Origin of the sequence: Azospirillum agricola (genome assembly GCF_020005195.1) — a bacterium.
Classification (GTDB): Bacteria; Pseudomonadota; Alphaproteobacteria; order Azospirillales; family Azospirillaceae; genus Azospirillum; species Azospirillum agricola.
On the sequence record NZ_JAIFZR010000008.1, the window covers coordinates 147501 to 205171 of the forward strand.

The following is a 57671-nucleotide window of genomic DNA, read 5'->3' on the forward strand; positions in this document are numbered from 1 at the left end:
GTCGGCCATAGTGATCCGGTGGTTCCATGTGGACGGGCCATCGCTCAACGGATAAAAGGTACGCCGGGGATAACAGGCTGATGACGCCCAAGAGTCCATATCGACGGCGTCGTTTGGCACCTCGATGTCGGCTCATCACATCCTGGGGCTGGAGCAGGTCCCAAGGGTTCGGCTGTTCGCCGATTAAAGTGGTACGTGAGCTGGGTTTAGAACGTCGTGAGACAGTTCGGTCCCTATCTGCCGTGGGTGTAGGAGTTTTGCGAGGATCTGTCCCTAGTACGAGAGGACCGGGATGGACGCACCTCTGGTGCACCGGTTGTCACGCCAGTGGCATGGCCGGGTAGCTAAGTGCGGACGGGATAACCGCTGAAAGCATCTAAGCGGGAAACCCACCTCTAAACCAGACCTCCCTTGAGAGCCGTGACAGACCATCACGTCGATAGGAGGCGTGTGGAAGGGCGGCAACGCCCGAAGCTAAGCCTTACTAATCGCTCGATTGGCTTGATCCCTCACCGACAAAGCGCGCCGCGCGCAGCGGCAAGCCCGCTTCAAGCCCAGACGGCAAACGCCGTTTCGATCCTCAAAACACGTCACTTGCACGACAGCGCGAACGCGAAACGCTCCGGTTGGACGAGACGTCCGGTTCCTGTGCCTCGGTGACCTGGTGGTCATGGCGAGGTGACAAACACCCGATCCCATCCCGAACTCGGCCGTGAAAAGCCTCTGCGCCGATGGTACTGCGTCTTAAGGCGTGGGAGAGTAGGTCGCCGCCAGGTCTCCAAGGCACAGGGTCAAAACCAGACATCACAAAACTCTCCAAACCAAACGCTTCCGAAAACGCGCGCCATCTTCACGCACACCGGCAACCGCGGGGTGGAGCAGCCCGGTAGCTCGTCAGGCTCATAACCTGAAGGCCGCAGGTTCAAATCCTGCCCCCGCAACCACCGATACAGACACTCCCGAGCCCCCTGGGCCGGGAGTGTTCTGCTTTTGGGCCGTCCACTCCAGGATCGCGCCGAGTTCGCCGCACAGTGTCACGTCGAGCTGGCCGCGCTTCGGGCCGGGCGTCAGCGTGATCCGTTCGATCAGTCCGCGGATGGCACCGGCGGCCTCGTCGCGTTCTTCCGGGCGATTCAGCGCCTCGGACAGACGCGCCACCTTGCGGGCGTAAAGCTCCGCGACGTTCGGGTGAACGTCCGGCAGGTCCACCGGGACCTGGGCGAGGCGGGCGTTCAGCTCGTCCTCCCGCGCCTCCAACTCCCGCAGCCGCGTCACCAGGGTGCGGCTGCCGGCGCCGCTCTCGATCAGCGCCATGATGTCCTGGATGGCGCGGGCGACCTGGGCCAACTCCCGCCGCTCGGCCTCACCGGAGGCCCGGCGCGCGTGATTGAGCCGGTTGGTTTCCTCGACGTAGGCGCGGATCGCCTCGGCGGCGATGTCCGGCGCCATCAGCTTGTGCTTCAGACCGGCCAGCACGCGCTCTTCCAGGGCGGTGCGCGGGATGGTCCGGCTGTTGGCGCACGAGCCGTTCATGATGTGCTGGGAACAGCCGTAGCGGCCCTGGCCGCGCAGGACGTAGGGGCCGCCACAGCACCCGCAGACCAGCAGGCCGGACAGCAGCGAGCGGGGCCGGTGGGCGGCGTTGAGGGGGTTGGCCGCCCGCGTGGCGAAGGCGGCGCGCACGGCGGCGATGGGGCCGGCATGCGCGACCGCCAGCGCCTCCTGGCGGGTCTTGGCGGCGCGCCACAGCGCGTCGTCGATGATGCGCAACTCAGGAACCTTGGTGATGATCCAGGCGTCCGGCGGGTTGATCCGTGACACCCGCTTGCCGGTCGTCGGGTCCTTGACGTAGCGCTGCCGGTTCCACACCAGCCGGCCGATATAGAGCTCGTTGTTGAGGAAGCCGGTGCCGCGCTTGGCGTGGCCGCGCAGAGTGGAGTCGGTCCACAGCGTGCCGTCCGGGCCGGGAACACCCTCGTCGTTCAGGCGGCGCGCGATGGTGCGCGGGGAGATGCCGGCGGCGAAGTCGCGGAAGACGCGGCGGACCACGGCGGCCTGGGCCTCGTTGACGGTACGCTCGCCGCGCACGGGTTCGCCGTCGTTGCCGAGGCGCTTGACCACGTCATAGCCGTAGCACAGCCCACCACCGGCCTTGCCCTTCTCCACCCGGCCGCGCAGGCCGCGGTGCGTCTTGGCGGCAAGGTCCTTGAGGAATAGCGCGTTCATCGTGCCCTTGAGGCCGACGTGCAACTCGCTGATGTCGCCTTCGGCCAAGGTGACGAGGCGCAGACCGGCGAAGCGCAGGTGCTTGAACAGCGTCGCCACATCGGCCTGGTCGCGGGACACGCGGTCCAGGGCTTCGGCCAGCACCACGTCGAACCGGCCGCACCGGGCGTCGGCCAAAAGGGCTTGAATGCCGGGTCGCAGGACCATGCTGGCACCGGAGATAGCGGCATCGTGGTAGCAGGCGGCGACGGTCCAGCCTTCGCGTCCGACGTGTTCCCGGCAGATGCGGAACTGGTCCTCGATGGAGGCGGCGCTCTGATTGTCGGAGGAATAACGGGCGTAGAGGGCAACCCTGGTCATCGCTCGTCCGTCCCTGGTCAGGACCCGCCACTGTCCGGCGGGCGGTTGTCGTTGGCGGCGGTCAGCCGCTCGAAGGCGTCGCGGGCCATCTGCCGGCCCAGCAGGCGTGCCAGGATCAGCGCCGCCCGGTCGATCCGCGCTCCGGCGGCGGCGTTGTCGTTGGCCGCCGTCAGCGCGTCCGGGGTGGGGCTGTCGTCCTCGATCATGGCCGAACTCCGTGACGATGCTCTGCACGAAATCCGGAAATGAGCGCTCAGCCTCAAATCTTCAACAACGTATTAGAAATAATAACTGTATCGTATATCGTAGTCTAGAGCAAAATAGGAGAAAATAGGTGGTCTTGTCGTTGTGATGGATATTGGATAGTAGTGGAATTTTGTGGTTCGTCTGGTGTCGTGAAGGACCGATTACGATTCCAGAGTTCGGCGTGGTGCTGATTGGTGAAGCTCGCTCAAGGCGTTCTGCACCAATCGCCATTCCAACTCGTCCCGTTGCGTGGGATCAGCAACAGCCAAGGCCAGCGACAGCTTGGCGATGGTGCCGGCGACGCTCTGGGAGGGCAGGGCGAGGATACGGCGGCCGAGGTCGTCAAGGAACCGGTCAAGGGCATCCTGGCGTTCGGCGATGGCGTTCATGTCCTGCGTTTCAGGGGCATTCACCGTCACCGCCGTCTCCACAGCGTTCCAGCCGATGTCTCTCGCAAGGACCTGCTCCGCGCCGCTCCATTGGCCGCACAGGGCGTCGGCTTCCGCCATGGCCCGTTGCCATTCCTCCCAGAGCGCGGCGACGGGATCGCTCGTAGGAGCCATGGGCGGAGGCATCACCCCCGGAAGGGTGGCGATGCCCGCCAGGAGTGTACGCCGCGATAAGGTCGGTGGACTCTGGGCAAAACGAGAGGGTTTGCCGTCAGCCTGAGGCATGGCGCACCATTGTGATCGTATCTGATGTCAGCTATCATAGCTGATATTTGCTCAAAGTCAATCATGGAAGCTGACATTGGACATCACCGCTGAACAATGCCTCGGTGCGCGTGCGATGCTCCGCATGAAGCGAGAGGAGTTGGCGAAAGCGGCCGAGGTCGCGGTTGCTACACTTGCCGATTTCGAGACGGGACGGCGGACGCCGCACCATCGCACGCTTGCGGCGATCCGTGCAGCTTTGGAGACGGCCGGCATCGAGTTCATCCCTCAGAACGGCAATGGTCCGGGCGTCCGGCTGAAGCTGCGATGATCCTGAACAGCCAAGAGGATGGTTCACCGATGACGATTGATGATTCGGCACACCACCCAAGTGCCCCGCTGTGTTGGGATGTGGCTGATGACCAGCCATATCCTGCCTTGCTCGCTTGGATAGCCTCCGCCGGGCCGGAGGCGGGCGGTCAAGGGCGGCCGAAGGCCGTCGCGGCAGCGATGCGCCGCGTCCGCGGCGCACCCTTGAGGGCTCGACTCCGGTCTGGCTCTCCAACCTTCAAGCGAGCAAGGCCGGCTTTTGGGGCTGTGTCGTGCCGTTTACACCGGAATACCGAAGCCATTTCCGTATACGCGTTAAGCCATTGATTAACAAAGAAAAACGGACGTCCGTATTCGCTCTTTTATCTTGCTGAATAATTTCCCCACTCATCTTCGCCCATGTGTAGCAACATATTTGATGATCTATCGCTTTATACCAAACGATGATCCTCAACGCATCGGCGCCCCTGCTAACCGTCCGATGGTCTCCTCGTTTTTTGGGATAAACGCAAGGTCGCCCTTTACTTGCACGTGCGATACGGTAAGTTCCAGGTGAACAATACGGAAATTTAACGCAGTGATCCGGTCCATACACCCTTTTCCAGCTCGCATGGCACCCGAACTCGCCTTGGAGAAGCTCAACGAGCTACCGAGCACCGGCGTTGTGCTCGATCCAATGGCGGGTTCTGGCACGGTGTTGCGGCAGGCAACCGCTCTCGGTCATCAGGCGATTGGATTTGACATGGACCCGCTTGCCGTCCTTATGACGCGGGTGTGGACAACTGTGGTTGAGGACAGTCTAGTAGCGGAGCTAGCCAGGAAAGCAACGGCTCTCATTGATGGTTTGGCGCCCGACGACGCTCACCTTCCTTGGATGGATGAAGATGCCGAAACGACGGCCTTTGTCAATTTTTGGTTCGCCGAGCCACAGAAAAGTGAACTGCGCCGTATTGCTTACGTCTTGGAGCAGCTCGGCACCGAAGCGACAAGTCCCGAAGAGAGCCTTGCCCTTGATGTGCTGCGGATCGCATTCAGCCGGTTGATCATCACCAAGGATAAGGGGGCTTCATTAGCTCGTGACGTTTCCCATAGCCGGCCGCACAAGGTCGCTGATTCCAACGACTTTACTGTGCGTCCAATGTTTGAGCGCTCGATTGATGCAGTGCGGAAACGCTTGATTGACGCTCCTCCACCGGGTGGCGCTGCCATTGATCTCGGCGACGCCCGTTCGCTCGTTGGGCTAGCTAACGGCAGTGTCGATGCCGTCCTGACCTCGCCGCCGTATTTGAACGCGATTGACTACATGCGTGGACACCGCCTGTCGCTTGTGTGGCTCGGACACCGCCTAGGCGACCTACGGGCCATTCGTTCCAACAGTATTGGGAGTGAGCGCTCGCCCGATCACACCGATTCCAGTGCGGAGCTCGCCGCAATGCGCGCAGCAATGGGCGAACTCAGCGAGTTGCCGGCGAAGTTTGCTCGGATGATTGACCGCTACTTGCAGGACATTCGCCGCATGATTGCCGAGATTGCGCGCGTGCTGAAGGCCAGCGGCCGGGCGACTTTCGTCGTCGGCAACTCCTGTCTGCGCGGTATCTTCATCCGTAATTCGGCCGCCATCACTGTCGCTGCCCGTTTTGCTGGCCTGACGCTCACAGGCGAAACCGAGCGGCCCCTACCGACGCAAAGCCGCTACTTACCAATGACGAGCGTACCGCTTGGCAAGCGGATGCGAACTGAAACGATCTTGTCATTCGCTCGGATGTAACCTTCGTTACGTGGTGAGCGTAGCGCCTAGATTCTGAATGAACTGTAAGCTACCCTTGTACTTATAGAACAGCTTCGCTTTCCCCTCACTATTGTAGAAAACTTTTATATGGTGAACTGCGGTTGGGAATTTTTTGGGCTCAAGCTGGCTTTTGCCCATGAATCCCTTGTCTCGAGATATGGTGGCTTGATTGGCCGAATCGCCATAGGTCGCAATGGATGATGCGGTGTGGACGGCAAGCGTTCCCCCACCACCAGCCATCACCGCCCTAATGTAGTCAATCAGAAAACCGGGTAGTGCGTCATTGCCGATCTTCTTTCGGAGCTCATCAAGCGTCGCGGCACTCGTCTGGTTGCTTAGTACGATCTCATCGAGATCGGGCATATAGTTAAAGATGCCGAACGACATTTCGCCTTTATCGAGTGCAACGGTGGCCTTATCGATGCTCGGGTCGGAGGCGACCGCAACACGGCTGTCGCCGATCCAAACTGGCGAGCCGAGTTGGTCTTTAATGGTGGCAAGTGCCAAGCGGTGAAACACGAAACAGCGGTGCCAATCGGCATATAGCTGTGTGGGAATTGTCAGTTCAAAGTGCTCTAAATACGCTCCTCGTGCGCCAAACATACGCGCTCGCTGAATGTAAGTATCCTGCTGAAGCTTGTGCTGGACGTTTCGAGTGAAGAACATCGACAACAAGTTTGGGAAGGTGACACCACGCGACACGATGTTCCCGCCGATAATAATCGTAAATGGCGATGACGGCTCGGTAGCGTTGTCCCCGGCTGCTTTGCGATCTCGTTCGCTGTTAAGGACAACAAGACTGGCGCGTGAGGCGCTAGTGACGACGTAGCCGGTCAGGACATCGGGATCGGCCGCGGGATAGAGTTTTTGAGATGTTGCATAAACACGAGCCGCAAGCGTGGCAAACTCTTGACTATCACTCTCTGTCAGCGCATGAACTGCTTCCTCGATTGTAACCCGGTCGGCCTCATGATCAAGCTTCTTACCACTCGTGTGCACAAGCATCGTGTAATTCTTCTCCCTCTCGTTCACGACCTCATTGAGGTAAGCGACGGTCACGAGAAAGCGGACAAGCGCGTCACGTGCTTCCTGAGGGTTGCCTCCCTGCTGTAGGTAAGTCAACCGATAAGACACCTTTTTGTCGAGTGGGAAAAATATGTCTTGACCGGTATATTTAGCGTGCGGGGGGAAGTTCACCCATTTTTCAGTATCGTTCTGAAATGTATTGTTTAGATCTAGGCGCGCTGGTGTTGCAGTTACTCCAATATAAAATCCGTCTTCTCCAATAAGTTTACCAACTAGATCGTTGATTGGGGTTTTTGCCCCCTGATTTATCTTTGTATTGGGAGTGGCGTAGTCCGCCTCATCATCAATAACTACAGCTTTTCCTAGTCCTTTGATCCGGTCGATCAGTTTCTCAAGATCTCTCCCATTCTTTTTACAGAAAACAATAAGTTCTTGCGGCATCTGGTCGTCTGCCGTTTGCAGCAACTCGGTTGATGTACGGGGGGCGGGTGCAAGTCCCGATGCTTTAAAGCGGCGCAAATTCTGGGAAAGCAGATCAACACTATCATTTAAGAGATGAACGATAATCTTGTGTCCCTGGTCAAGGAGCTTAGCCGTAAGGCAGATCATCATCTCAGTTTTGCCGCTTTGCGGCTCGCCGTAGATGACGAGCGCTGATGTCTTCGCGGTTGTCAGATTCTTAACCGCACCGTTCACGGCCGTTTCGATGCAGTCAGTTTGGATATCATCACTTTGGAGCCGCTGTAGCTGCTTGGCATAGCGGTCCTTGAGCTTCGCTTTATCCTTGAATTTTGCCAAATCAAACAAGCTTGTCATAGGGGCTCCGACCTTTTCATAATCTGAATTGTGGTTACCGTAAGCTCAACTATACGCCATCGTTCGATCCGAACAGTCATCAGGCTGGTCATTCAAAAAGAGAGACGCGTACATATTGAGGCCTGGGTGGCGTCTCACTGGCTGTTATCTCATCCGATAAGTCGCTCCGAAGGCTAGCGGAAGCGCTACCAGGACCTTTTTTGTCAAATTTCACTGCCAGCGTTACCGCTTGGTTCCCGGCCAAAATTGCATTCACCAAGTCTCCTAATGTCGCGGATTGTTCAGGATCGCTACCGATCCAGCCCTTTGAGACCAAGGAAATAAAACCCGTATTATCGAAGTGACGCCCAGCGTTTTCGAAGGTAAGAATGCGGCCGCGTCGCGATCCTAGCGTGCAATCATGTCGTTCAAGTCGCTTCCAATATTCAAGTGGAAGATACATTCCGCGAATTAGATCAGGTTTGTCTGGCTCGAACACTACTCTCGGGCAAAATTTTAGATAGAATGGATTCTCGCAAAGCCGGAAGCCGTGAGGTTCCTTGCAGCGTGGCATTTTATTAATTAAATCAAGCACGCAATCTATTCTATCGACCTCTTTGTCTAGGTCGTTCTGAGGAAAACGAAACACTGCCCCCGATGTTTCGCGCTCCATCGCTTTATACTGGACGCAGACAAAGGATGCGTAGCTATGGTTATAATAAATTAGATCAACACCAATAGTTTCTTCTAATCTTTGGTGATTGGCGTGTAAGACAAATAGCTTCGCTGTATCGTTCTCGAATCTTACGGAACCAAACTTGGTTTGGTCTAATCGTTGAAAACCAGGTACTATCTGCATGTCGTTGATGATCATCGTATCTTCGCGGAGCGGCACTGCGCCCAGGCCGTCCAAAAAGGAGGCTGGGTATGTTGTAGTCGTCGGCCGCCAGTTGACGCCCGCCTCGCGCTCGCGGTCGTCAAAGCCTGCGATGCGCATCGCAACAGCTACCGTTTCATGCTCAAGTGCCATAATTTCGCGCGCATGATGGGATAGCTCGCCAATAACACGCTCGCGGATTGGAATAAGTGTGGCAATTGCGTCGCGTGTTGCAGGAGATATACGCGAGAGGGCTTCCTCTACCAAGGCCCAAGGCTTTGGCGCTATCAGCCCACCTTTCTGGAGTGTTGCCTGCATTCGGCTCTGAAGCGCGGACGGCAGAGCCGCCTCGAGTTCACTGATCGCGATAGGAGGCACAGAAATTGACTGGGTAAAATTGATACGATGCCGATTTGTCGCCGATGCCCGACCACGCTTCGCCCGTGCAATATGCGTAATGAGGCCGGGTTTGAGGGACAGCAATGCGATCAACCGGTCACGGCCGGGGTAGCGGAACGATGGCACTGATTCGGAAAACGACTCGCCGCCATTAGCGAAGACAGCAAGCTCGTCGGATCGCATTGGGGCTTGAATCACGAGCACGTAACCGCCAGTCCGAATCAACCTAGTCCCCCGATTGTGCAGCCAGATAATGTATCGCCGTCCAGGTTCTGGCTTATTCTAACCATAGAAGGCGCACTATGCACGTTTTTTAATCCATGAATGGGTTGTTCTGAACCTCCAGTGATCGGTTTTGGTGTTCTGTTCGTACCTGCTTTCCTCGGCATGGAGATTTGCTATTTGGGCAGCTCTCGACAATGATTAGAAAGAGAAGGAGTCTGTGCCGATAGCTGCTAAAGTACAAAAAAGCCCCCTGAGACGCAACTTCTGGAGACATTCTACAGCTGCGCAGTCCGCATCATTGGTATAAGATCGGCGCATGAAGCCGTTCGAGAGCATTCCTGGATACGTTAGCATTTCGGCTGAGGAACTCCCCGGCTTCATACAAGACGAGCAGGGTGATCCTGCGGAGACCCAAGAGCGGCTCCGTGCTGCTCTCACTAGGCGCGACATGCTGGCGATCCTTGCTAAGTCTGGTCAGCAGCTGCTCGTCGGTTTGCTGCTCGAACCAGAAGGGGGGGATGAACCGGAGATTCTCGACCAGCCCTCAGTTGAGCTTCTACAGGCTTATGTGCTTGCCTGGGGAACGGGCCAGCCTCTCCCGGCGTCGCCTAGCGGCATGGCCAAGCTGTGGCGGCTACTCGCCCGCGACCTTCGAGCGCGTCAAGGCCCTCCTCTTACGGAAGAGGCTGATAGCCTCGCGATGCTTGTACGAGAGACAAGGTTTCAGACCACTTACTACCGCAACATCTTCAATAGTGATGATGCGGCGGAGATCGTGCCCGCCCTGCTGTCTCGGGCCGACGCGATCTCACTCAAGGAGCTTGGCTTTCGACTGTCTGACATAGCGAGAGCGCTGTTTGGCATTCTGAATATGATTGTTGAGCGCTTTCAGCGGCATGCCGAGGTGCTGAGGGCACTTATCAACGGACATTTTGACGATGCCGACGTGAACGCGCTGTTTGCGGCAACTCCGCTTGCGGCCAAGCTTTGGGCTCGGTGCTCAAAGGTGGCGAGTTCACCTAAGGAACGGGGCTGGGTGGCGTTTCAAGTGGCTGAGATGGCCTGTGCTCCTTTGTTCTATCTCGAACGCGCCGAGCTTGACGACAGGTTCGGGCCGGAGATTACCAACGCCCTGTTCACGCTCAGCTTGGCGCCAGGAGCCCTTGTGACTGACGACCTCACAGGAGTTCACCTCGACAACCCTGTGTGGCGACGCCCCTTTGTCAAACTTGGTCCCGACACGCTCATGTTGCCGCTGCCGGGGCTCATTGTGAGCTTTCCTTTTGCTATCGCCGAGCAACTCATTCCTGGGGACGGAAAACTGCCCGCTGCCTACTCGTCGGCTCGTGCGAGTTATCTAGAAGACGAGGTTGAACGCCTTCTTCGGGAGGGGTTGCCTTCCGCTAGCGTGCACCGGGGAGTTAAGTGGACTGACCCGGCTACCGGCAAAACGTGGGAACACGATGTCGTAGCGGTCCTCGGCAACCATGTGGTCGTATTCGAAGCCAAGGCGGGACGCCTCAAGGATGCCGCTCGCCGTGGCGGCACAGCGAGCCTTATCAAAAACTTCCGCGAGTTGTTCGTTGCGCCGGGCATTCAAGCGCGGCGCTTATACGACCTGTTGGCCACTGGACCGACAGTGGCGGGCATGCTCCGTGACCGGGGCGGCCACGTTCTGCCGATTAATTACGATACGCCAACAATTGTTTCTATGTTTGGTGCGTGCATTGAGCACTTGGCTGCACTAAGCAGTTCCCGCCACCGTTACGTCGAATTGCAATTGGCTGAATCCGGCACGCCTTGGACGCCCATATTGTCATTGGGCGAGCTGCGTATGTTGTCAACTTTCTTAGACACCGAGGTGTCTTTCTTCCACTATCTGACGAGACGTGCGTCGATTGACGACGTAATGACGTTCTCCGCTGACGAGCAGGATTTGCTTTCAATGTATTTAACAAACGGTTTGGCTGTAGATGGAGTGGGTTTGGCGGGTGCGAAGGTTTTCATGCATCGGGCTGACGCTGCTGTCCGTGGCCGGCCGCCGGTTCCAGGCGTTCGGACCCGCTTTGAGAGCATCGGCGTTTTCCTTGCGCCATGGTGGCGCCTTGTTGCGAAGGAAATCTATGAAGATGCGAGCGCCAGACACCGCTTCGATATGCTCGAGGTTCTTCTTAATCAACGCCCTGATGTGCTTACCGGAATCGAACGCAGGATCAGGAGGTGGCGTTCGGGTGCAGGACTAGGCGGCGGGAATACGGTGTCGGCGCGTGCAGAGATCGGCGACAGAGTATTTATGGTCGCGGTCCATATGGCAAAGGCTCTCCCTCAGGATGACAGGGAGTGGAGAGATACTGCTCGAGCGATTGCGAGCGACTTAAATATCAAGTTTAACGTAACAGATTGTTTGATTTTGCTCCGATGGCGTAAATCAAAAGAGATGTCATACGATGGCATCTCATTCTTTCGCTTTCCGCGAAAGGAAAAGTATGTGCATTAGATATACTTTAATGCAGAGGTGACAAGGAGAAACTCGTTTCGCCAAGCCGTTGAGTCCGCTGTCCGGATAGGGACAAGCGAGGTTTTACGGTGCGGGAAGGAGCAGCCGAGTGGCTTGGTCGGCTTCACGAGCGGGTGGCTAAATCACAACGGCCAGTAATTGTCTCCCTCGGCCATTGCGGGCCCCCGCAACCATAAAAAAAGCCCGCTAACTCAAGTGGTTAGCGGGCTTCCGTTTGTCCACGATTTCGCCTCCGAAACGGCTTCGTGGCAGCGTCGTGGAAGCGCCAGGACGGAAACTCCCGGATAGGTTCGGCGGCCTGACATGCGTAAAATGGTGGGCAGTATCTCTCTGAGCGCATGGGCTGAAACGGGAAAATCTTTCGAGGGAGCGGGGGAATAGCCGCTCGCCGCTTCTCATCAACCCGTGCTCCAGCACGCAGTCATGCCCGTGAGGGAGGACACCGGGTGATGTCCGGTCCAGCATTGGCCGGGGAAGCATCCGGTGCACCAAAGGGCAGCGCAGTCCCATCGGGCCAAGTCAGAAGATGGCTTCGGCAAACGGTGCAGTCGCTGCTGCCGAACCCTGGGACTGGAGCCGGCAGGGCGGCGAGGCGAGTGACCAGTGCACATTCGTCGCCATCGGGAAAGACCCAGCAGCCGAGCACGGTTCCTGCCGTGGTCAGCCGATCAATGTGCCAGCGGACGTTCTTGTCCCGGCGCATGTGGCGGCTGATGCGGGCGCGTATTCCACCTGGACCGCGGGCGCTGCCGCAGTACAGGTACTGTCCCGGCGGCAGAACGGTCTTGGCCCGGCCGGGCAGGGCGACCTCCACCGCTTCCGTCAGCCGGACGAGCAGAACGTAGGCCCCGGCGACGGCAGGGGCCGCTTCCCCCGTGTGGTGGAAGTGAGGACTGTGCACGGTCATCATCAGCGGCACTTCACCGTGGCGGGTGGGAGACGTCAACCGGAATGCGGCCAGTTCTTCTCGTGGTCGGGGAACAGCCTGTCCGGAATGCCTTTTTCCTGCGAATCCAGAGTCAGGCGACGTGTCCCAAAGCCGAGGTTGTTCTTGGATCATCATTCGTGAGGTGCTGAGGGATCCGCTCTCAGTGGCCGCTGCGGAAAAGTCCTAAAGTTGCGATGCCTCCCGGCGCCCCCCTGTGTCCGCCTCTCCTGACCTGGGGCGGTGCAGGTGTCGGAGAAAGGGAGAGGGCTGCGGAGGAGACCGCGACGGGCTGACAGGCTGGGGGAGAGTCCTCCGGCGGGTCCGTCGTGGAGACCACGCCATGCCCGACGCCTCACGCACCGTCCGCTCCGCCGGTGAGCGCGCCAGCCTGTACAGCGAGATCACCGCCCGGATCATCGATGAACTGGAAGCCGGCCGGCTGCCCTGGGTGCAGCCCTGGGGTGGAACCGACACCGCCGCCCTCGGCCTTCCCCGCAGCGCCGCCTCCGGCCGCAGCTACAGCGGCATCAACGTGCTGATCCTTTGGGGGGCCGTCTTCGCCGGCGGTTTCTCCGGTCAGACATGGCTGACCTAGGTCGCGTCCCGGTGAGTGGTGTCCGAACGTGAGGCTGGCCCGCCGGAGCGCTCCCCCCTAGCTGGCGCAGGCGGGCCAGCCGTTCGGAAGCAGGCGGTCACCGTGTGTCTTCGGTAAGTTGAGGTTGCTTGACGACCATCAACTGTGACGGAGACCACGATGACCGAGGACAGGATCGCTCTTCAGGACCTGATTGGGAAGAGCGCCGACGCTGACTTCCTGCGCGAGATGGTCGGTTTCGCCGCCCAGCGGCTGATGGAACTGGAGGTCGAAACCTTGTGCGGCGCCGGTTACGGCGAGCGCACGGACGAGCGGCAGACCAAGCGCAACGGGTATCGCGAGCGGAGCTGGGAAACCCGCGCCGGGGCCATCGACCTTCGGATCCCCAAGCTTCGGCGCGGCTCCTACTTCCCGGCCTTCCTGGAGCCACGGCGCACGGCGGAGAAGGTGCTGGTCGCGGTGATCCAGGAGGCCTACGTGCAGGGCATCTCGACGCGCAACGTCGATGACTTGGTCAAGGCGATGGGCATGACCGGCATCTCGAAGAGCCAGGTCAGCCGCCTGTGCCAGGACATCGACGAGCGCGTCCAGGCGTTTTTGAACCGGCCGCTGGAGGGTGACTGGCCCTTTGTGTGGCTGGACGCCACCTATGTCAAAGTGCGCCAGGACGGCCGCATCGTCTCGGTTGCCGCCATACTCGCCATCGGCGTCACCACCGATGGCCGGCGCGAGGTGCTGGGGCTCGGTCTCGGGCTGTCGGAAGCCGAAATCTTCTGGAGCGAGTTCCTGCGCTCCTTGACGCGCCGGGGGCTGCGCGGAGTGAAACTGGTGATCGCCGATGCTCATCTCGGGCTGAAGGCCGCCGCTTCCAAGGTGCTGGGCGCGACACTCCAACGGTGTCGTGTTCATTGCATGAGGAACCTCCTGGCCTGCGTCGGCAAGGCGCACCAGACGATGGTCGCCGCCACCATCCGCACCGCCTTTGCCCAGGAGACCGCCCAGGCCGCCCACGAGCAGTGGCGACACGTCGCCGACAGCCTGCGGCCGCGCTTCTCCAAACTGGCCGCCTTGATGGACGAGGCCGAGTTCGACGTGCTGGCCTACATGGCCTATCCCAAGGACCTGCGCACCAAGCTGCACTCCACCAACCCCTTGGAACGCCTGAACGGCGAGATCAAGCGGCGCACCAATGTCGTCGGCATCTTCCCATGCGAAGCCGCCGTCACCCGACTGGTCGGCGCCCTGCTGCTGGAGCAACATGACGAGTGGGCTGTATGCCGACGCTACATGACCATGGAAAGCTTGGCCGTGCTGTGCAACCCTGCGGGCGACCCGCTTGTCATCTCAGCGGAGTAAACCGGCAGCCTCAGCGCGCCGAGGAACACGAAGCCTCCTCAGACACCACACCCCGGGGCACGATCGACGATCGGCTGCTACGTCACTTCGTCCTTTCGCGTTCAGCCAACAGGAGACCATGATGCCATCACCCATCGGAGCCGGAACGATCAGGCTTGGCAGTTGTACCATCAAGCGCATCGGCTACGGTGCGATGCAGCTTGCTGGGCCCAACGCCTTCGGGCCCCCCCGGGATCGCAACGCGGCATTGGCCGTCCTGCGCGAAGCCATCGGGATGGGCGTCGATCACATCGACACCAGCGACTATTACGGTCCACATGTCACCAACGAGTTGATCCGTGAAGCTCTGTATCCCTATCCCGACGATCTTCTGCTCGTGACTAAGGTGGGGGCGAAACGCGGAGAGGATGGGTCATGGAAGCCGGCCGCGCACCCGGATGAGCTGCGAAGCGCGGTGTATGATAATTTGCGCCGACTGCGGCTCGATAGGCTTGAGGTGGTCAATTTCCGGCTCATGCTCAATGAGAGCCTGCCGGCTGAGGGATCGATCGAGGGGCCGTTGTCCGTTCTGGCGGAGCTTCAGCAACGAGGGTTGATCCGGCACATCGGGATCAGCAACGTGACATTGACGCAGGTGCGCGAGGCGCGTCGCCTGATTCCCATTGCCTGCGTGCAAAACAAGTTCAACCTTGCCCATCGTGGAGACGATGGCTTGATCGCCGAACTCGCGCGTGATGATATCCCTTACGTGCCCTTCTACCCGCTGAGTGGCTTTTCAGATCGTCAGGCCGCCGTGCTCAACGATGTTGCTACCGGCTTAAATGCAACAGCGATGCAGGTGGCATTGGCTTGGTTGCTAGAGTCTGTCTGTTTGTGTCTGAATCGGAGATGGGGATTCCCGAGGGAGCGGATGTGTGATTCAACGGGTTGACTGATTTGGGAGATCAACCCTGATGGCACGTCCGTTGTCTCTGGATCTTCGTGAGCGGATTGCGGCGGCGTTGGCGAGTGGCCTGACGACCCGCGCGGTGGCGCAGCAGTTCAGCGTCTCAGTTGCGACGGCAGTGCGGATCGGTCAGAAGCAACGTGCCGGACAAGGGCTTGAGCCGGGCAAGATGGGCGGTCATCGTCCCTTCGTGCTGGGGCCGGAGGCGGTGGATTGGCTGCGCGAGCGGCTGGCTGAGAAGGGCGACCTGACGATCCGGGCGCTGACGGCGGAGTTGGCGGAACGCGGCACAGTGGTGACGCCGGACACCGTCTGGCGATGCGTGCGCCGGTTGGGCCTCAGCTTCAAAAAAAACGCTGCTGGCCAAGGAGCAGGATGGGACGAAGCTGGCTCGCTTCCGAGCGCGCTGGAAAGCCCACCAGCATAAGATCGATCCCAAGCGCCTGGTCTTCATCGACGAGACCTGGGTGAAGACCAACATGACCCGCACCCGGGGTTGGTGTGCGCAGGGCCAGCCTTACCTCGCCAAAGTTCCCCACGGCCATTGGAAGACGCTGACTTTCCTGGCAGGCCTGCGTCACGACAGGATCGTGGCTCCTCTGGTCCTGGATGGGCCGATCAACGGGACCATGTTTACGGCCTGGGTCGAGCAATTCCTGGTGCCCACCCTGGCACCGGGCGATGTCGTCGTTCTCGACAACCTGGGCAGTCACAAAGGAGCCGCGGCGCGCAACGCCATACGGAATGTCGGCGCCCATCTGCTCTTCCTGCCGCCCTACAGTCCTGATCTCAATCCCATCGAGATGATGTTCGCAAAGCTCAAAACCTTGGTCCGGAAAGCCGAGGAAAGGACGATCGAAGCCGTATGGCGGCGCATCGGAAACCTGCTGGAGCACTTCCAGCCTCACGAGTGCGCCGCATATATCCGACATGCAGGATACGATCCTACTTAAATCAGACAGACTCTAAGGCATTCGCCCAACATTGTGCTGATTCCCGGAACATCATCGGTCATTCACCTTCATCAAAACCTTGAGGCAGCAAACCTGGCGCTTCCAGCGGAGGGAGCGGCTGTTCTTGATGGCTTGGGCACCAGCTAGGCGTATCCACCCTCTGGCGAATGCGATACCGGGGGTGCAATCTCGACGAAATTTGAGCCGCCCGACGATGAACGGTTGGTTTTGCCAATAATCAGATCGAGCCTCACATCAAGATCGAGGGCGGTGCTGATGGCTCCGATGGCCTTAATGCGCTCCACCGCCGCTAATGGATTTCGCGTCACCTTCCATAAGGATCCCGTGGTCGATCGTTGGAGAAACCGAGCAACGCCGCCGAACGCGCAGTAGCCCGGCGCGCTCCAGCGTCGCCGGATGGGCGACGTCGCCGCGGTCGGCCCGTTCGGTCCGGCTTGGATGAGCAGGCGGAACACGGCAAAGCGGGTATCCTGGGCGAAAGCGGCACGGGCTTCGATGGCGTTCTTCGGTTCCCTGATTCGCCACCATTCGAATTGTGGATGAAAGCGAGCGGTCTCTTCATCGGCTGCCTTGCCAGCCACCGAGGGAGGTTCGGAAATCATCCGTTGCCCCGGTGCCGGCGATCTGCTACCCGTTGGAGCATGCTGCACCGCGCCACGCCGCCTTGACCGTTCCGCTTTGAGAGCCCGCCCCCGTCCGGGGCCGCTCGGGACGTCCGCAGCTTTTCCATCCCCCTTGTGATCGAGACGCCCTCCGGTTCCGCGCCGGAGCCGCTGTCACCTGCCATCAAAGAGCCTCATGACCCTCGATCTGACCCGTCTCCGCCAGGAGTGGTTCGGCAACCCGCGCGGTGATCTGCTCGCCGGCCTTGTCGTCGCCCTGGCTCTCATCCCCGAAGCCATCGCCTTCTCCATCATCGCCGGCGTCGATCCCAAGATCGGGCTCTACGCCTCCTTCTCGATCGCGGTGATCACCGCCATCGCCGGCGGCCGGCCCGCGATGATCTCCGCCGCCACCGCCGCCACCGCGGTCCTGATGGTCACGCTGGTCAAGGAGCACGGGCTCCAGTACCTGCTCGCCGCCACCGTGCTGGCCGGCGTGCTGCAGGTCGGCTGCGGCCTGCTGAGGCTCGGTGCGCTCATGCGCTTCGTCTCGAAATCGGTGATGACCGGCTTCGTCAACGCGCTCGCCATCCTGATCTTCCTGGCGCAGCTGCCGGAGCTGATCGGGGTGCCGCCGCTGACCTACGTCATGGTCGCCGGCGGTCTCGCCATCATCTACCTGCTGCCCCGCATCACCAGGGCGGTGCCGTCGCCGCTGGTCTGCATCATCGTGCTGACCGCCCTGTCACTGGCGCTCGGCCTCGACCTGCGCACCGTCGGCGACATGGGCGAGCTGCCGTCCACCCTGCCGGTCTTTCTGCTGCCCGACGTGCCGCTGACCGTCGAGACGCTGCGGATCATCCTGCCCTATTCGGCCGGCATCGCCGTCGTCGGCCTGCTCGAATCGCTGATGACAGCGGCCATCGTCGATGAGCTGACCGACACGCCGAGCGACAAGAACCGGGAGTGCGTCGGCCAGGGCATCGCCAATTTCGCCACCGGCTTCATCGGCGGCATGGCCGGCTGCGCGATGATCGGCCAGTCGGTGATCAACGTGAAGTCGGGCGGGCGTGGCCGGCTCTCGACCTTCTGCGCCGGCGTCTTCCTGCTGTTCCTGATCGTCGTGCTCGGCGACTGGGTCAAGCGCATCCCCATGGCGGCGCTGGTCGCGATCATGATCATGGTGTCGATCGGCACCTTCAGCTGGGTGTCGCTGAGGAACCTGCGGACCCACCCGCGCAGCTCCAGCGCGGTCATGCTGGCCACCGTCGCCGGGGTCGTCCTCACCCACAACCTCGCCATCGGCGTGCTGATCGGCGTGCTGCTGTCGGGGATCTTCTTCGCCGGGAAGGTCGCCCGGCTGTTCCGGGTCACCTCAACCCTGTCGGCCGATGGCGCCGCCCGGACCTACCGCGTCGAGGGGCAGCTGTTCTTCGCCTCGGCCGATGACTTCACCGCGGCCTTCGATTTCAAGGAGGCGCTGGACACCGTCACCATCGATGTCAGCCGCGCCCACATCTGGGACCTCTCCAGTGTCGCCGCCCTTGACACGGTGGTGCTGAAGTTCCGCCGCGAGGGCGCCGAGGTCGACATCGTCGGCCTGAACCAAGCCAGCGAGACCATCGTCGACCGGCTTGCCATGCACGACAAGCCCGGCGCCCTGGAGCGCCCGGCCGGCGGGCATTGAGGGAGGAACACCAATGAAGACCGTGCTGACCCTGATCGACGGATCGCTCCACACCCCAGGCGTCTGCGACCACGCCGCCTGGGCGGCCCAGCGGCTGGAGGCCCCCGTCGAGCTGGTCCACGCGCTGGGCCGCCGCGAGGGGCTGGCCGCTCCGGCCGACTTCACCGGCAGCCTCGACGCCGACGCGCGCGACACCCTGCTCGACGAATTGAGCCAACTGGACGCGCAGACGGCGAAGCTGGCCCACCGGCGCGGGCGGCTCATCCTCGATGCCGGCAGGGCCCGGCTGCTGGAGGACGGCGTGGGCGAGGTGGTGCCGGCGCTGCGCAACGGCGACGTGGTCGAGGCCGTCGCGGATCGCGAAGCCGACGCCCGCCTCGTCGTGATCGGGAAGCGCGGGGAGGCCGCGGACGCCGCCAAGCCGCATGGGCTCCAACCTGGAGCGCGTCGTCCGCGCCTCGCACAAGCCCGTTCTGGTGGCATCCCGTGCCTTCCTGCCGATCGAACGCTTTCTGATCGCCTTCGACGGCGGGCCGAGCGCCGCCAAGGCGGTCGAGCAGATCGCCCGGAGCCCGCTGCTGCGCGGCCTGGACTGCCGGTTGCTGACGGTCGGGACGGAGACGGACGAGGCGCGGCAGCGCCTCGATGCGGCGGCCGACCGGCTGCGGCACGCCGGCTTCACGGTCGAGGCCGGCTTCGAAGCCGGGCTGCCCGACGACACCATCGCCCGCGCGGTCGAGCAGGGCGGTGCCGGCCTGCTGGTGATGGGCGCCTACGGCCATTCCCGGATCCGCAGCCTGATCGTCGGCAGCACGACCACCGCGATGGTCCGCTCCTGCCGCATCCCCGTGCTGCTGATCCGCTGACCGTCGCGCCCCGGCGCCGTCCCATTCCCTGGAGGACACGAAGCGTGAATTTTCCCAGCGTTGCCCAATACCCCTACGCGATGGTCGTCAACGTCGTCACGATCTGGAGTGACAACACGCGCACGCAAGGTTCCGGCGTGCTCGTGGGGCGGAACGACGTGCTGACCGCGGCCCACAACGTCAAGGGCGTCGGCAAGCGGGTGGTCGACGTCGACGTCTACACCGCCTACGACCGCGGCAGCCATTCGCCGGCCTCCTTCACCTCCGGCCAGATCAAGATCAACTACTACAACATCAACTTCGCGCCGCCGGCGATCACGCAGGACCAGGCGGCGTGGGACATGGCGGTGATCGGGCTTTCGAAGCCGATCGGCGACACCGTCGGCTATCTGGAATGGAGCGCCAACGCGCCGGCCGGCGTGTATCAAGCCGTCGGCTATCCGGTCGAGCACAATGGCCGCCTCGTGTCCGACGCCGGATACATGGCCATCGGTGCCCACGATATCTTCGACATCAGCAAAATCTACAACGCTCCGGGCAGCAGCGGCGGCCCGATCCTCGACGGCCGCAACCGGGTGGTCGGCGTGATCTCCTCCTACAACTGGGCTGCCCGGATCGATCGGGAAGGCGACAGCCTTGCCGCCTGGATCCGGGACAACGACTTCATCATCGAGGCGGGCGGAACGGTCGTCGCCGGCGCGAAGGCGTTCGATCCCTGGAGCTACATCGCCTTCAACCCGGATGTCTTCGCCGCCTACGGTTCCGACCTGAAGAGCCTCGTCAACCACTACACCACCAGCGGCCGGACCGAGGGCCGCCAGGCCAGCGGCTTCGATCCGTGGTCCTACGCGGCGTCGAACCCCGACCTGTTCGCCGCCTTCGGCACCGACCCGCAGAAACTGGCCGTTCATTACGCCAACGCCGGCCGCGACGAAGGGCGAACGATGGCGGCGTTCGATCCCCTGGCCTACGCGGCGGCGAATCCCGACCTCTTTCTCGCGTATGGAACCGATACGGGTGCTCTGACGAACCATTACATCACTCACGGCCGCAACGAAGGCCGGCTGCAGGGTTCGTTCGATCCGGAAGCCTATGCGGCATTCAACCCCGATCTCTTCGCGGCCTTCGGCGCGGATAGCAAACCTCTGATCGCCCATTACATCGCGTTCGGGCGGGACGAGGGCCGGCAGAGCACGGGCTTCGATCCGCTGTCCTACGCGGCCGTAAATCCGGACCTCCTCGCGGCTTTCGGCACCGACGTGAAGGCGCTGATCGGTCATTACGTCGCGTTCGGGCGCAACGAAGGCCGCCTGACCGGCTACGAGCCGCCGGCGGTGGCGGCCGGGAGCGGAGCCGCCGCCATGAGTCTGGCGGGCGACCATGAAAGCGGCGTTGGACCGTCGCCCGCCCTGGCTGCCGATGCGGTGACGTTGGCCATGGACACGGGATGGTCGTGGCCGACCTTGCAAGACGGCGCCCAGGCGCCCCTCACCCTGGGGACGTGGTCATCGCCTGGGGAGCCGCTGGCCAGTGGAGTTGGGAATGTGTCCACGGGCAGTCCCTGGATAGCCGGTTCCACCTCGATGCCCTTGGTCGGCGTTTTGGCGTGAGGCCGCCCGAAACGCAGCGCTGGAAGCGGCCGGCTGGCCCATGGCCGTGCCGCAACGGCTTGAAGGCCTTCATTGGAACGGCGGCAGGCGGCTTGTGAAGGCTGCTCACTTACTTGGGGCACTCCTGTGACGATCTGGGAGATGGGAATGGCGTACAAAACCGACACCGTGGCGGCCCTGGGTCGCGCGCTCCGGGAGCGGCTCGACCGGGCGTCACGAGTTGGCCATGACTGGCGTGCCCTCCAAGCCGACGATCGGGGTGACTTAAGCCTTGAGGCCATCCCCCTGATTTTGCTCGGGGCCGGCTCCGTCATGGCACGGCTCTTCGTTCGGCACGCGCTGGAGCATTTGACGGTCATCGGCGTCGTCGACAATGTCCACGCCGGCACTGTCCAGGATGGGCGAACCATTTTGGACGATGCGGGACTGCGCGAGTTGTTGCGGCGCGAACCCGGGGCCGTCGAGGTGATGTGCTGCAACTCGGATGATGCGGTGGCGCATTTCCAGGGGGTGTGGTGCTCATCGGGGCGGCCGCTGCTGTCGCTGTTCGAGGCGATGCGCTTGGTGGGGCAACTCGACCCGGGCATGATGGGCACGGCCGCGCAAATCGGCGGTCTGCTGGACCGCGAAGTGCCGTGGCGCGGGTTTGCCGACGCCGACAGCCACCGGTGCTTCCTGGCGGTCCTGCTCTACCGCCTGACCTGGGACGCTCGCTGGCTTGATCCGGTTCGCCGGCCGTACCGGGATATGTATTTCTTCACCGATGCGCTCAGTGTCGGCGAGGATGTGTATCGGCGTGGGGTTCTGACGCCGATCGGCACGGGAGCGTGTTGATAATAATGGAAACCAAGGGGACCCAACCGCGTGCTGTTTCACAGCCAGCTGGAGCGTCAGGGCATCCCAACCAAAACCGGAGCCCGGACCTGGGCCCCATCGAGCGTCAAAGCCCTCCTCGACCGAGCCTGGGAGCAGGGCTTGCTTCACCCTACCGAGGACAAGACCTGACACGTGTCCAATCCGCAGGGCCTGAGCTTCCCCCGCGCGCGTGGACACCGGATTATGCAGCCCGAAGCTCGGCCTACTCTGGGGTGATGTAGCCGAGGGCTGAGTGCAGCCGTTGGCGATTGTAGTAGCCTTCGATGTAGGCGAACAGGTCCCGCTAGGCGGCCTCGCGGGTGGGATACCGCTGGTGGTGGACCAACTCCGACTTGGCCGTTCCGAAGAAGCTCTCCATGGGGGCGTTGTCCCAGCAGTTCCCCTTGCGGCTCATGGATTGGACGATGCCGTGATCCTTCAAGGCTTTGCGGTACTCCGCCGCGGCGTACTGGCTGCCGCGGTCGGAGTGGTGCAGCAGGCCGGGGGTGGGGCGCTGACGCTGGACCGCCATGCTCAGCGCCGCCAGCGGCAACTCGGTGCGCAGGTGATCGCGCATCGCCCAGCCCACCGCCTTACGGCTGAACAGGTCCAGGATCACTGCCAGGTACAGCCAACCCTCGTCGGTCGGCACGTAGGTGATGTCGGTGAGCCAGACCTGGTTCGGCGCGGCGGGCGAGAAGTTGCGGTCCAGCAGGTTGGGGGCGACTGGCAGGGCGTGGTTGCTGTCGGTGGTGCAGACGCGGTAGGCGCGAGGACGCTGGGCTCGAATGCCATGACGGTGGTGCATGAGGCGTTCGACCCGTCCGCGGCTGACGGTTCGGCCCTGCGCCCGCAAGGCGGCATGAATGCGCGGGGCTCCATAGCGCTTGCGATGGTGGTCATGCAGGCGCTGGATGTCGGCGAGCAACTGCCGGTTCGCGGCCTTGCGTGCGCTCTCCGGCCGAGACCGCCAAGCATAGTAGCCGGATGGCGACACGCCGAGGGCATCACAGAGCACCCGGACCGGGTATTCGTCGCGGCGGTCCTCAATGATCCGGAACCTCATTTCAGAGGCTCCGAGAAAATGCTCACAGTTTTTTTAATATGTCCCGTTCCATCCGCACGCGATCAAGCTCTCTCTTCAGTCGAGCGATTTCCACCGACGGATCGCCGGCGGACAGGGGGGCCGCCGCCTGCTTGCTGGGCAGCCGCGGCGGCCCCCCTGTCCCGGGAACCCGCCGCCGCCAGTTGCGCAGCATCGAGGGCTGGATACCCAGTTCCTTCGCAACGTGCTCCAAGGGCCGGCCGCTGCTCTCCAGCAGGGCCACCGCCTCCCCCTTGAACTCCTCCGTGAAGAAGCGTCGTTTCGTCGTCATCGTCCAACCTCTCCGCTCCCAGCGGGAGCTTAGCAGAGGTGTCCACCAATTCGGAGGAGGGTCACCGGTCGCCTCCACAGTGTCAGCGGACAGACGCAGCAGGCCGACCATGATGTGAGCCAGCATCGACTTTCCGGCGCCGTTAGGCCGATCAGCGCCACCCGCTCACCGGAATGATCCCCTTAAGTTGTTCTGTTGTCAAAGTAGCGTGCCGGCGTCGTTCCAAGCGCCTTTTTAAACATGATAATGAACGATGTCGCAGACTCATATCCGAGAGCGTCCGATACCTGCTGTACTGACGATCCTCCCGAAAGCTGAGCGAGGGCAACAAGCAAGTGGAGTTGTTGACGCCATCTGCCGAACGTCATTCCGGTTTCTCGGACTATGAGACGAGCGAGTGTCCGTTCACTTATCGCGATACGGCGCCCCCATTCAGCCAGTGTAGTGCGGTCAGACGGATCGGCAGTGAGCGCGTCTTGGAGCTGCTTCAGCTTCGGGTGAGACGAGACAGGAAGCTGGAGGCCCCCCGTCGACATCTTCTCAAGCTCTCTCAGGAGAACCTGTATGAAGCGCAAAGCGTGCTCATCGGCATTGCTATCGTCATAGGGTTGGTCGGCCAAGTGCAGGATCATCTCCCTTACCAGTGGCGTGATCTCCAATGTGGAACACTGGGTCGGCAAACAGGCAGCGTTCGGCTGGACGAACAGAAAGCACATCCGAGAGTTGGCAGTTGCCAAGCTATGATGTGGAACGCCGGCTGGAATCCAGACCGCGCGCCCTGGAGGCACCATCCATATCGAGCCAGGAACGTGACAGGTTACCGCTCCGCAGAGCGCGAGAATGAGTTGACCGCTCTCATGCTCATGCACGGGAATTTCGCTTCGATTATCTGTGACGGCTACATGTAGCGCTGCTGCCGGATTTCGAAGTTCTACAGCCACGAAGCCATTGCGGACAGGCATTGTGGACTCCCCTTCGAATGTCAGTTTTCCGATATCAATCGGCATTTCAGAACGTATACCGCCACAGGAGCGCCACCTATAGTGAATTTCCGACACCGAACACATCCGTTAGAGAATCCATGACGTCGAGCACATCCGTACCGAAGACAGCCCTGTCGATTGTCCCTTTTCTACTGTTGGCGGCGAACCTGCGGCCCGCGCTGACCAGCGTCGGCCCTCTCATCGGGTCCATCCAGGATGCGACCGGCCTTTCGGTCACGGCTGCGGGTGTACTCAATAGTCTCCCACTTCTGGCATTCGCCGCTTTCGCACCGTTGGCCCATCTCGGCCGACGCTTGGGAATGGAGCGCACGCTGGTGGGCGCTCTTTTCCTGCTTTTCGTCGGCATCCTCTTCCGCTCATCGGGATCGGCGTTTGGGCTATTTGCTGGTTCCATATGCCTCGCCGCCGGCATTGCTGTCGGAAACATCCTCGTCCCAGGGATCATCAAGCGGGACTATCCTGAGCGCGTAAAAGCGCTGACAGCGATCTATGCGGTGACCTTAGGCTTGAGCGCGGCGATAGCGTCTGGCCTTGCGGTCCCGCTTGCTGCATGGCTACCGGGGGGCTGGCAGGCGGCTTTGGCGATCTGAGCGGTGCCCGCGCTGGTCGCTGCGCTTGCATGGATGCCGATCGCCCTACGCAAGAGCAGGGCTGTTTCATGCGATCATACGGCGGTGGCCATACCAGTTTGGCGTTCTCGGCTGGCTTGGTTCGTCACCGGTTACATGGGAATGCAGTCGCTCTACTTCTATGTTGCGATCGCTTGGCTTCCCACCGTGTTCCAGAGCCATGGCCATAGTCCCGCAGAAGGTCGCGTCCCGGTGAGTGGTGTCCGAACGTGAGGCTGGCCCGCCGGAGCGCTCCCCCCTAGCTGGCGCAGGCGGGCCAGCCGTTCGGAAGCAGGCGGTCACCGTGTGTCTTCGGTAAGTTGAGGTTGCTTGACGACCATCAACTGTGACGGAGACCACGATGACCGAGGACAGGATCGCTCTTCAGGACCTGATTGGGAAGAGCGCCGACGCTGACTTCCTGCGCGAGATGGTCGGTTTCGCCGCCCAGCGGCTGATGGAACTGGAGGTCGAAACCTTGTGCGGCGCCGGTTACGGCGAGCGCACGGACGAGCGGCAGACCAAGCGCAACGGGTATCGCGAGCGGAGCTGGGAAACCCGCGCCGGGGCCATCGACCTTCGGATCCCCAAGCTTCGGCGCGGCTCCTACTTCCCGGCCTTCCTGGAGCCACGGCGCACGGCGGAGAAGGCGCTGGTCGCGGTGATCCAGGAGGCCTACGTGCAGGGCATCTCGACGCGCAACGTCGATGACTTGGTCAAGGCGATGGGCATGACCGGCATCTCGAAGAGCCAGGTCAGCCGCCTGTGCCAGGACATCGACGAGCGCGTCCAGGCGTTTTTGAACCGGCCGCTGGAGGGTGACTGGCCCTTTGTGTGGCTGGACGCCACCTATGTCAAAGTGCGCCAGGACGGCCGCATCGTCTCGGTTGCCGCCATACTCGCCATCGGCGTCACCACCGATGGCCGGCGCGAGGTGCTGGGGCTCGGTCTCGGGCTGTCGGAAGCCGAAATCTTCTGGAGCGAGTTCCTGCGCTCCTTGACGCGCCGGGGGCTGCGCGGAGTGAAACTGGTGATCGCCGATGCTCATCTCGGGCTGAAGGCCGCCGCTTCCAAGGTGCTGGGCGCGACACTCCAACGGTGTCGTGTTCATTGCATGAGGAACCTCCTGGCCTGCGTCGGCAAGGCGCACCAGACGATGGTCGCCGCCACCATCCGCACCGCCTTTGCCCAGGAGACCGCCCAGGCCGCCCACGAGCAGTGGCGACACGTCGCCGACAGCCTGCGGCCGCGCTTCTCCAAACTGGCCGCCTTGATGGACGAGGCCGAGTTCGACGTGCTGGCCTACATGGCCTATCCCAAGGACCTGCGCACCAAGCTGCACTCCACCAACCCCTTGGAACGCCTGAACGGCGAGATCAAGCGGCGCACCAATGTCGTCGGCATCTTCCCATGCGAAGCCGCCGTCACCCGACTGGTCGGCGCCCTGCTGCTGGAGCAACACGACGAGTGGGCTGTATGCCGACGCTACATGACCATGGAAAGCTTGGCCGTGCTGTGCAACCCTGCGGGCGACCCGCTTGTCATCTCAGCGGAGTAAACCGGCAGCCTCAGCGCGCCGAGGAACACGAAGCCTCCTCAGACACCACACCCCGGGGCACGATCCCGCAGAAGCCGGCTTGCTGATCACGGTGTTCCAACTCGTCGCTCTTGCGATGAGTGCGATGATGCCGTTGCTGCTCGGACGCAAGAAGGATCAGAGTTTTCCAGCGTGCGCGGCATCGCTGGCGATGACCATCTCGGTGGTTGGTCTCCTTTTCTTCCCGGCCGGGGCTTATCTCTGGATGATTGTGTTGGGTCTTGGCGGCGGCGCCTGTCTGCCATTGGCCCTCGCATTCATCGGTCTGCGTGCAGCGGATCATCACCAAGCTGCATCGTTGTCGATGATGGCCCAGTCAATCGGATATCTTCTCGCCGCGCTTGGTCCCTTCGCCTTTGGGGTGGTTCATGATCTTGCCGGCAACTGGTCACTCCCGCTGGCTGTATTGGCGTTTATGGGGCTTCTCCAAGCACTGCTCGGATATAAAGCAGGTCGTGATAAAACGATTTCATGATTTATCATGTACATGAAGCTCTATCTCGGTGAATTCGCAACTTTTGTGTTGTGGTATCCCCAAATAAGTACGTCAAAAAATGGTGGTCATGTCTCATGTGCGGTAACACGTTACTATCTGAAGGCTGTCATACGCCAATCCCTTAAGGACGGCACCATGGTGATTGCCAGGGTGAAAGATATGCCGACCGACGCTCAGGCCTTCGGTGAAGGAAATATTCATAAGGACGAGCGCAAGATGTGCGGCGTGCGTCTGTATAAACTCTATCGGTGTGAGTAAAGGTATTGAATTCAATCTGTAAATTTTTTATTATCAGCAGTCTCTATCGTCTCCGGTAAGCGGCTACGTCTCGACCTTGACCCTGCGGCGCGAGAGCTATGTGGCGGCTGGCCAACCGGCCATGGCGATCGTCAACGCCGACAGCTACCATGTCCGCGGCTATTTCGAGGAAACCAAGATTCCGCAGATCCGTGCGGGCGATAAAGTGACCATCCGGCCCATGGGTCTGTCGAAAACCCTTGACGGTCACGTCGTCAGCATTGCTCGTGCCATCGCTGACCGCGAGGCCCCGTTCTGCTGGTACAGGAAATTGCAGACGTATTGGCTGCCGCCCTTGTAACAGACCACTGAGATGATGTGGTGGACGGCCCTTTCACCGGGAAACGGTGTCAAGCTGAGGTTGTTGAAGAAACCACCTTACAGGAGGGGCTGGTGACCACGCTTGTGACGATCGGTCTGGATCTGGCGAAGACTGTCTTCCAGGTTCATGGTATCACCGCCGAGGGAAAGGTTCTGGTTCGCCGGCAACTGCGTCGTGGCGAGGTGCTGAAGTTCTTCCAGGGCGTTCCGTCGTGCTTGGTCGGAATCGAGGCTTGCGGCACGGCGCACTATTGGGCCCGGGAGATTGCGGCCTTGGGGCATACGGTGAAGTTGATGCCGCCCGCCTACGTCAAACCTTATGTGAAGCGCGGCAAGACCGATGCGGCGGATGCCGAGGCAATCTGCGAAGCGGTGACGCGACCGACGATGCGGTTCGTCGCCATCAAGACGACCGACCAGCAGGCGGCTTTGATGCTGCACAAGACCCGCGATTTGCTGGTTCGACAACGGACAATGCTGGTCAACGGGTTGCGGGGGCACCTTGCCGAATTCGGTATCATCGCGGCGAAAGGGCTTGGCGGCGTGAAAACGATCATCGAAGCCCTGCATGAGGCACAGGATCAGTTGCCGGAACTGGCGCAGCTGGCGCTGCACGGGATCGTCGAGCAACTTCGCCATCTCGGCACCGAGATCGAACGGTTGGAAGCGCGCATCCTGGCTTGGCATCGGGCCAGCGATGTCAGCCGACGCTTGGCGACCATTCCCGGCATCGGCCCGATCACCGCCAGTGCGATTGCGGCTGCCGTGCCGGACGGAACCCTGTTCCGATCCGGCCGCCAGTTCGCCGCGTGGCTTGGTCTGACGCCGAAGGCGCACAGCAGCGGCGGCAAGGAGCGGCAGGTTGGCATCAGCAAGCAGGGCGACGGTTACCTCCGGCGCCTGCTCGTCGTCGGCGCCACAGCGGTCATGCGTCTGGCCCGCAAAGACAACGCCAGCCGAAGCTGGGCGACGAAGCTGTCGGAGCGCAAGCCGGCGAAGCTGGCCACCGTGGCCTTGGCCAACAAAACCGCTCGCATTGTCTGGGCGGTGATGACACGAGGAAAAACCTACGAGGCGCCGTCCGCCGCGTAGTCGCTGTTCACCCGGCGAAGCGAGAGATTGCTCGGCGGATGGATGTGCCAGGGTGATGAGACGTGATGACGAACCGGCTGGGCCGGGGATCGATCAAACCCACGGGGACCAAGCGCCATTGAGCGCGTTGAGATGATTTGGGCGTCGATCCGCGGAATTCATCAAGGCCAGCAGCCACCCGCTGCGACAACAGGCCGGACACATGGATGCATCCTATCGGCTGTCACTGCGGATTTCACTCTTGCACCGGAGGGGCCGTCCACACATGGTTTCTTCAACAACCTCAGCTTGACACCGTTTCCCGGTGAAAGGGCCGTCCACCACATCATCTCAGTCAGCTCTCCCCGGACGGTAAGAGGCCGTCCTCCAGCATGGCGAGCGCACCGATGATGAGCGCGTGCATGCCCTGGACGAGTTCCACCTCCATCTCGGCCTCCTCCGTCGCGCGGTCGGCCTCCACGACGGGTTCGCGGCCGGCCACCGAATACACGGTGTCGGCCACGGCAAGGCAATGGAACGCCACCGTCGCGAGCAGCCACCGGGCGTGGTCCTTCGGGATGCCGTAGGCGTGGGCGATGTGGCTCTGGTGCTCATCGATCTTGTCGATCATCGGTTGTGTCGCGGCCATCCGGCGGATCACGTAGGGCGTGACTCCCGGGTGCGCCTTGACGAACTCCCGCATCGATGTGGAGAACAGGATCAGATAGTCCTTCAATCCGCTGCGCTCGTCGCCGCAAGCCCGCGGGATCCGCCAGCGGCCGAAGAGTTCCTCGGCGACCAGACGCTTGAGGTGGTCAAGGCTCGGGACGTGCTTGTAGAGCGCCATGTGGCTGACGCCCAGCGCGGCGGCGACGCCGACGAAGGTGATGTTCGGCAGGCCCACCCCGATGCCGGCATCGACGATCCGCTCCCGTGTGATGGTGCGGGGGCGTCCGCGTGTCGCGGGGCGCTCTGGCGGCTTCATGTCCGTTTCCTGGTCGTGGCGGCGGCTACGCCCCCACTGTAACCCGCTTTGCGCAAACCGCGCCCCGTGGCATTTAGTTTATATGATGCAATTAAATACAAAATCGGTTTAGAGTGCGAGAGTCACTCTCACTCTCATGTGGGGATCCGCAGGACGCATGGTCGTGCACGGCACCGGACGACGGGCAGCCGGCCACGCCGGGTGTCCCGCCGGAACCCCGCCTTTCCGGCCGCGGCATGGGATGGGGGCCTGATCATCTCTCTGATTTTCATGGCGTTTCTTCTTTATGAGCACTCATGCCGCATCCGCAGCGGACGCTGGGAAGCCCAGTCCGATCAGCCGGCTTCTGAGCCCGATACGCGGGCAACTGATCGCCGCCGCCGTCCTGGCCGCCCTGGGCACCATGCTCACGCTGGTGCCGTTGGCCGGCATCGCGCACATCGCAAGGATCGTCATCACCGACCCCGGCCTCGGGCAGGCTCCGTCGACGGATGCGCAGGCTGACATCTGGCGGACGGTCATCATTGGCCTGACGTGCCTGTTCGCCGGCATGGCGCTGGTGACGGCCGGCGAGCTGACCGCCCATCTGGCCGACAACCGCATCACCCACCGCCTGCGCCTGGACGCGGCGCGGCGGCTGGCCCGGGTGCCGCTGGGCTGGTTCACCAGCCGGGCGTCGGGCGAGGTCAAGCAGGCGCTGCAGGACGACATCGCCACGCTGCACAGCCTGACGGCGCATGTCTACGCGGCCGTGGGGCGTGCCGTGGGCGCGATCCTGATCGCGGTCGTCTATCTGTTCGCTCTGGACTGGCGCCTGGCCGTCGTCTCGCTGCTGCCCTTCCCCGGCTTCCTTCTGTTCCTGCGCCACGCCATGAAGGCCGGCGCGTCGACCATGCCGGAGTTCGCCGCCCGGCTCGGGCGCGTCAACGGCGCGACGGTCGAGTTCGTGACCGGCATTCCCGTGGTCAAGGCGTTCGGCGCCACCGGGCGGGCGCATGGCGGCTACCGGGACGCGGTCGATTCCTTCGCGGAGGCCTTCGCCGGCTTCGCCCGTCCGCTGGTGGCGGTGATGGCCCACGCCCACGCGATGATCGCGCCGGTCACGGTGCTGGGCGTGGTGCTGGCCTTCGGCACGCTGTTCGTGGGTTTGGGTTGGGTCGCTCCGGTGGAGGTGCTGCCCTTTGCGCTGGTGGCGCCGGGCCTTTGCGCGCCGCTGCTGCTCCTGCACACGCTGCTGCACGATCTGGGCAGCGCCATCGGCGCCGCGCAGCGCGTGCTGGCGCTGCTGGACACACCCGTGCTGGAGCCGCCCGCGCCGGGCCGGCAGCGCGTCCCCACGGGCCATGACGTCCGCTTCGAGGGCGTGAGCCATGGCTATGGCGCGGGGCATCGGGTGCTGTCGGACGTCAGCGTCACGCTGGAGCCCGGGACGGTCACCGCCGTCGTCGGCCCGTCGGGTGCGGGAAAATCGACGCTGGCGCGGCTGCTGCTGCGCTTCTTCGACCCGGACGCCGGGCGCATCACGCTCGGCGGGGTGGATCTGCGGGACATCGAGACGTCGCAGCTCTACCGGCGGATCGGCTTCGTGTTGCAGGAGGTGCGTCTGATCCACGCCAGCCTGCGCGACAACATCGCGCTCGGCCGGCCATCGGCCAGCCAATCGGAGATCGAGGACGCGGCGCGCGCCGCCAACATCCACGAGCGCATCCTGGCCCTGCCGCGCGGTTACGACTCGGTGGTCGGCGAGGACGCGCAATTGTCCGGCGGCGAGCGCCAGCGCGTGAGCATCGCCCGCGCCGTGCTGCTCGATCCGCCCGTGCTCGTGCTCGACGAGGCCACGGCGGCGGCGGACGCCGACAACGAGGCGGCGATCCAGGACGCGCTGTCGCGCTTCGCGCAGGGCCGCACGCTGCTGGTGGTCGCCCACCGGCTCGACACGGTGATGCGGGCCGACCGCATCCTCGTGCTGGAAGGCGGGGCGATCGTCGAGCAGGGCACGCACGCACAGCTTCTGGCGCTGGGCGGCCGCTACGCCCGGCTGTGGACGCTGGGCGGCTACGAGGCCGCCACCGCTTCGGAGGAGCCGTCATGCTGAGGACCTTCGTCCGGCTGTTGGCCGAGGACGCGCCCCGCTTCCGCCGCTATGCCTGGATGGCCGTGGCCTATGGCGTGCTCTGTGGGCTGACCCTCGCCGCGCTGGTGCCGGTTTTGGCCCGCCTGCTGGCGGGGGACGCGACGGGGGCCGCCTCCTGGCTGCCCGTGCCGCTGGCCGGGGTGGCCGTCTGCTGGGGCTTGCGCCGCCGCGTGGAGCAGGCCGGCGTGCGCGTCGGCGTCGCCATCCTGCAGGGCGGGCGGCATCGCCTTGGCGACCATGTCGCGCGCTTGCCCGTGGGCTGGTTCACGCCGCCGAACACGGCGCGGCTCGGCCACGCCGTCACCCAGGGCATGATGAGCGTGGCCCAGCTTCCCGCCCATGTGTTCACCCCGGTCATCGCCGGCGTGGTGACACCGGCGGTCCTCGTCGTCGCGCTGTTCGCGCTGCATTGGCCGCTGGGCCTGATCGCGCTGGCGGCGCTGCCGCTGCTGGCGGGCGTCCTCGCGCTCTCGGCGTGGCTGTCGCGCCGGGCCGACGACGCCTTCCACCGGCGCTTCGCCGAGGCCAGCCAGCGCGTGGTCGAATTCGCCCAGGCCCAGTCGGTGCTGCGCGCCTTCAACGGCGACGGCGGCGGCACGCGCCGGCTCGAACAGGCCGTCGAGGAGCAGCGCCGGTCCGGCCTGCGGCTGATCTGGCTGTCGGCCGGGTCGGCGGTCCTCAACGCTTGGGCGGTCCAGGCCGTCTTCGCCGCTCTGCTGACCACGGCGGCTGTGTCGATGACCGGCCGGTTGGGCGCCGGGCCGGCGGCCGGGGAGGTCGTCGCCGTCCTCGTCGCGCTGCTGCTGGCGGTCCGCTTCGTCGATTCGCTGCTGGAGGTCGCCGGCTACGGCGAGGTGTTGCGCGGCGCGCGCGGCCAGCTTGACGCCATGGGCGCCCTGTTCGCCGTCGAGCCCCTGCCGGAACCGGACGCGCCGCGGGCGCCGCGCGACGCCTCGGTCGAGCTGCGCGACGTGCGTTTCCGCTACGCGGCGGGAGAGCCCGAGGTGCTGCGCGGCCTGAGCCTGCGCGTCGAGCCGGGCAGCCTGACCGCGCTGATCGGCGAATCCGGCTCGGGCAAGACCACGATTCTGCGGCTGATCGCGCGCTTCTTCGACGTGGAGCAGGGCGGCGTGCTGGTCGGCGGCGTCGACGCGCGGGCGATGTCGGGCGCGCAGCTGGCCAACCAAATCAGCCAGATCTTCCAGGACGACCACCTGTTCGCGGGCAGCATCGCCGACAACATCCGCGTCGGCAAACCCGACGCCGGCGGCGGCGAGGTGATGGAGGCCGCGCGGCAGGCCGGGCTGGCCGGGCTCGTCGCGCGGCTGCCCCAGGGCATCGACAGCCCGGTCGGCGAGGGCGGCGCGCGCCTGTCCGGCGGCGAGCGCCAGCGCATCGGCATCGCGCGCGCGCTGATCAAGGACGCGCCGATCCTGCTGGTGGACGAAGCCACAGCCGCGCTGGACGCGGAGAACCAAGCCGCAATCGCCGAAACGCTGGCGCGGCTGCGCGGCCGGCGCACGCTGGTGGTGGTCGCGCACCAGCTCTCCACGGTGGCGATGGCCGATGAGATCGTCGTGCTGGAGGACGGCCGGATCGTCGAGCAGGGACCGCCGGCGCAGCTGCGCGAGAACCAAGGGCGCTACGCGCGGTTCCTGAGCCGGCGCGAGGCCGCCAAGGGCTGGCGCATCGCGCCCGCTTCGCCGCAGGGAGCCGATTCCTGATGCGCGCGAGCCTCTTTGGTCTGTTCATTCTGCTCTGCGGCGCCTCGCTGCTGGTCGGCGCGCGGCCAATGTCGTGGTGGCCGCTGTCGGGCGACGCTTGGCTGACGCTGACGGCCAGCCGGTTGCCGCGCTTGGCGGCGCTGGTGCTGACAGGGGTCGGGTTGTCGGTCTGCGGCGTGATCCTCCAGCACGTCGTCCGCAACAAGTTCGTCGAGCCGGCCACCTCGGGCGGGCTGGACGCCGCCAAGCTCGGCATCCTGGTGGCGCTGACGCTGGTGCCCGGTGCCGGCACGGCGGGCCGGATGCTGTTCGCGCTGGCCTTCTGCTTCGCCGCCAGTCTGATCTTCGTCGCGATCGTCCGCCGCATCCGGTTCAAGAACACGGTCCTCGTCCCGGTGATCGGCCTGATGTACGGCGGCGTGCTGAGCGCCGTCGCCGAGTTCCACGCCTACCGCAACAACATCCTGCAAAGCATGCAGGGCTGGCTGCTCGGCGACTTCTCCCGGATCGTCCAGGGCCATTACGAGATCATCTACCTGATCCTGCCCATCGTCGCGCTGACCTACCTGTACGCGCACCGCTTCACCGTGCTCGGCATGGGCGAGGGCATGGCGACGAGCCTGGGGCTGAACTATTCGGCCACGGCGGCGCTGGGCCTGATGCTGGTGGCGGTCACCGTGTCCGCCACGGTCATCACCGTCGGGTCGATTCCCTTCGTCGGGCTGGTCGTTCCCAATCTGGTCGCGCTGCGCTACGGCGACCATCTGGCGCGCAGCCTGCCTGTCGTGGCGCTGGGTGGCGCCTCGCTGCTGCTGAGCTGCGATGTTCTCGGGCGCCTGCTCATCCACCCGTTCGAGGTGCCCATCGGCCTGACGGCGGGCGGCGTCGGCGGCGCGCTGTTCCTCGTCCTCATCGTCTGGAGGAACCGGTGATGCGCGCGCTGTCCCGCCATCCCGTCCGGGCGGCGGTCCTCTGGGCGGCGGTCGCCGCCCTGGCGATGGTCTTCCTGTTCGTGAATTCCGGCTTCGATTTCGACTACGTCATCCCCAAGCGGCTCGCCCGGCTGGCCGCCATGCTGATCGGCGGGGTCTGCGTCGCCTGGTCCGCGATCGCGTTCCAGACCGTCACCGGCAACCGCATCCTGACGCCGGCGATCATGGGCTACGAGGCGGTCTATCTGCTGCTGCAAGCACTGCTGATGCTGATCATGGGCACGGAAAGCCTGGTGCTGCTCGACGCGAACGGCAACTTCGCCCTGTCCGTCCTGCTGATGCTCGGCTACTCGTGGGTCCTCCATCGCTGGCTGTTCCGGGATGGCCGGAACGACGTCTATGTCCTGCTGCTGGTGGGGCTGGTGCTGACGATGGTGATCGGCACCGTCACCCAGTTCGTCCAGCTCAGGATCAGCCCCGGCGAGTTCTCCGTCCTGCTGGGATTCAGCCAGGCCTCCTTCAACCGGGCCGAGCCCGTGCAGCTGCTCGTCGCGGGCGTCCTCGTCGCGGCGGTCTGCCTGGCCGGCCGCAGGACCCTGCCGATCCTCGACGTGCTGGCGCTGGGCCGCGACCAGGCCATGTCCCTGGGCGTGGACCACCGGCGCGCCGTGCGGTTGCAGCTCGCGCTGATCGCCGTGCTGGTGGCGGTGTCGACCAGCCTGCTCGGTCCCACGGCCTTCATAGGCATCTTCGTGGCCAACACCGCCTACGCGCTGGCCGGGACCTTCCGCCACCGGGTGACGCTGCCGACGGGCTGCGCCATCGCCATCGGCACCTTCATCCTGGCGCAGCTCGCGGTCGAGCACGTCTTCAATTACCGGACCACCGTCGGCATCCTCGTCAATCTGGTGTGCGGCGTCTGGTTCCTCGCGCTGATGGCGCGCGCCCGGAGGGCCGCATGATCACGGTCGACAACCTGTCCAAATCCTACCGCGACCGGACCGTTCTTTCCGACGTCAGCGCGCGGTTTCCGGCGGGGCGGCTGACCTCGCTCATCGGCCCCAACGGCGCCGGCAAGACGACGCTGCTGATGATGGCCGCGCGCCTGCTGGAGCCGACCAGCGGCGACATCCGGCTCGACGGCCGCCCGGTTTCGGACATCCGCATCGGCGACTACGCCAGGCGCGTCGCCACCCTGCGGCAGGCTCCCGACTTCAACCTGCGCCTGACGGTCGAGGAGCTGGTCGCCTTCGGACGCTTTCCCCACAGCCGCGGCGCGCTGACGCCGGCGGATGGCCGGGCGATCGACGAGGCCATCGCGTTCCTGGCGCTGGAGCCGCTGCGCCGCTCCTATCTCGACGAGCTCAGCGGCGGGCAGCGCCAGATGGCCTTCCTGGCCATGACCATCGCCCAGCAGACGGACTGCCTGCTGCTCGACGAGCCGCTGAACAACCTCGACATCCGGCACGCCGTCCGGATCATGCGCGCGCTGCGCCGCCTGTGCGACGAGCACGGCCGCACCGTGATCCTGGTGGTGCACGACATCAATTTCGCGGCCAGCTACTCCGACCACATCGTCGCGATGAAGGGCGGCGCCGTCCATGGCGCCGGCCCGGTGCCGGAGGTCGTGACCGAGGCGCGGCTGCGGGACCTGTACGGGCTGGACTTCGAGATCACGCGCAGCGAGCGCGGACTCCTGTGCAACTACTTCAACCCATCGGAAGAGCCGACATGACCCTCGATCACGGATGCAGGCGCTGGCACGGACAAAGGCGCTGGGCGCTGGCCCTGCTGATGGCCGCGGCCGTCGCGCTGCCGGGGTGCGACCAGACGGCGGCCGAACCGTCGCAGGCGGCGGCGCAGCCACCCGCCACCGCCCAGGCCGCCCAGCAGGCCTACGACCCCGTCACGGTCCGGCACAAGCTGGGAGAAACCGTGATCAGGACGCTGCCGCAGCGCGTGGCCGCCCTCGACATGAACGAGGTCGATGTCCTCGACCAACTCGGCGTTCCGGTGGCCGGCATGCCCAAGGATTTCGTTCCGCACTTCCTCACCAAACACAGGGACGCCCCCGACGTCCAGGATCTGGGCGCGATCGTCCAGCCCAACCTGGAGCGGGTCCACGCGGCCCGGCCGGACCTGATCCTGATCACCTCGCTCCAGGCCAAGCAGCACAAGGAGCTGAGCGAGATCGCCCCGACGATCCATTTCGACGTGGATTACCGGGACAGCCAAGTCCAGCATATTGAGGTCATCAAGGAGCATCTCCTGACCCTGGGGCGGATCTTCGGCAAGGACGATCTCGCCCGCCGGAAGGCCGCCGAGCTGGACGCCAAGGTCGAAGAGGTCCGGCGCATCACGCGGGACCGCCCCGAGACGGCGCTGGTCGTGCTGCACAACAACGGCTCCTTCAGTTCCTTCGGCTTGCGGTCCCGCTACGGCTTCGTCTTCGAGGCCCTGGGCGTGAAGCCGGCCGGGCCGACGGCCGAGACCGGGCTGCACGGCCAGCCGGTCTCCAGCGAGTTCATCCAGCAGGCCAACCCCGACATCCTCTATGTGGTGGACCGCACCGCCGTGATGGAGCGCCGGCCGGTCCTGAACGCCGAGACCCTGGGCAATCCGCTGCTGCGGCAGACCAACGCCTGGAAGAGCGGCCGGGTGGTCTTCGCCGACGCGGAGGCCTGGTACGTCACCGCCGCTAGCCCGACCTCCATCAAGCTCGTCATCGACGACGTCATCAAGGGGTATCGACCCTGACCTATTGAGCGAAGCGCGTTCCGCACGGAAAGCGGAAACGACCGATCGGCGTCGAGAGATCGCTTCTTTTGAAGAAAGGAAGCGATGACGCCCCTTCCTACCCTGAAATCTCAACCAAAAGCAGAATGACATGGCGAAGCGTCGCAAGAACCATCGCGTTGCGCGTCCCGCACGGCGGACGGCGCACCCCACACCCAACCGTCCCGTCATCGGCCTCACCGCCGTCCTGCTGGGGCTGACCGTGGGCGCAGCCGTCGTGGGCGCGGCGCCGGCGTCGGCGCAGGTCGCCGGTGAGACGGCGGGCACGACCCGGACCTTCACCGTGCCGGCCGGCCCGCTGGACCGGACGCTCGGCGCCTTCGCCAACGTGGCCGGCGTCGAGCTGACCGCCGACCCGGCCCTGCTCCAGGGCCGGAGCAGCCAGGGGCTGTCCGGCCGCCACAGCGTGAGCGGAGGATTCGCCCAGCTGCTGCGCGGGCACGGCCTGCAGGCCGTGCGGGACGCCAACGGCCGCTACGTGGTGAGCCGCAAGGCCGGGCCGGCGCAAGGGCCCGCCACAGCGGACGGCGCGGCGGTTCTGCCGGCGCTGACGGTCACGGGCCAGGCGGCGACGGTCACGGCCCCCTACGCCGGTGGGCAGGTGGCGTCCGGCGGCCGCGTCGGGCTGCTGGGCGACAAGGACTTCATGGAAACGCCGTTTTCCACCGTCAGCTACACCGACAAATTCATCGAGGACCAGCAGGCCAAGGACATCACCGAGGTGATCGCCAAGACCGATCCCGCGGTGTTCAGCAACGGCGTCAGCGGCGCCTGGAGCGAGAACTATTCGATCCGCGGCTTCAGCTCCGGCACCACCGACGTCACCATCGGTGGGCTGGTCGGCATGGCGCCCTACTACCGGACCTCGCCGGAGATGTTCGAGCGCATCGAGGTCCTCAAGGGGCCGTCCGCCCTGCTCAACGGCATGCCGCCGGGCGGCTCGGTCGGCGGCGCGGTCAATCTGGTGCCCAAGCGCGCGGGCAACGAACCGCTGACCCGTCTGACGACCACCTACATGTCGGACTCCCAGTTCGGCGGGCATGTGGATTTGGGGCGTCGCTTCGGCGCGGACAAGGAGTTCGGCGTCCGCTTCAACGGCGTCTACCGCGATGGCGGGGGCGCCGTCGACCATCAGGACAAGAAGACCAAGCTCGGCTCCCTGGGGTTGGACTGGCGGGGCGAGCGCGTCCGCCTTTCGGCCGATCTGTACCACAGCGAGGACCGGGTGGACGGCGTGACCCGCGGCATCGGCCTGGCCCCCGGCGTGGCCGTGCCCAGCCCGCCCGAACCCGAAACCCTGCTGAACCCGAGCTGGTCCTACGTCCACAACAAGGACGAGGCGGCGATCGCCCGCGGCGAGTTCGACGTGACCGACGACCTGACGGCCTACGCGGCCGCCGGGATCAGCCGGAGCCAATACGCCTACAACGGCGCCATATCGGCCCAGGTGCTCAACGCGGCGGGCGATTTCCGCACCACGATCGGCCAGCTGGGCTTCACCGTGCAGAAGATCTCGGGCGAGGTCGGGCTGCGGGGCAGGTTCCAGACCGGCGCCGTCACGCATCAATGGGCGCTGAACGCCACCCGCTACTCGGACAACCAGAGGGAATACGGCCGCCGGTCGGTGGCGGGCGCGGACTGGACCACCAACATTTACAACCCGGTCTGGGGCCCGGCCGCCGCCATGGTCCTGCCGCCGACCCTTCACACGGAAACCCGCCTGGTCAGCTACGGCCTGGCCGACACGCTGTCCTTCGCCGACGACCGGGTGCAGGTGACGCTGGGCGTGCGCCGCCAGAGCGTGCGCACCGACAACTTCAACGTCACGACCGGGGCGCTCGCCAGCCGCTACGACGCGAACGCCACGTCGCCCGCCGCCGCGCTGCTGCTCAAGGCCACGGACCATGTCTCCGTCTACGCCAACTACATCGAGGGGCTGAGCAAGGGCCAGACGGCGCCGATGACCGCCGCCAACGCGGGCGAACTGTTCGCGCCCTACAAGACCAAGCAGAAGGAGGTCGGCGTCAAGGTCGATTTCGGCGACTTCACCCACACGCTCAGCCTGTTCGAGATCGAGCGGCCGGGCAGCTACACCGATCCCGTCACCAACATCTTCTCGTTCGGCGGCGAGCAGCGCAACCGGGGCGTGGAGTGGGGCTTCTTCGGCTCTCCGCTGGAGGGTGTGCGCCTGATGGGCGGCGTCGCCTACGTCGATCCCAAGGTGACGAAGACCGCGGTCGCCGCCAACCAGGGCAAGACGGCCACCGGCGTGCCCAAGCTCCAGGGCAAGCTCGGCGTGGAATGGGACGTGCCCATGCTGCCGGGCCTGACGCTGACCGGCAACATGACCGCCCTGTCCAAGCAGTACATCAGCGCCGACAATGCGCTGTCGGTGGCGGGGCACACCGTCTTCGACGTCGGCGCGCGCTACGCCGTCGAGGCCGCCGGCCGGCCGCTGACCCTGCGGGGCACCGTCAACAACGTGACGAACAGGGCGTATTGGGGAATGCCGCTGCTGTCCAGCCTGGCGCTCGGCGCGCCCCGCACCGTCATGCTCTCGGCCACGGCGGATTTCTGATCCAAGCGACGACGTCCACAGCCTGATGGCCTGTCTGATGCGCTGGTTGGGTCTGAAGGGCGCAGGCCCGCGCCAAGGTGGTGCGGGCCATGGTCGGCGGGCCGGCAGCACCTTGCCTACAGAACCGGGTGACCGGCCCCCTTCATCGGTGGTGCAGGACGACGGGCATACCGCCGCCTGCAATTGCGGCTCCCCAACCGGCTGGCGATTTCACTGGCCGAGCACGAGGCGATGATGGAGGCGTTGTTCGCCCACGATCCGGAGCGGGCGGCCCAGGCGACCCGCGACCATGTGCAGGTCTAGGGTCAGGGCTTCGGCGATTTCATGGTGCTGCTGCGCAGCGCGGTTGAATGACGGTCGTTCAGCGATGGCTCCCACGCCGACACCGCTAGGGAGATGATCGGCTGATCGTCTCGGCCAAGGCGTTGTCGTAGCTGTCGCCGACGCTGCCGGGCCACCGTGCAGCGTGCCACATCGATGCCTTCCCGCCGCAACTGCCGCCAGACTTTCCGCACCCCGTAGACCTGGAAGTTCGCGTCCCAGACCCGTCGGATAGCCAAACTCAGCTCCGCGTCGCTTCGCGAGCGGGCCGGCGCCTTGGACGGATCGGCCCGCCGAGCAGCATGGGCACGGTAGGTCGACGGGGCGATCGGCAGAACCCGGCAGATCGGCTCGACCCCGTGGACGGCGCGGTGCGCGTCGATGAAGGCGATCATTTCCAGAACGGGCCGTCGAGCTCCGCCTGGGCGAAATACGCCACTGCCTTGCGAAGGATCTCGTTGGCTTGGCGCAGTTCGCGGTTCTCGCGCTCCAGCGCCTTGATCCGCCCCCGCTCGTCCGTTGTCGGTCCAGGCCCTTGCCCTGATCGCGTTCGGCCTGCCGGACCCAGCCACGCAGCGTCTCCGCCGTGCAGCCGATCTTCGCCGCAATCGAGCCGATCGTCGCCCACTGCGAGGCGTGATCCCCCGCGTGCTCGAATACCATCCGCGCCGCACGTTCGCGGACTTCAGGAGCGTATGTGCGTGATGCCGCTTTCGTCATGATGACCCCAGTCTCTTGTATCTCTTCCTTGCCCGCCGACACGAAGCCGGCGAGGCTGTCGGCGGACGGGAGCCCGACCATCTCTCGGGTGATCGAGCCCGTTCTTGAGCACGGTGCCCCGTCCGCCGGTTCCATCCGGAACCCGAACAGTCGCTCGGGCCGCAAGGCGAGCCCGCATTCGCAAGGACGGGTCATGGAACAGCCTTCTTCGCCGAGTTTCGTCGGCATCGACGTCTCGAAGGACCGCCTCGACGTTCACATCCTGCCCTCGGCAGGCCTGCCTTTGGCGGTGGTCAATCCGCGTCAGATCCGTGATTTCGCCCGTGCCACCGGGCGCCTCGCCAAAACCGATGCCCTCGACGCCCAAATCATTGCCCTCTTCGCCGAACGCATCCGTCCCGAGCCGCGCCCGATCGCCGACGCGGACAGCTTGGCTTTGGCGGAATTGGTCGCCCGACGCCGCCAAGTGGTCGAGATGATCGGTATGGAGGCCAACCGCCTGCGTCAGGCCCGCGACCCACGGGTTCGCCGAACCATCGAGACCACTAGGAAAATCCTGGAGGCCCAGCTGGCCGCGTTGGACAAGGACATCGATGACACCGTGCGCGGTTCGCCGGTCTGGCAGGCCGCCGACGATCTCCTGACCTCCGTGCCGGGCATCGGCGCCATCACCGCGCGGACCTTGATTGCCGACCTGCCTGAACTCGGGCGGCTCGACCGCCGCCGCATCGCCGCCCTGGTCGGCGTCGCGGAGCTATGCGGGAAACTGGGTGATGACGGTTTGAAGAGGGCGGCGTATCGAGGCAGGTGACGAAGCCAGCCCGAACCTCCACGAGGGAGCGATACGCCATGAGCGAGGATAGCAAGATAGTCCGTCTGCGTCAGCCCGACGAGATCGAAGACCCGCTGGCCGCCATCCTGCGCAGCGGTGCCCGCCGGCTTCTGGAACAGGCGGTCGAGGCGGAGGTGGCCAGTTTCCTGGCCTCCATGAAGGACCTCACGCTGCCGGACGGCCGCGAGCGGGTCGTGCGGCACGGCCATGGTCCCGAACGAACGATCCAGACCGGCATCGGGCCGGTCGCGGTGCGGCGCGCCAAGGTGCGCGACCGGAGCGGCGAGGAGGACGGCGAGCGGGTCCGCTTCACCTCGGCCATCCTGCCGCGCTGGGCGCGGCGAACCAAGAGCTTGGACGCCCTGCTGCCGATCCTCTATCTGCGTGGCGTCTCCACCGGAGACTTCCAGGAGGCGCTGAGCGCCTTGCTCGGCAAGGACGCGCCACCCCGGAGGGCCGCAAGAAACTGGTCGGCTTCCAGGTCGGCGTGCGCGAAAGCGCGCAGAGCTGGCGCGAGCTGCTGGTCGACGTCCAGGCACGTGGCCTGACCATCGCCTCGGAACTCGCCATCGCCGATGGAGCACTGGGCTTTTGGAAAGCGCTGGAGGAGGTCTTCCCCACCACCCGCCATCAGCGTTGCTGGGTGCACAAGACCGCCAACGTGCTGAACAAGGTGGCCAAGACGATGCAACCGGCGATGAAGCAGGACTTGCGCGAGATCTGGATGGCGCCGGACCGCGCGGCGGCCCAGGTCGCCATCGAGGTTTTCGTGAAGAAGTACGTCCCCTAATACGCCAAGGCGGTGGGGTGCCTGACCAAGGACCGTGATGCGCTGCTCGCCTTCCACGACTTTCCGGCCGAGCACTGGGATCACGTCCGCACCACCAATCCCATCGAGAGCGTCTTCGCCACCGTGCGGCACCGGACCGTCCGCACCAAGGGGGCGCTGTCGCCGGACACCGCCAAGCTGATGGTCTTCAAATTGATCACCGCCGCAGCGAAGACTTGGCGCCGCCTCCAGGGTGAAAACCAATTGCCCAAGGTCATCAGCGGCACCACATTCCGCGACGGCATCGAGATCACCGACACCGCGTCACAGAATGCCGCCTGATCGGCTCGTCACCCAATTCCCCGCATAGCTCCGGCGTGCTCCCATCAATCGGGATTCCGGGCAGATGCGCGGACACAGAGCCATCGCTGGCGGTCGTACCGCGGTCCGCAATGTCCTGTATATGGCAACGCTCGTTGCGACCCGCTGGAATCCTGTGATCAAGGCCCACTATGCCAGGATCGTGCAGGCCGGACGGCCGAAGAAGCTCGCCGTCGTCGCCTGCATGAGACACCTCCTCACCATTCTCAACGCGATCATGAGAACCGCTTCGCCATGGAAAAACGCTTGACCCGCAACACAGTCGCTCAAGAAACAGGGCCTCCGGAAAACCCGGAGCGGTTCAGACCAACCGCTGGGCCTGTTCGACCAACACGGTCTCCAGCGGCCCAGGATCCCACGGGGAGGTCGACAGGAAGTGGTGAAGCTGCTGCGTAGCGCCCGGCGCCACCCGGCTCGCCATCGCCTCCACGCTCTTGCGATCCCCGGGGCCGAGCAGCCCCCAGAGGTACACCTCGGCCCAATGCTGCTGCGAGGGGTGGGCGAACTGCTCCAGGAACGGCTGCGCCCACACGTTCAACTCGCTCTGCGAATCGGACGAACGGGGATGGCTTTCCACGGCCCCACCTCGATGCCTTCGCTCAAAGATACCCATCAGGTGACAACCTGGCGCCGTCAGACGAATACCTCAAACGACCGGAGTGGCGGAGTAGTGCTAAGCACCTATTTCGGTAGGGATCGAGGTGGGCCTGCTCTGTTGGACTTCCGTGCTTTTCGGTGGGGAGGTTTTCATGGGCAAGTTGGTTCAAGATGACGGCTGGCGATTGCCGGGTGAGTTGTGGGAGCGCATGGAGCCGCTGCTCCCGGAGCGTCCGCCGCCCCCGCTGGGCTGTCATAATCCGCGGGTCCCGGATCGCGCGGCGATGGATGCCATCCTCTTTGTCCTGCGGACCGGCAGCCAGTGGCAGGCCCTGCGGGCGACCGGGATCTGTTCACCGTCTTCCGCTTACCGTCGCTTCCGCGAATGGATCGATGCCGGGGTGTTCGAGGAGTTCTGGCGCCAAGGGCTTCTGGCCTACGATGCCTTGCTCGGCATCGACTGGACCTGGATGGCCGTGGACGGGGCGATGACCAAGGCGCCCCTGGGTGGGGAAAAAAGTCGGCCCCAACCCGACCGACCGCGGCAAGCTGGGAACCAAGCGTTCACTGCTGACCGACGGCCGCGGTCTCCCCCTCGGCCTCGCGGTCGCTGGCACCAACGTGATCGACTTCAAGCTGCTGGAACAAACGCTTGAGGCCACCGCCGTACCGCGCCCCGCACCGACGCCAGCGCAGCCGCAGCATCTTTGCCTGGACAAGGGCTACGATTACGATGGCCCGCGTCAGATCGCCTACGACTACGGCCTCACCGCCCATATCCGGCGCCGGGGCGAGGATCGATCCGCCACCCCCGCCCAGCCTGGAAAACCACGAAGGTGGGGAGTGGAACGGGCGCACTCCTGGCTCAACCGCTACCGCCGCATCCTGGTCCGCTGGGAAAAGCTCGCCCTCACCTACAAGGCCATGCTCCACATCGTCTGCGCCGTCACCGTCTGGCAGTTCATCTCCCTACTGGAATAGGTTCTTAGGCCCATTACGGCATCTAGACCCGAGTCAGGCCGTGTAGATCGCCAGCATCTCGGCGACGCAGGCTGGGCGGTCGCTCCTCTCAGATTCCACTGTTGCTTCCACGCTCACCAGATAACGCCGTTCGCCCTGCAGTTCGACGGAGCGCAGGTGGAAGCGCGCTCGCACCCGGCGCCCGGCGGGAACCGGGCTGGGGAAACGGACACGGTTCAGGCCATAGTTGATCTTGGTGTTCACAGCATCAACCGTGAAGGCCTGCGACGCCATCAGAGGCAGCAGGGACAAGGTAAGATAACCATGCGCGATCGTGGCCCCATAGGGTGATTCCCGCGCCGCCCGTTCTGGATCGATGTGAATCCATTGGCTGTCGCCGGTGGCATCGGCGAAGGCATCGATGCGGGGCTGCCCGACAAGCACCCAGTCGCTGACCCCCAACTCGCCGCCGATGCAAGCGAGCAGGGCCGGGATGCCATCAAGACGTTTGGGAGAGAAAATTTCGGGCGTCAAAGGCTCAGCCGTCATTGTCCAGCGCTCCATTCCTTGTCCTGCAACTCGCGCCACTGGAGCTTTCCCGTTCCCGAGCGCGGCAGGCTGTCGCGGATCTCGATGCTGGACGGACATTTGTAGACCGCCATGTTGGCGCGGCACCACGCGATGATCTCCGGGCCAGTCACCGTCTCGCGGTGGCTGTCGCGCAGGATGATGCAGGCCTTCACCGTCTCGCCGCGCCGCACGTCGGGGGAGGCGATGACGCAGACCTCAGCGATGGCGGGATGGCGCAGCATCAGCGATTCCACCTCGGTCGGCCACACCTTGTAGCCCGAGGCGTTGATCATGCGCTTCACCCGGTCAACGATGAAGAAATAGCCCTCCTCGTCGTAATAGCCGAGGTCGCCGGTGCGGAAGAACCGTTTGCCGTCCAACTCCATGAAGGCGTCGGCGGTGCCCTTCGGGTCGTTCCAATAGCCATGGAACACCTGTGGGCCGTGGATCAGGATTTCCCCGATCTCGCCGGGCAGAAGTTCCCGGCCGTCATCCACTCCGACGACGCGGCTGTCCACGTCGAAGACGGGGATGCCCAGGCATTGGCGCTTGGGAGCGTGGATCGGGTTGATGTGGGTGCTGGCGATGGTCTCCGACAGGCCGTAGCCTTCAATGTAATCAAGCCCGGTCAATTCCTTCAGCCGGTCGGCGATCACGTCGGGCATGGCCGCGCCGCCGCCGCCGATGGCTTCCAGGCTGCTCAGGTCGTAGCTGCGCACCTCGGGGTCGTTGAGCAGGTCGATCAGCATGGTGGTGATGCTGCGCCAGCGCCCCACCCGGTGGCGCTCGATCAGCTTGGCGGCGACGCGGCGGTCCCAGCGGCTCATGATGACCATGGTGCAGCCGGTCTGGATCGGCGCGTTCATCGCCGCCTGCATGCCGGTGACGTGGAACAGCGGAAGCGTCACCAGATGAGTCGAATCGGCGATCATCGGACTCCAGCCGAGGCTGACATACAGCGTTGTCATCGCAGTCCGGTGGGTGTGCATGCAGCCCTTTGGGTTCCCCGTGGTGCCCGAGCTGTAGGGAAAGACCGCCCAATCGTCCGGTCCCGCCGTGGCCGGGGCGGCGGTCTCGCCGGCCGCCAGCGCGTCGCGCCACGACACCGCGCCGGGCGTGTCGGAGGCCAGGAAGGGAGGGGCCTGCACCGCGTCGGGAGCCGGAAGGTCGAAATCCGGGTCGGCGTATTCCGAATAGCTCGCCACCACCGCATGGGCCAGCCCGCCGCTTTCCAGCAGCGGCCGCAGCACCGGAAAAAGCTCCTGCCCCATCAACGCGACGCGGGTGCCGGTGTCGGAGACGAAGAACTCCATTTCGGCGGTGCGGTTCATCGGGTTGACCGGCACCACCACGGCGTCGGCACGCAGGATCGCGTAATAGCTGATGACGAATTGCGGGCTGTTCTGCATGTACAGCAGTATCCGGTCGGCCTTTGCCACGCCGAGACGGCGTTGCAGCCAGCCGGCCAGCCGCTCGACCTGTTCGTTCAATTCGGCGTAGGTCAGGCTCTTGCCGTAATAGACGATGGCGGGGCGGTCGGGAAAACGCCGCGCTGTGACCTCCAGATTGTAAGAGAGGCTGGTTTCCGGGATGCTCAGGTGATGAGGCGTGCGATGCGGCCAGACCTTGAAGTGACGATTGAACATTCTTGGATTTTCCTCCGTGATCGGCGCTGCGTGTCGCCTTGTCGTTCGGTGTCTCAGACCTTCATGCCGGGCAGATTCAACGATGCGGTGTTGCCACCATCCACGGGAATCGCCTGTCCGGTGATGTAGCTGGCGTCGTCGCTGGCGAGAAAGGCTATGGCGGCGGCGACCTCGCCCGACTGGCCGGCCCGACGTAGTTCGCAGCGGCTGCCCAGCCGTTCAGCCTTGCCGATGGCGCGGGCGTGGTCGAAGACGCGCCGGGTCATGCCGGTCTCGATCAGGCCGGGGCAGACGGCGTTTACGCGGATCCCCCATTGCGCGAGGTCACAGGCCGCCGTCTGGGTGAAATTGATGACCGCCGCCTTCGAGGCGCTGTAAGCGTTGCCCCCGGCGCCGGACCGGATGCCGGCGACCGACGCCGTGTTGACGATGGCGCCGCGTCCGGCGTCCCGCATCGGGCGGGCGGTGTGTTTGGTGAAATGAACGACGCCGAAGAGGTTGACGGCGATCACCTGCTGCCATTCGGCCATGTCCTGGTCGGTGGCCAGCGCTTGGCCGCACGCGATCCCGGCGTTGTTGCACAGCACGTCGATCCGACCGAAATGTTGCAGCGCGGCGGCGACGCAGGTCTCGACCGCGGATTCGTCGGCGATGTCCATGCCGTGGAGCTGGGTGGTGGTGCCGTCCGGCAGTTCCGCGAGCACGGCTTCAAGCGCGGCGGCGTCACGGTCCACCAGAACCAGGGCGGCGCCTTCCCCAGCGAGACGCCGCGCGGTCGCCCGCCCGATCCCGCTGGCCGCACCGGTGACGATCACGACCCGATCCTTGAAGCGCACGGCGTAGCTCCCTCGCTGGTGCCGCCACTGTGGCATGGCGTGGTGGTGGATGTCAATAAATGCGGAATATAATTCCGCGACAACGGAAGGCTCGGTCAGCGGTAAGTCAGCAGAGTCTCGCCGCCGGCCAGCCGCAGATGCGACACCCCGTTGAAACCGGCCAGCGCAAAGCCCGACCGGCCATAGCGGATCTCGGTGACGGAGGCGTTGTGGACACGCCAGCTCAACGCCATGCCGCTTTCAGGCACCAGACCCAGTACGGTGGCGACCGCGCAGCCGATCACCCCGCCCGAGGTGAAGACAGCGACGGTGTCGTCCTTGCCGTGTTCGGCCACCGCGCGTTCCAGTCCACCGCGCACCCGCGCCGCGAAGGCGAGCCAGCTTTCGCCGGAAAAACCCTCGGCGCCGTCCAGCCACAGGGCCAGAACGCCGGACAGCGCGCTCTGGAACAGCCGCCGGTCATGGCGCAGTTCGTCGATGCTTGCCCCGGCGATGTCCGGGCGGCGGGCGGCGAGGATCGGCAGATAGGCCGCGAACAGCGCGTCGCTGGGATACTCGTCGAAGGCCGCGTCGGCGGTGACCGGGCATTCCCACCCGGCGGCGTTCAGCGCCGTGCGGGCGGTTTCGTCCTGCCGCCGCAGGGTTCCTTTGACCGCCGCGTCGATGCGCCGCCCCTCGCGCGCCAGATGCGCGCCGAGCAGCTCCGACTGCTGGAATCCCATGGGGCACAGCCGGTCGTAATCGCCGCTGCCGAAGGAGGCTTGGCCGTGGCGGACCAGAAGCAGCGTGGTCATGCCGAGCGTCCGCCGTTGGCGTCCCGGATCATGGCGCGGGCGATGACGAGCTGCTGGATTTGGCTGGTGCCCTCGTAGATGCGGAACAGTCGGACATCGCGGTAGAAGCGTTCGACCCCGTAATCGGCGATGTAACCGGCACCGCCATGGATCTGCACCGCGCGGTCGGCGACGCGGCCGACCATCTCCGAACAGAACAGCTTGCAGCAGGCGGCGTCGGTCGAGACATCGACGCCGGTATCCTTGGCCCGCGCCGTTTCCATCACCATGCAGCGGCCCGCATAGGCTTCCATCCGGCTGTCGGCCAGCATCGCCTGGATCAGTTGGAACTCGGCGATGGGCTGGCCGAACTGCTTGCGCTCCATGGCGTAGGCGAGGCTGTCGCGGATCAGCCGCTCGGCGACGCCGACGCAGACGGCGGAAATGTGCAGACGGCCCCGGTCCAGCACCTTCATCGCGGTCTTGAAACCCTGGCCTTCCTTGCCGCCGATCAGGTTGAGGGCGGGAACCCGGCAATCCTCGAGGATCACGTCGGCGGTGTGGCCGCCCTTCTGGCCCATCTTCCGGTCCACCGCGCCGACGGTCAGACCGGGCGTCCCGGCCTCCACTACGAAGGCGGAAACGCCGCGCGAATCACGGCTGTCGGCATCGGTGCGGGCGAAGACGGTGAACAGCCCGGCGTGCGGCGCGTTGGTGATGAAGCGCTTGGTGCCGTTCAGCACATAATGGTCGCCGTCGCGCCTGGCGCTGGTGCGCAAGGCTCCGGCGTCGGATCCCGCTTCCGGCTCGGTCAGGGCGAAGGCGCTGATCATGGCGCCCGACGCCAGTTGCGGCAGGTATTTGCGCTTCTGCTCGTCGGTGCCGTCGATCACCAGCCCTTGCGAACCGATGCCGTTGTTGGTGCCGATCAGCGAGCGGAACACCGGCGAGGTCTGGCCCAGCTCGAAGGCGACCTGCGCTTCTTCCGCCATGGTCAGGCCAAGCCCGCTGTAGTCCTCGGGGATCGACAGGCCGAACAGGCCCATCTCGCGCATCGCGTCGGCGATGTCCATCGGGATGGCGTCGTCCTCGGCCACCTTATGCTCCAGAGGGACGAGGCGTTCGCGCACGAAACGGGCCACCGTGTCGAGAAGCTGCCGCAGGGTATCGGGATCGAGTGCCATGGTCAGTGTCCTTGTCCGAGTGCCAACGGTCCAAGTGCCAACCCCTGCGCAGTGCGGGCGAGCAGCGTCGCGCGGCGCCCGACTTCCAGAGCGTTGGAATTGCTGGCGTTGCCCTGGACCGCGCGGGCGTGGACGCCTTGCAGGATGGCGGCCAGCCGGAACAGCGAGAAGGTGAGGTAGAAGGTCCAGCTGGCGATGCCGTCGCGGCCGGTGCGGCGGCAATAGGCGGCGACGAACTCGTCCTCGGTCGGGATGCCGAGCGCGGCGAGGTCGATGCCGCGCAGCCCCTTCACCCCGTCCATTTCGGCGGGCAGATGGTAGGGCAGGCAGCAATAGGCGAGGTCGCCCAGCGGATCGCCTAGGGTGGACAACTCCCAATCCAGCACGGCGGCGACGCGCGGCGCCTCGGGGGCGAACAGCAGGTTGCCGAGCCGGAAGTCGCCATGCGCGATGGTGATGCGGGCGTCGGCGGGCGTGTTGGCGGTCAGCCAGACGATCAGCTCCTCCATCACCGGATCGGCCTCGCCGACCACCGAGGCGCGGTATTGCCGGGTCCAGCGGTCGATCTGGCGGGTGAGGTAATGCTCCGTCCGCCCGAAGCCGCCCAACCCGGCGGCGGCCCAATCGACGCTGTGCAGCGCGGCCAGGGTCGTGTTCATCGCGTCGTAGACGGCGGAGCGATCGGCGGGGGTGTGGCCCTCCAGCTCCGGGCGCTCCAGGATGCGACCATCGACGCAATCCATGACGTAGAAGGCGGTGCCGATGATGTCGGGATCCTCGCAGAGCAGGATGGCGCGCGGCACCGGAACCGCCGAGCCGTGCAAGGCTGCGATGACGCGGTACTCGCGCTCGACCTGATGGGCCGAGGGCAGCAGCGGCCCTGGCGGCTTCTTGCGCAGGACGAAGGAGCCAGCCCCGGTGTCGAGCCGGAAGGTCGGGTTGGACTGGCCACCCTGGAACTGGCGGACGGCGATGCCGCCCAGGCCGGGGATGCGGTCCGCGAGGTAGGCGCGCAGCCGGTCCTCGTCGAACCGATGGACGGGCAGAACCGGGATCAGGGCGGACATCCGGCGGCCCCCCTTCAAGCGGCCATATCGCCGCCGTCGGCGACGATCACCTGCCCGGTGACGTAGCTCGACAGGTCGGACGCCAGGAACAGGGCGACGCCGGCGATCTCCTCCGCGCGGCCGACGCGGCGCAGCGGGGTGCGGGCCTCGACGCGGGCGAGGCGTTCGGGATCCTCGATCAGCGCCTTGGCGAAATCGGTGGCGATCAGGCCGGGGGCGATGGCGTTGACGCGGACGTTCGACGGTCCCCATTCCAGCGCCAGATTGCGGGCCAGCGCCGCTTCCGCCGCCTTCGACATGCCGTAGCAGCCGATGGTGGTGGTGCCGCGCAGTCCGGCGATGCTGGACAGCAGGATCACCGAGCCGCCACCCTGCCTGGCGATGATGGGGATCGCCATGTTGCAAAGCCAGAAGGTGCCCTTGACGTTGGCGTCCATGATCTTGTCGAAGGCGTCGTCGCCGAGATCCGCCATCGAGCCGTAGACCGGGTTGATCGCGGCGTTGCAGACCAGCGCGTCGATACGGCCGTAGCGCGCGACGGCGCCTTCGACCAGGGCCTGCAACTGGTCCTTGCGGGCGATGTGGCAGGGGATGGCAATGGCCTCGCAACCCTCGCGGCGCAGGGCTTCGGCCACGGGTTCGCAGGTTTCGGCCTTCCGGCTCGACACCACCACGCGGGCGCCGGCCTTGGCGTAAGCCTCGGCGATGGCGCGGCCGATGCCTCGGCTGGAGCCGGTGATGACGGCCACCTTGTCACGCAGATTGAGCATGAACACGGATCCTTTGAAATGATGGCCGCCCGCCTCCGTCACCAGGGGGGGAGGTTGGGCGGGCGGGAGTGCGGAGAGGCGCTTATTGGCCTGTAGCGGCGTCGATGGGCACGATCACGCCCTTCTCGACGAAGCCGACGATTATCTTGGCGTTGCTGCCGCCGTTGGCGTCCACGCCGGTGATGCGCGCCGGGTTGCGTTCGGAAGGCAGCGCGGCGTAGGCGTCGTTCAGCTTGGCGCGGATTGCCTTGGGGTCCGACACCGTACCGGCCAGTGTCATCGCCTCGGTCACCGCGTTCAGCGCCGTGTAGTTGTAGGAAACCTCCGACCCCGGATCCTTGTTGAACAGCTTGCGGTACTTCGCCACGAAGGCTTCGGCGCCGGGGCGGCGGTCATGGACCAGCGGCATCACGCCGACCGAGCCTTCGAGCAGGGTGAAGCCCTCCACGATGCGGGCCATTTCGTCAAGCTTGGCCTGATCCATGATCGCGAAACCGCCCTGGAAGCCCAATTCGCGGGCTTGGCGGATCAGCAGCGCGGTCGGTTCCGACGCGCCGCCGACCAGCATCACGTCGGGGGACGCCGCCAACACCCGGCTGACGCCGCTGTAGAAATCGGTGTCCTTGTTGTAGGAGAGCGGGTTGTCGGCCACCACCGTGCCGCCCGCCTTCTCCCAGACGGGGACGAAGGCCTTGGTCCACGCCTTGGCGTAATCATGGTCGGCGTTGGCGATGGCCAGCTTCTTGCCGAACGTCGCCATTTCGACGCGGACGAACGGATCGATATAGCCCAGGAAGGAGGGCGGGATCCGCAGGGTCAGCGTATTGCCGCGCTCGGTGATGTTCGGCACGCTTGTGTAGGCGGCGACGATGAAGTTGTCCTGCTCGTTGAACGCCTGAAGGGCGAAGGCGCCGCCCGAATGGGGAACGAAGACGATGGGCGCGCCGTACTGCGCCTTCAGCCGCTTGGCGTTCACGGCGGATTCGCTGGGGGAGTATTTGTCGTCCAGGGCCACGACGTTGACCTTGTAGGTCTTGCCGGCCACGGTAAAGCCGCCCGCGGCGTTGATGTCCTTGGCGGCGATCTCCAGCCCCGACAGCGTGTTCTTGCCGTAGAGCGCGGCGCCGCCGCTGAGCGGGCCGGTGTAACCGATGGTCACCGTGTCCTGTGCCAGCGCGGCCCCGGCCGCCAGAGCCAGCGCGGTTCCCGCCGCCAGCGCGCCGAAGACGGTCACGGTCGCCATCCGGGCCAGTGTCGTCCAAACACCCATGCGTTTTCTCCCCTCGGTTCTTTGTTCGAGCGCTGTTCGATTCAACGGACGGTCAGGCGCCGATGTAGGCTTTGCGGATGCGTTCGTCGGCCAGCAGCGTGTCGCGGTCGCCCTCCATGACGATCCGCCCGCTTTCCATGACGTAGGCGCGGTGAGCGATCTGGAGCGCCGCGTAGGCGTTCTGTTCGGCCAGAAGCACGGTGGTGCCGGTCTCGTTGATCGCCTTCACGGCTTCCAGCACCTGTTTGACGATCAGCGGGGCGAGGCCCAGAGAGGGTTCGTCGAGCATCAGCACGCGCGGGCGGCCCATCAGCGCCCGCCCGATGGCGACCATCTGCTGCTGCCCGCCGCTGAGCGATCCTGCGGGCAAATCCCGGCGTGCGTGCAGGATGGGAAACATCGCGAACACGTGGTCGAGCAGGTGGCGCGTCCCCTTGCCGTCATGGCGGTGGACGTAGCCGCCCAGGATCAGGTTCTTGCGCACCGACATGTCGGGGAACAGCTTGCGCCCTTCCGGGCAGTGCACGACGCCGGCCTCGACGATGCGCGAGGGTTTGCGTCCGCGCAGTTCCGTGTCCTCGAAGCGGATGCTGCCGGAGGCGAGCTTGCGCAGACCGCTGATCGCCAGGAACAGCGAGCTTTTGCCCGCTCCGTTGGCTCCCAGCAGGACCACCAGTTCGCCCTTGCCGACATGCAGGTTCACGGCGTCCAGCGCGCGGAAGGCACCGTAATTCAGCGTCGCCCCCTCAAGCCGCAACATAATCGGCCCCCAGATAGGCTTCGATCACGCGGGCGTCGCCACGGATAGCGGCGGGCGGGCCTTCGGCGATCATTTCGCCGTGGTCGAGCACGACGATCTTGTCGGCGAGGCTCATGATCATGTCCATCTTGTGTTCGATCAGGCAGACGGTCAGGCCGCTGGCTGCCATCTTGCGGATCAGATCGGCCAACCCGGCGGTTTCGTCCGGGTTGACGCCGCCCGCCGGCTCGTCGAGCAGCAGGATCTTCGGGTCGGTGGCGAGCGCCAGCGCGAAGGCGACGCGCTTGCGCCCCTCCTGCGAGATTTCGCCGGCCAGCCGGTGGGCGATGGCGGTCAGCCCAACGAACTCCAGGACCTGTTCGGCCTTGTCGCGGCAGGCGCGCTCGTCGGCGCGCAGGCGCGGCGTGTTCAGCAGCACGTCCCAGAAGGTGGAGCGCGTGCGCAGCCGGTGCCCGACGATCAGGTTGTCGAGCACGCTGGCCTTGTCGAACAGATGCGTGGTCTGGAAGCTGCGGGCGGCGCCGCGCACCGCCATGCGGTCGGGCCGCAATCCGGTGACGTCGGCGCCGTCGAACAGGATGCGGCCCGAGGTCGGCTTGTGCATCCCGCTGACGAGGTTGAAGAAAGTCGATTTTCCGGCCCCGTTCGGGCCGATGACGGCGGTGATCCGTCCCTTCTCGAACCGGGTGGTGACGCCCCGGACGGCCGTCAGGCCGCCGAAGCTCTTGGTGAGATCGCGCACCTCAAGCATTGGCCCTGACCTCCGTCGGATTGACCGCCGTGGTCTGCTTGGCCTTTTCGGCGGCGGCCCGCTTGGCGCGGCGTTCGTTGACCAGTCCGATGACGCCCTGCGGCAGATACATCACCAGCAGGATCAGCATCGGGCCGAAGACGATCATGCGGAAATCCTGGAGGAACTGAAGCGATTGGGTCAGCCACGTCATGGCGACCGCGCCCAGCAGCGGGCCGTACAGCGTGCCCAGCCCCCCGACCAGGATGAAGGCCACCTGTTCGAAGGTGTGGCTTTCCAGCGCCATCCCCGGACCGAGGAAGCGGACGAACCCGGCGTAGAGACCGCCGGCGAACCCGGCATAGACGGTGGATAGCACAAAGGACAGCAGCTTGGTCCGCATCAGATCGACGCCCAGCGCCTCCGCCAGATCCTCGCTGTTGCGCACCGCCATGAAGGCGCGGCCAAGCAGCGAGCGCACGATCCGGTTCATCACCCACAGCGCCAGGGCCAGGAAGACCAGCACAAGGTAATATTGCGACAGCGGCGTGTCGAAGCGGATCGGGCCGAAGGGCGTCGGGAGGGGCGTCGGCGCCGGGATGCCGATGACGCCGACGGTGCCGTGGGTCAGTCCGTCGAACTTCTCGATCACCAGATACAGGATGAAGCCGACGCACAGGGTGAAGATGACGAAGTAATGAGTCTTCAGCCGCAGCGACACCAGCCCCAGCGTCACGGCGACCGCCGCCGTGACGACGCCCGACAGCACGAAGGCCACCCAATAGGGAACGCCGAAATCCACCGTCAGGATGCCGACCGTGTAGGCGCCGACCGCCATGAAGCCGGCATGTGCCAGATTGAGCTGGCCGGTGTAGCCGAGGATCAGGTTCAGCCCGGTGGCCGAGATCGCCACGATGTAGGCCAGCGACATCACGTAGAGGTAATAGTCGTTGGGCGCGGCCAGCGGGAACAGCAGCGCCAGCAACAGCGCGCCCGCCATCAGCAGGCGGTTTGCCGTGGTCATCGAACCGGTCATCACCGCACCCCCCGCGTGAACAGGCCCTGGGGCCGCACCGACAGGATCACGACCAGCAGCGCGAAGGCGATGATGTCCTTGTAGTCGGTGGAGACGTAGAAGGCGCCGAAGCTCTCGGCGAAGCCGATCACCATGGCGCCGACGATGGCGCCGGGAATGCTGCCCATGCCGCCCAGGATGATGATGACGAAGGCCTTCATGATCACCAGATGCCCCATCGACGGGTAGATCAGGTTGATCGGCGCAAACAGCGTCGCCGCCACCGCCGCCAGCGCCCCGGAGATCGCGAAAGTCAGCATCGAGACCGCCGTGGCGTCGATGCCGACCAGCGAGGCGCCTTCGCGGTTCTGCGCCATGGCGATGATGGTGGAGCCGAGTATGCTGCGGGTCAGGAACAGGTGCAGCGCGATCATCAGCCCGAAGGCGGCGGCGACGATCATCAGCCGTTGCGCCGGAGCGGTCAGGCCGAAGACGCGGACGATCTGCGGGAAGGGCGAGGACAGGCGCAGGAAATCCGCCCCCCACACCGCCTGTATCACCGCCTCCAGGAACAGCATCAGCCCGATGGCGGCGATCATGTCGTGCAGCGGCGGCGCGTTGCGCAGCCGGTGGAAGATCAGTCGCTCCGACAGAACCGCCAGCGCCGCGACCGACAGCGCGGCGGCGGCGATCGCCACCCAGTAATTCCCGCCCAGCGAACCGGTGACATAATAGGACACATAGGCGCCCACCATGAACAGCGCGCCATGGGCGAAGTTGGGGATGTGGAGAATCCCGTAGACCAGCGTCAAGCCGAGCGCCACCAGACTGTAGACGCTGCCGAGCGTCAGCCCGTTCAGGACCTGTTGGAAAAAGATGTTCAAGGGGCTGCTTCCTCCCTGGAAACGCGCTTGCGGGGCTGGACGGCCTAGACCGCTGCGCGCATGTTCTTATCTGCGGAATTAAGTTCCGCAACTTTGGCATGGGCAGGTTTGGGCGTCAACACATCCATCCGCTTTCTCAATTGTTAAGACGCTGTGACATCGGGTCACAGCGCGCTCGCGGGCACCGCGAGCGCGGCGTCGTCGAGCGCCGCCAGACGGTCGAGCTGCGGTCCGACCTTCGGCAGTTCCCAGCGCAGGAAGTAGCGGCAGGCGTGGCGCTTGCCCTCGTAGAAGGCCCGCTCGTCGGTGTCGGCGGTTGCCGCCAGACCGCCTTCCGCCAGCAGGCCCTGGCGCAGCCACAGCCACGCCACCACCACATGGCCCAGCACCTCCAGATAGACCGAGGCGTTCGCCAGGGCGCGCGTCGGCCCATGGGTGGCGACGGCGCCGGTCAGGATGGCCGTCACATCCTTCACGCGGCCGATGGCGTCGCCGAGCGCCGCCCCGTCCCCGGTGAGAGCGGGTGTCCGCGCGGCTTCCGCCGCCGTCTCCTCGATGCGGGCGCAGAGCAGCGCGAAGGCGCGGCCTCCGTTCATCGTCACCTTGCGGCCCAGCAGATCGAGGCCCTGGATGCCGTGCGAACCCTCGTGGATCGGGTTCAGGCGGTTGTCGCGGTAGAATTGTTCGATGGGGTATTCGCGGGTGAAGCCGTAGCCGCCATGGATCTGCATCGCCAGCGAAATGGATTCCTGGCACCATTGGGCGGGCCAGCTCTTGACCATCGGGGTCAGGATTTCCAGCAGCAGCAGGGCGTCGGCCCGCGCTTGGCTATCGGTGGCGGTGTCCTTCTCATCGACCAGCCGCGCGGTGGTCATGCACAGCGCGAGCGCGCCCTCGGCGTAGGATTTCTGCGCGAGCAGCATGCGGCGCACGTCGGGATGCTCGATGATCGGCACCTGCGGGGTGGCCGGATCCTTGCTGTCCAGCACGCGGCCCTGCGGGCGTTCCTTGGCGTAGGCCAGCGCATGGCGGTAGGCGGTTCCGGCCAGCGCCGCCGCCCCGTTGCCGACGCCGATCCGCGCCTCGTTCATCATGTGGAACATGCAGACGAGGCCCTTGTGCGGCTCGCCCACCATCCAGCCGACGGCCCCGCCGCCCTCGCCGAAATTCAGCATGGTGGAGGTGGTGCCGCGCCAACCCATCTTGTGGATCAGCCCGGCCAGCGCGACGTCGTTGCGCGCGCCAAGGCTGCCGTCTTCGTTGACCAGGAATTTCGGCACGATGAACAGCGAGATGCCCTTGACCCCGGCGGGAGCGTCGGGCAGCCGGGCCAGCACCAGATGGACGATGTTCTCGGCCAGCTCGTGGTCGCCGCCGGAGATGAAGATCTTGTTGCCGGTGAGGCGGTAGCTTCCATCGTCCGCCGGGACCGCCGCCGTGCGCAGATCCGACAGCGAGGATCCCGCCTGCGGCTCGGTCAGCGCCATGGTGCCGAAGAAACGGCCCTCCAGCATCGGGCGCATGAAGCGCTCCTTCTGGTCGGGCGTGCCGAAGGCGCGCAGCACGTTGGCCGCCGCCATGGTCAGCGACGGGTAGCTCTTTGTGCCGAGGCTGGCGGCGGCGAACAGGGTGCTGACCGCCATGTGTGCGGTGAAAGGCAGTTGCATGCCGCCCAACTCGTAATCCGCCGTCGCCGCGAGGAATCCGGCGTCGATGAAGCGGCGCAGCGCCTCCTTCACCTCGGGGATGATGACGACCTTGCCGTCGATGACTTGCGGCTCGTTCTCGTCCGACTTGTGGTTGT

General features: G+C 64.7%; 49 protein-coding genes, 1 tRNA gene, 2 rRNA genes, 6 pseudogenes and 1 other annotated feature (2 of these 59 cut by a window edge). Of the genes and pseudogenes, 33 read left to right on the forward strand and 25 right to left on the reverse strand.

The window, feature by feature from the left end:
- The 3 genes from JN22_RS32975 to JN22_RS32985 form a co-directional block, all read left to right on the forward strand.
- Positions 1–509: ribosomal RNA gene (locus tag JN22_RS32975) — 23S ribosomal RNA — on the forward strand; it begins 2234 nt to the left of the window's first position.
- A gap of 151 nt (positions 510–660) precedes the next feature.
- Positions 661–776, forward strand: a 5S ribosomal RNA gene (rrf, locus tag JN22_RS32980).
- A gap of 91 nt (positions 777–867) precedes the next feature.
- Positions 868–944 (forward strand) — tRNA-Met (locus JN22_RS32985).
- Here the strand turns inward: JN22_RS32985 and JN22_RS32990 are convergent.
- From JN22_RS32990 to JN22_RS33000, 3 genes are all read right to left on the reverse strand, one after another.
- Positions 901–2586: a recombinase family protein gene (locus tag JN22_RS32990; protein ID WP_085558422.1), complete on the reverse strand. Its 1686-nt coding sequence runs from the start codon at positions 2584–2586 to the stop codon at positions 901–903. The genes JN22_RS32985 and JN22_RS32990 overlap by 44 nt on opposite strands.
- A gap of 17 nt (positions 2587–2603) precedes the next feature.
- Positions 2604–2792: a hypothetical protein gene (locus JN22_RS32995; RefSeq protein WP_085558142.1), complete on the reverse strand. Its 189-nt coding sequence runs from the start codon at positions 2790–2792 to the stop codon at positions 2604–2606.
- A gap of 201 nt (positions 2793–2993) precedes the next feature.
- On the reverse strand, positions 2994–3341 hold the full coding sequence (locus JN22_RS33000; protein ID WP_085558143.1) for a hypothetical protein: 348 nt from the start codon (positions 3339–3341) through the stop codon (positions 2994–2996).
- A gap of 241 nt (positions 3342–3582) precedes the next feature.
- Between JN22_RS33000 and JN22_RS33005 the strand changes: the two genes are divergently transcribed.
- Positions 3583–3816 carry a helix-turn-helix transcriptional regulator gene (locus JN22_RS33005; RefSeq protein WP_085558144.1) on the forward strand — a complete coding sequence of 78 codons (234 nt, stop codon included), beginning with the start codon at positions 3583–3585 and terminating at the stop codon, positions 3814–3816.
- Between the two features lie 627 nt (positions 3817–4443).
- Positions 4444–5583 (forward strand): class I SAM-dependent methyltransferase, encoded by a 1140-nt coding sequence (locus tag JN22_RS33010; protein WP_211099740.1) that lies wholly within the window; start codon positions 4444–4446, stop codon positions 5581–5583.
- A gap of 6 nt (positions 5584–5589) precedes the next feature.
- On the opposite strand, the gene JN22_RS33015 is transcribed toward JN22_RS33010, so the two are convergent.
- Entirely contained in the window at positions 5590–7446 is a 1857-nt protein-coding gene (locus JN22_RS33015) for a Z1 domain-containing protein (RefSeq protein WP_085558146.1), read from the reverse strand.
- A gap of 88 nt (positions 7447–7534) precedes the next feature.
- Entirely contained in the window at positions 7535–8905 is a 1371-nt protein-coding gene (locus JN22_RS33020; RefSeq protein ID WP_143269010.1) for a hypothetical protein, read from the reverse strand.
- Between the two features lie 337 nt (positions 8906–9242).
- Between JN22_RS33020 and JN22_RS33025 the strand changes: the two genes are divergently transcribed.
- Complete coding sequence (locus JN22_RS33025) at positions 9243–11423, forward strand: hypothetical protein (protein WP_143269011.1); 2181 nt, start codon at positions 9243–9245, stop codon at positions 11421–11423.
- Positions 11424–11865: 442 nt separating this feature from the next.
- Here JN22_RS33025 and JN22_RS33030 read toward each other — a convergent pair whose 3' ends face one another.
- Positions 11866–12507, reverse strand: a complete 642-nt coding sequence (locus JN22_RS33030) for a GIY-YIG nuclease family protein (protein ID WP_317852918.1) — start codon at positions 12505–12507, stop codon at positions 11866–11868.
- A gap of 205 nt (positions 12508–12712) precedes the next feature.
- On the opposite strand from JN22_RS33030, the gene JN22_RS33035 reads away from it, so the two are divergent.
- The 4 genes from JN22_RS33035 (at position 12713) to JN22_RS33050 (ending at position 16222) form a co-directional block, all read left to right on the forward strand.
- Positions 12713–12967 carry an ArdC-like ssDNA-binding domain-containing protein gene (locus JN22_RS33035; RefSeq protein ID WP_449658090.1) on the forward strand — a complete coding sequence of 85 codons (255 nt, stop codon included), beginning with the start codon at positions 12713–12715 and terminating at the stop codon, positions 12965–12967.
- 159 nt (positions 12968–13126) lie between these two features.
- Entirely contained in the window at positions 13127–14323 is a 1197-nt protein-coding gene (locus tag JN22_RS33040; RefSeq protein WP_085557946.1) for an IS256 family transposase, read from the forward strand.
- Positions 14324–14441: 118 nt separating this feature from the next.
- The gene (locus JN22_RS33045; protein WP_317852943.1) at positions 14442–15254 is read left to right on the forward strand and encodes an oxidoreductase; all 813 of its coding nucleotides are present in this window, start codon (positions 14442–14444) and stop codon (positions 15252–15254) included.
- A gap of 22 nt (positions 15255–15276) precedes the next feature.
- Positions 15277–16222, forward strand: a protein-coding gene (locus JN22_RS33050) for an IS630 family transposase (RefSeq protein ID WP_143268068.1) whose coding sequence is annotated in 2 segments (ribosomal slippage) — positions 15277–15615 and positions 15617–16222 — 945 coding nt in all. Because the reading frame shifts where the segments join, the coding sequence is not laid out codon by codon here.
- Between the two features lie 143 nt (positions 16223–16365).
- On the opposite strand, the gene JN22_RS33055 is transcribed toward JN22_RS33050, so the two are convergent.
- A complete protein-coding gene (locus tag JN22_RS33055) occupies positions 16366–16845 on the reverse strand; it encodes a hypothetical protein (RefSeq protein WP_179166340.1) in 480 nt (159 codons plus the stop codon).
- 196 nt (positions 16846–17041) lie between these two features.
- Between JN22_RS33055 and JN22_RS33060 the strand changes: the two genes are divergently transcribed.
- From JN22_RS33060 to JN22_RS33080, 5 genes and pseudogenes are all read left to right on the forward strand, one after another.
- Positions 17042–18532, forward strand: coding sequence for a SulP family inorganic anion transporter (locus JN22_RS33060; RefSeq protein ID WP_085558147.1), 1491 nt, complete (start codon positions 17042–17044; stop codon positions 18530–18532).
- A 13-nt stretch (positions 18533–18545) separates the two neighbouring features.
- Positions 18546–18716 (forward strand): annotated as a pseudogene (locus JN22_RS35085) (universal stress protein); the annotation flags it as partial.
- Between the two features lie 241 nt (positions 18717–18957).
- The gene (locus JN22_RS33070; protein ID WP_223678048.1) at positions 18958–19398 is read left to right on the forward strand and encodes a universal stress protein; all 441 of its coding nucleotides are present in this window, start codon (positions 18958–18960) and stop codon (positions 19396–19398) included.
- Between the two features lie 44 nt (positions 19399–19442).
- Positions 19443–21008 (forward strand): trypsin-like serine peptidase, encoded by a 1566-nt coding sequence (locus JN22_RS33075; protein ID WP_143269012.1) that lies wholly within the window; start codon positions 19443–19445, stop codon positions 21006–21008.
- A 147-nt stretch (positions 21009–21155) separates the two neighbouring features.
- Positions 21156–21842, forward strand: coding sequence for a hypothetical protein (locus JN22_RS33080; RefSeq protein WP_143269013.1), 687 nt, complete (start codon positions 21156–21158; stop codon positions 21840–21842).
- 244 nt (positions 21843–22086) lie between these two features.
- Here JN22_RS33080 and JN22_RS33085 read toward each other — a convergent pair.
- Both JN22_RS33085 and JN22_RS33090 read right to left on the reverse strand, forming a co-directional pair.
- A pseudogene (locus JN22_RS33085) lies at positions 22087–23239 on the reverse strand (IS3 family transposase).
- A gap of 182 nt (positions 23240–23421) precedes the next feature.
- Positions 23422–24306, reverse strand: coding sequence for an AraC family transcriptional regulator (locus JN22_RS33090; protein ID WP_317852944.1), 885 nt, complete (start codon positions 24304–24306; stop codon positions 23422–23424).
- A gap of 14 nt (positions 24307–24320) precedes the next feature.
- Between JN22_RS33090 and JN22_RS33095 the strand changes: the two genes are divergently transcribed.
- The 6 genes from JN22_RS33095 to JN22_RS33120 all read left to right on the forward strand — a co-directional run bounded on the left by JN22_RS33095 (position 24321) and on the right by JN22_RS33120 (position 28654).
- Positions 24321–24833: an MFS transporter gene (locus tag JN22_RS33095; protein ID WP_143269014.1), complete on the forward strand. Its 513-nt coding sequence runs from the start codon at positions 24321–24323 to the stop codon at positions 24831–24833.
- 379 nt (positions 24834–25212) lie between these two features.
- Positions 25213–26409 carry an IS256 family transposase gene (locus tag JN22_RS33100; RefSeq protein ID WP_085552005.1) on the forward strand — a complete coding sequence of 399 codons (1197 nt, stop codon included), beginning with the start codon at positions 25213–25215 and terminating at the stop codon, positions 26407–26409.
- 79 nt (positions 26410–26488) lie between these two features.
- Positions 26489–26923, forward strand: coding sequence for an MFS transporter (locus JN22_RS33105; RefSeq protein ID WP_085558152.1), 435 nt, complete (start codon positions 26489–26491; stop codon positions 26921–26923).
- A gap of 12 nt (positions 26924–26935) precedes the next feature.
- Positions 26936–27202 carry a hypothetical protein gene (locus JN22_RS33110; protein WP_143269015.1) on the forward strand — a complete coding sequence of 89 codons (267 nt, stop codon included), beginning with the start codon at positions 26936–26938 and terminating at the stop codon, positions 27200–27202.
- A gap of 22 nt (positions 27203–27224) precedes the next feature.
- Entirely contained in the window at positions 27225–27542 is a 318-nt protein-coding gene (locus JN22_RS33115; RefSeq protein ID WP_085558153.1) for an HlyD family secretion protein, read from the forward strand.
- 92 nt (positions 27543–27634) lie between these two features.
- Complete coding sequence (locus tag JN22_RS33120) at positions 27635–28654, forward strand: IS110 family RNA-guided transposase (RefSeq protein WP_143269016.1); 1020 nt, start codon at positions 27635–27637, stop codon at positions 28652–28654.
- 334 nt (positions 28655–28988) lie between these two features.
- Here JN22_RS33120 and JN22_RS33125 read toward each other — a convergent pair whose 3' ends face one another.
- A complete protein-coding gene (locus tag JN22_RS33125; RefSeq protein WP_085558154.1) occupies positions 28989–29618 on the reverse strand; it encodes a TetR/AcrR family transcriptional regulator in 630 nt (209 codons plus the stop codon).
- Positions 29619–29904: 286 nt separating this feature from the next.
- On the opposite strand from JN22_RS33125, the gene JN22_RS33130 reads away from it, so the two are divergent.
- From JN22_RS33130 to JN22_RS33165, 8 genes are all read left to right on the forward strand, one after another.
- Complete coding sequence (locus JN22_RS33130) at positions 29905–31713, forward strand: ABC transporter ATP-binding protein (RefSeq protein WP_085558155.1); 1809 nt, start codon at positions 29905–29907, stop codon at positions 31711–31713.
- Positions 31707–33476, forward strand: coding sequence for an ABC transporter ATP-binding protein (locus tag JN22_RS33135; RefSeq protein ID WP_085558156.1), 1770 nt, complete (start codon positions 31707–31709; stop codon positions 33474–33476). Before JN22_RS33130 ends, JN22_RS33135 begins: the two co-directional genes overlap by 7 nt.
- Positions 33476–34408 (forward strand): ABC transporter permease, encoded by a 933-nt coding sequence (locus JN22_RS33140; RefSeq protein WP_085558157.1) that lies wholly within the window; start codon positions 33476–33478, stop codon positions 34406–34408. Before JN22_RS33135 ends, JN22_RS33140 begins: the two co-directional genes overlap by 1 nt.
- Complete coding sequence (locus JN22_RS33145) at positions 34408–35370, forward strand: iron chelate uptake ABC transporter family permease subunit (protein WP_085558158.1); 963 nt, start codon at positions 34408–34410, stop codon at positions 35368–35370. The genes JN22_RS33140 and JN22_RS33145 overlap by 1 nt, the downstream gene beginning before the upstream one ends.
- Entirely contained in the window at positions 35367–36143 is a 777-nt protein-coding gene (locus JN22_RS33150; protein WP_085558159.1) for an iron ABC transporter ATP-binding protein, read from the forward strand. Before JN22_RS33145 ends, JN22_RS33150 begins: the two co-directional genes overlap by 4 nt.
- Entirely contained in the window at positions 36140–37165 is a 1026-nt protein-coding gene (locus JN22_RS33155; RefSeq protein WP_211099742.1) for a siderophore ABC transporter substrate-binding protein, read from the forward strand. The genes JN22_RS33150 and JN22_RS33155 overlap by 4 nt, the downstream gene beginning before the upstream one ends.
- 130 nt (positions 37166–37295) lie before the next feature.
- A complete protein-coding gene (locus tag JN22_RS33160; protein WP_085558160.1) occupies positions 37296–39782 on the forward strand; it encodes a TonB-dependent receptor in 2487 nt (828 codons plus the stop codon).
- A 144-nt stretch (positions 39783–39926) separates the two neighbouring features.
- Positions 39927–40085, forward strand: coding sequence for an FCD domain-containing protein (locus tag JN22_RS33165; protein WP_085558161.1), 159 nt, complete (start codon positions 39927–39929; stop codon positions 40083–40085).
- Between the two features lie 137 nt (positions 40086–40222).
- Here JN22_RS33165 and JN22_RS33170 read toward each other — a convergent pair.
- Positions 40223–40823: pseudogene (locus JN22_RS33170) on the reverse strand (IS3 family transposase); the annotation flags it as partial.
- Positions 40424–40540 (reverse strand) — a sequence feature (AL1L pseudoknot). It overlaps the preceding pseudogene by 117 nt.
- A gap of 193 nt (positions 40824–41016) precedes the next feature.
- Here JN22_RS33170 and JN22_RS33175 point away from each other — a divergent pair.
- From JN22_RS33175 to JN22_RS33185, 3 pseudogenes are all read left to right on the forward strand, one after another.
- A pseudogene (locus JN22_RS33175) lies at positions 41017–41644 on the forward strand (IS110 family transposase); the annotation flags it as partial.
- A gap of 28 nt (positions 41645–41672) precedes the next feature.
- Positions 41673–42766 (forward strand): annotated as a pseudogene (locus JN22_RS33180) (IS256 family transposase).
- 37 nt (positions 42767–42803) lie between these two features.
- Positions 42804–43055 (forward strand): annotated as a pseudogene (locus JN22_RS33185) (transposase); the annotation flags it as partial.
- Positions 43056–43106: 51 nt separating this feature from the next.
- Here JN22_RS33185 and JN22_RS35090 read toward each other — a convergent pair.
- Entirely contained in the window at positions 43107–43382 is a 276-nt protein-coding gene (locus tag JN22_RS35090) for a transposase (protein WP_179166343.1), read from the reverse strand.
- Between the two features lie 172 nt (positions 43383–43554).
- On the opposite strand from JN22_RS35090, the gene JN22_RS33195 reads away from it, so the two are divergent.
- Positions 43555–44383 (forward strand): IS5 family transposase gene (locus tag JN22_RS33195; protein ID WP_211099744.1). Its coding sequence is split into 2 segments (ribosomal slippage): positions 43555–43923 and positions 43925–44383, totalling 828 coding nucleotides; the frame shifts between segments, so codons are not numbered across the junction.
- 33 nt (positions 44384–44416) lie between these two features.
- Here the strand turns inward: JN22_RS33195 and JN22_RS33200 are convergent.
- From JN22_RS33200 to JN22_RS33260, 13 genes are all read right to left on the reverse strand, one after another.
- Positions 44417–44926 carry a MaoC family dehydratase gene (locus tag JN22_RS33200; RefSeq protein ID WP_223678025.1) on the reverse strand — a complete coding sequence of 170 codons (510 nt, stop codon included), beginning with the start codon at positions 44924–44926 and terminating at the stop codon, positions 44417–44419.
- The gene (locus JN22_RS33205; RefSeq protein WP_085558165.1) at positions 44908–46578 is read right to left on the reverse strand and encodes a long-chain fatty acid--CoA ligase; all 1671 of its coding nucleotides are present in this window, start codon (positions 46576–46578) and stop codon (positions 44908–44910) included. The genes JN22_RS33200 and JN22_RS33205 overlap by 19 nt, the downstream gene beginning before the upstream one ends.
- A gap of 53 nt (positions 46579–46631) precedes the next feature.
- Positions 46632–47414 carry an SDR family NAD(P)-dependent oxidoreductase gene (locus tag JN22_RS33210; RefSeq protein WP_211099745.1) on the reverse strand — a complete coding sequence of 261 codons (783 nt, stop codon included), beginning with the start codon at positions 47412–47414 and terminating at the stop codon, positions 46632–46634.
- Between the two features lie 95 nt (positions 47415–47509).
- Entirely contained in the window at positions 47510–48208 is a 699-nt protein-coding gene (locus JN22_RS33215; protein ID WP_085558167.1) for a histidine phosphatase family protein, read from the reverse strand.
- Positions 48205–49371: an acyl-CoA dehydrogenase family protein gene (locus JN22_RS33220; RefSeq protein ID WP_085558168.1), complete on the reverse strand. Its 1167-nt coding sequence runs from the start codon at positions 49369–49371 to the stop codon at positions 48205–48207. The genes JN22_RS33215 and JN22_RS33220 overlap by 4 nt, the downstream gene beginning before the upstream one ends.
- A 2-nt stretch (positions 49372–49373) precedes the next feature.
- Complete coding sequence (locus JN22_RS33225) at positions 49374–50438, reverse strand: phosphotransferase (protein WP_085558169.1); 1065 nt, start codon at positions 50436–50438, stop codon at positions 49374–49376.
- Between the two features lie 14 nt (positions 50439–50452).
- Positions 50453–51208 carry an SDR family NAD(P)-dependent oxidoreductase gene (locus JN22_RS33230; RefSeq protein WP_085558170.1) on the reverse strand — a complete coding sequence of 252 codons (756 nt, stop codon included), beginning with the start codon at positions 51206–51208 and terminating at the stop codon, positions 50453–50455.
- An 82-nt stretch (positions 51209–51290) separates the two neighbouring features.
- Complete coding sequence (locus JN22_RS33235; RefSeq protein ID WP_085558171.1) at positions 51291–52478, reverse strand: ABC transporter substrate-binding protein; 1188 nt, start codon at positions 52476–52478, stop codon at positions 51291–51293.
- A 52-nt stretch (positions 52479–52530) separates the two neighbouring features.
- Positions 52531–53238 carry an ABC transporter ATP-binding protein gene (locus JN22_RS33240; RefSeq protein ID WP_085558172.1) on the reverse strand — a complete coding sequence of 236 codons (708 nt, stop codon included), beginning with the start codon at positions 53236–53238 and terminating at the stop codon, positions 52531–52533.
- Complete coding sequence (locus JN22_RS33245; protein ID WP_085558173.1) at positions 53225–53989, reverse strand: ABC transporter ATP-binding protein; 765 nt, start codon at positions 53987–53989, stop codon at positions 53225–53227. Before JN22_RS33245 ends, JN22_RS33240 begins: the two co-directional genes overlap by 14 nt.
- Positions 53982–55004 (reverse strand): branched-chain amino acid ABC transporter permease, encoded by a 1023-nt coding sequence (locus tag JN22_RS33250; RefSeq protein ID WP_085558174.1) that lies wholly within the window; start codon positions 55002–55004, stop codon positions 53982–53984. Before JN22_RS33250 ends, JN22_RS33245 begins: the two co-directional genes overlap by 8 nt.
- The gene (locus JN22_RS33255; RefSeq protein WP_085558175.1) at positions 55004–55867 is read right to left on the reverse strand and encodes a branched-chain amino acid ABC transporter permease; all 864 of its coding nucleotides are present in this window, start codon (positions 55865–55867) and stop codon (positions 55004–55006) included. The genes JN22_RS33250 and JN22_RS33255 overlap by 1 nt, the downstream gene beginning before the upstream one ends.
- 164 nt (positions 55868–56031) lie before the next feature.
- Positions 56032–57671 carry the 3' portion of an acyl-CoA dehydrogenase gene (locus tag JN22_RS33260; RefSeq protein WP_179166344.1) on the reverse strand. It continues 166 nt past the right edge of the window, so 1640 of the gene's 1806 nt are visible here — the last part of the coding sequence; its start codon lies off the right edge, out of view; the stop codon is at positions 56032–56034.

Coding starts and splice junctions, on each gene's coding strand:
- JN22_RS32990 (WP_085558422.1), bottom strand. CDS start 2,586: ATGACCAGGGTTGCCCTCTACGCCCGTTATTCCTCCGACAATCAGAGC.
- JN22_RS32995 (WP_085558142.1), bottom strand. CDS start 2,792: ATGATCGAGGACGACAGCCCCACCCCGGACGCGCTGACGGCGGCCAAC.
- JN22_RS33000 (WP_085558143.1), bottom strand. CDS start 3,341: ATGGCGGAAGCCGACGCCCTGTGCGGCCAATGGAGCGGCGCGGAGCAG.
- JN22_RS33015 (WP_085558146.1), bottom strand. CDS start 7,446: ATGACAAGCTTGTTTGATTTGGCAAAATTCAAGGATAAAGCGAAGCTC.
- JN22_RS33025 (WP_143269011.1), top strand. CDS start 9,243: ATGAAGCCGTTCGAGAGCATTCCTGGATACGTTAGCATTTCGGCTGAG.
- JN22_RS33030 (WP_317852918.1), bottom strand. CDS start 12,507: ATGATGATCCAAGAACAACCTCGGCTTTGGGACACGTCGCCTGACTCT.
- JN22_RS33035 (WP_449658090.1), top strand. CDS start 12,713: ATGCCCGACGCCTCACGCACCGTCCGCTCCGCCGGTGAGCGCGCCAGC.
- JN22_RS33040 (WP_085557946.1), top strand. CDS start 13,127: ATGACCGAGGACAGGATCGCTCTTCAGGACCTGATTGGGAAGAGCGCC.
- JN22_RS33045 (WP_317852943.1), top strand. CDS start 14,442: ATGATGCCATCACCCATCGGAGCCGGAACGATCAGGCTTGGCAGTTGT.
- JN22_RS33055 (WP_179166340.1), bottom strand. CDS start 16,845: ATGATTTCCGAACCTCCCTCGGTGGCTGGCAAGGCAGCCGATGAAGAG.
- JN22_RS33060 (WP_085558147.1), top strand. CDS start 17,042: ATGACCCTCGATCTGACCCGTCTCCGCCAGGAGTGGTTCGGCAACCCG.
- JN22_RS33070 (WP_223678048.1), top strand. CDS start 18,958: ATGGGCTCCAACCTGGAGCGCGTCGTCCGCGCCTCGCACAAGCCCGTT.
- JN22_RS33080 (WP_143269013.1), top strand. CDS start 21,156: ATGGCGTACAAAACCGACACCGTGGCGGCCCTGGGTCGCGCGCTCCGG.
- JN22_RS33090 (WP_317852944.1), bottom strand. CDS start 24,306: ATGTGTTCGGTGTCGGAAATTCACTATAGGTGGCGCTCCTGTGGCGGT.
- JN22_RS33095 (WP_143269014.1), top strand. CDS start 24,321: ATGACGTCGAGCACATCCGTACCGAAGACAGCCCTGTCGATTGTCCCT.
- JN22_RS33100 (WP_085552005.1), top strand. CDS start 25,213: ATGACCGAGGACAGGATCGCTCTTCAGGACCTGATTGGGAAGAGCGCC.
- JN22_RS33110 (WP_143269015.1), top strand. CDS start 26,936: ATGAAGCTCTATCTCGGTGAATTCGCAACTTTTGTGTTGTGGTATCCC.
- JN22_RS33125 (WP_085558154.1), bottom strand. CDS start 29,618: ATGAAGCCGCCAGAGCGCCCCGCGACACGCGGACGCCCCCGCACCATC.
- JN22_RS33130 (WP_085558155.1), top strand. CDS start 29,905: ATGAGCACTCATGCCGCATCCGCAGCGGACGCTGGGAAGCCCAGTCCG.
- JN22_RS33135 (WP_085558156.1), top strand. CDS start 31,707: ATGCTGAGGACCTTCGTCCGGCTGTTGGCCGAGGACGCGCCCCGCTTC.
- JN22_RS33140 (WP_085558157.1), top strand. CDS start 33,476: ATGCGCGCGAGCCTCTTTGGTCTGTTCATTCTGCTCTGCGGCGCCTCG.
- JN22_RS33145 (WP_085558158.1), top strand. CDS start 34,408: ATGCGCGCGCTGTCCCGCCATCCCGTCCGGGCGGCGGTCCTCTGGGCG.
- JN22_RS33150 (WP_085558159.1), top strand. CDS start 35,367: ATGATCACGGTCGACAACCTGTCCAAATCCTACCGCGACCGGACCGTT.
- JN22_RS33155 (WP_211099742.1), top strand. CDS start 36,140: ATGACCCTCGATCACGGATGCAGGCGCTGGCACGGACAAAGGCGCTGG.
- JN22_RS33160 (WP_085558160.1), top strand. CDS start 37,296: ATGGCGAAGCGTCGCAAGAACCATCGCGTTGCGCGTCCCGCACGGCGG.
- JN22_RS33200 (WP_223678025.1), bottom strand. CDS start 44,926: ATGGAGCGCTGGACAATGACGGCTGAGCCTTTGACGCCCGAAATTTTC.
- JN22_RS33205 (WP_085558165.1), bottom strand. CDS start 46,578: ATGTTCAATCGTCACTTCAAGGTCTGGCCGCATCGCACGCCTCATCAC.
- JN22_RS33215 (WP_085558167.1), bottom strand. CDS start 48,208: ATGACCACGCTGCTTCTGGTCCGCCACGGCCAAGCCTCCTTCGGCAGC.
- JN22_RS33220 (WP_085558168.1), bottom strand. CDS start 49,371: ATGGCACTCGATCCCGATACCCTGCGGCAGCTTCTCGACACGGTGGCC.
- JN22_RS33225 (WP_085558169.1), bottom strand. CDS start 50,438: ATGTCCGCCCTGATCCCGGTTCTGCCCGTCCATCGGTTCGACGAGGAC.
- JN22_RS33230 (WP_085558170.1), bottom strand. CDS start 51,208: ATGCTCAATCTGCGTGACAAGGTGGCCGTCATCACCGGCTCCAGCCGA.
- JN22_RS33235 (WP_085558171.1), bottom strand. CDS start 52,478: ATGGGTGTTTGGACGACACTGGCCCGGATGGCGACCGTGACCGTCTTC.
- JN22_RS33240 (WP_085558172.1), bottom strand. CDS start 53,238: ATGTTGCGGCTTGAGGGGGCGACGCTGAATTACGGTGCCTTCCGCGCG.
- JN22_RS33245 (WP_085558173.1), bottom strand. CDS start 53,989: ATGCTTGAGGTGCGCGATCTCACCAAGAGCTTCGGCGGCCTGACGGCC.
- JN22_RS33250 (WP_085558174.1), bottom strand. CDS start 55,004: ATGACCGGTTCGATGACCACGGCAAACCGCCTGCTGATGGCGGGCGCG.